Raw genomic sequence first — 57,671 nt, forward strand, 5'->3', positions numbered from 1 at the left:
AAAAATGGAAGTTTAGCATGGAGCTACAGGTTAGATGCTGAAGTTAATCATGCACCAATTTTATTTTTTGAAAATAAAATTTTTACACAAAGCGCAACCAACTTTTATTGTTTTGAAGCCAATACGGGAAAAGTAATCTACCAAAAAACTTTTGATGAAGCTATAACAGGAAAACCTGTGACAGATGGCCAATATGTCTTTGTAGCAAATGAAAAAAATACGCTTTACGCTTTAAGTGCTAATAAATCAGATATTGTTTGGGAATTTAAATTTGATGAAAATCAGAATAATGTAAAGAATCGCATATTTTGCAAAGACAATAAAATATATTTTGCAGCACAAGGCACAAATACTACTTCAGTTTACTGTGTGGATTCAAAAACAGGAACACAACTTTGGAAAACCGATTTTAAAGACGATAATATAGAATATATTACTCAAGAAAATGATAATTTATGGGGATATACGCGCGGAAAAAAGCTTTTCCAAATACTTCTAGACAATGGTGAAGTTGTATTGGACAAAAAATTGACAACCATGCCGATTTCAAATATTGAGTTTCCTCTTGATGATAATCTGCTTATGTATTATTGCGATGCAGGTTTAGTTCAATATGATTTAAAAGAACAAGATGAAAACATGTTTTATATGCGAACATCTATAAAAGATGATGTTTATAGCGCATTTATAAAAATTATTCGATAATAAAAAAACTCCTTAGAACCTAAGGAGTTTTTTTGTTTTTATTTCTCGCCATAAATGACCCAAGCACTAGAATCAATTATTACATTTCCATCAGGGAACTTTTCATTGACAATGATATAAGTTTCTTTTTTGATTTTTTCTCGTATTTCATCAGTAGTTGAACCTAGTGCGGCTACAATTGGCGCAGCTACTTCTGTCTGCATTTCCCAATAGCCATCAACAGTTTTGCAGTTCAATTTTCCAGCTACTTCTGTTTGAACAATATTTTTCAATCCAGCTTTGGTGAATAAATCAGAAATAAATCCGTCTTTGGCACAACGAAACATTCCAGGAGAGCCAGAAGGTGGTGGCGGAAGCTCCAAATTTCTGCTAATTGTCCCCATAGTTGCAGTAATCCAAAAGTTTTTTTCAGGACCATTCCAAACTGCTGTGGCAATTCTTCCTCCAGGTTTTAGAACACGAACCATTTCTTTGGCCGCCAATTCCATATCGGGAAAAAACATAAATCCGAAACGACAGCTAATAGCATCAAATGTATTATCTGGAAAAGGAAGCTCGCAAACATCACAAGTCATTGTTTGAACATTTTTAATTCCTCTTAAAGCTGCATTTTCACGAGCTATTTTCAACATATCATCAGCAAGATCGGTAAGTATGATTTTTCCATCTGTTAATTTGGCAGCAATCGTCAATCCAGGTTCCCCTGTGCCTGAAGCAATATCAAGAATATAATCAGTGGTTTTGGGATTTATTAATCGAATTATTTCATCTCCCATTGGTTTTAAAAAATCCATTACGATTTCATCCCATTTTTTCCAGCCTCCAGAAAATTTGTTCCAAGACTGTTTTTGCTGCTCGCGAATTTGTTCAAGGTGTGGTTCCATTTTCTTAAATTTTGATTCTATAATTGTTTTTTGCTTGTTCCAAAGTTAGAAAAGGGGCTAACTAGTTTATACCAATTCCGAAAACAAATAAAATGGGGAGAAATGAAGTTTTATTATGGTGTAAACCAATATTTTTGAACAAACAAATTTAAGAATTTTAAAAATACAATTTACTGGTTTTCAACTATATATTTTAAACCATTTCAATTAAAACTTAGCGTATCAATAAAAGAAAATCCTCCTAACTTTTAAATTATTAAAATGAAATGATTTTATTAGATTTGAGCATCCAAAATTTTTAATATTTATCAAATGAAATGGATTACGAGAGAACGCCCAAAAATAGACCGAATTGCTTGTCCTTGGCTAATTCGGAAATTTGTTGACCAAGAAGCCGAATTCATTTATGTTCCTTTTAATGTCGTTTTAGAAAAAGCAAAAGAATTAAATGCAATTCCGTTTGATATTCCAAATGTTGAATTTACGCACTACGATGATCAGAGCACATTTGATTATATTATCAAAAAATATGAAATCATTGATCCTGCAATCTCAATTATTGCAGGAATTGTTCGGGGAGCTGATACTGACCGACATGATATCGCAAAAGAATCGGCAGGACTTTGGGCGATCTCAGCTGGACTCTCTTATAATATTACGGATGATTATAAATTGCTAGAAACCGGAATGATTTTGTACGATGCATTATACAGCTGGGCAACGCATTTATACAAGCAAAATCATTTGCAAAATAGTCCTTTTGAAAATTTGCTTCATGAAGTTTACACTAAATTTCTAAAAGAAAAGAAAACTTCAACAAAAACACCATCTTGGGTTAAAGATTTAAAAGAAATTATTCAGGACCAAATTGACGCCCAATTTGCATTTGATTTAAAGAAAATCTCAAATGAATTGGATTTAAATCCATCGTATTTATCGCGAGAATTTTCAAAGCATTTTGAAGATTTAAATTTTGGCGAATATGTCAGGAAACTTCGTATTGAAAAAGCAATTCATCTTATTGGAAATTCATCTCATACTTTGACCGAAATAGCATACATGACAGGCTTTTCCGATCAAAGTCATTTTACAAGAATTTTTAAACAGCACACAGGAAAAAATCCTTCGGCTTATCGAAAAAAAGCAAAAAAGTAAACCAAATACAAAAGGTAAATTTGATTCTATTTTAAGAAAGCGCAAGCGATTAGTTTTGCTTTATAACCAAAACTAAAACAATGTATTTAAAATCAACTTTGCTTTTTGCAGTATTCCTTTCTAGTTATACTATTTTTTCTCAAACTGTTTATCCAAAAATTACAGGCTATTTTGGTATTATGCACCCAATAGCTACATTCAGTAAAGAAGAAACAACTGTAAATTTCAGAGACTATTATGCAGTTGGATTTCCAACAGGAATCAATATTTGGAAAAGCGAAAAGATAGGATTTTCGCTTGAATTTGTTCCAAACATCAAAGACGACAACGGAACAGATAAAGTAACAAATTTACTATTTCATCCAGGAGTTTTAGTGGCATTGGGAAAAGGCTACACTTTTGCAGGAAGAGCGGCTTTTGAAACTAGCGGAAGATACGGTTTCACTCCAGTTTTCAATAAGACTATAATTAAAAATAAAACTTGCAGTTATTATGTGGCGGTTCCTTTGCCGGTTCGTTTTGGCAATAATCATCCAAGCTCTTTTACTGTAGGTTTTCAATTTGGAATTGCTTTTTAAAATGGAAAAAACATCAAAATACAGCTTGTTGCAACTGACTCTTTATTTCCTAAAATTAGGAACTTCGGGATTTGGCGGTCCAGTCGCTTTAGTAGGCTATATGCACAAAGATTTAGTCGAAGATCGAAAGTGGATTTCGGAAGAGGAATACAAGCAAGGATTGGCACTAGCACAACTCGCGCCGGGTCCACTTGCAGCACAACTAGGGATTTACCTTGGTTTTGTTCATTATAGTTTTTTAGGAGCCACTTTAGCGGGTTTTGCCTTCATATTGCCTTCTTTTCTAATGGTACTTGCATTAGGTGTTATTTACCAATTGTATGGCGGTTTGTCTTGGATTCAGGCTGTGTTTTATGGCGTTGGCGCTTCTGTGGTAGGGATTATAGCATTGAGTTCTTACAAGCTTACGGTAAAATCTATTGGTAAATTCAATATAGAATCTTTTAGAACAAAATGGTTGCTTTGGCTTTTTTTTATCACCGCTACAATTATAACTTTTATAACTGAAAAGGAGCAAGTTTTACTTTTTATATTAGCAGGATTATTTTACATGATCATGACTGCTCCTCCAAAATGGTGGAATTTCAAAACCACAAATTCTCTGGTTTTATTTCAATTCGCATTATGGAATTCAGAAGGATCGACACTTGTAAAATTGGCTGTTTTTTTTACAAAAGCCGGTGCATTTGTTTTTGGAAGCGGATTAGCGATTGTTCCCTTTCTGCATTCGGGCGTGGTAGCCGAAAATCATTGGCTTACAGAACAGCAATTTCTTGATTCAGTTGCAGTAGCAATGATAACACCTGGACCTGTCGTTATTACAGTTGGATTTATCGGTTATTTGGTAGATGGATTTTCTGGTGCCTTAGTAGCTGCTTTGGCAACTTTTCTTCCTTGTTATTTATTCACGATTTTGTTGGCGCCATATTTTAAAAAAATTGCCGATAACAAATCGGTTAAAGCTTTTGTTGAAGGAATTACGGCTGTTGTAATTGGCGCTTTAGTTGGATCTGTTATTGTCATTGCTTCAAGAAGTATTATTGATGTTCCGACAGCATTAATTGCTGTTCTGACGATTGGAGCTTTGCTTTATTACAAAAAAATCCAAGAGCCTTATATCATTTTAATTGCCGGAATTATTGGCGTATTTATAAAATTGATTTAATTCAGAATCAGAGAAATCATTTTTTTCTAACCATAACTACCCAGTCTCTTTCTGTATTTTCTTCGACAAAATTTTCGATTTCATAAACTAATTCAAAGCCTAAACTCATCATTAAATCCAAAACCTCAGTTCGTGAAAGGCAGCCGTAATAAAATGATTCATCAAACATTTTATCTGTATGTTCGTCTTCTTGTTTTCCGTGAGTAAAAAGAAAATAACCACCAGATAACATCAAATCATAAATCTTAGGATAAATTTCTTTTTGACGTTCTTTTGGGAAATGAAAAAGAGAATCCCAAGCAATGATTCCGTTGAACTTTTCATTGGTTTCAAAGTCAAAAAAATCACTCACAAAGAATTCAGCATTTTTTATTGCAGCAGATTTAGCTGTTTCAATCATTTTCTCTGAAATATCAATTCCACATACTGATTGGTTTTTATCTGAAAAATATTTTGCAATAGGAAATCCTGTTCCGCAACCAATATCCAGAATATTGCTATTTGGTTTTACCTTTTCCAAAAAATCAAAAATAGGTCGATTTAAAGCCGAATTGTTTCTGACTTTTGCCCAATGATCTGCAATTTTGTTATAGGAGTTTTTATTTAATGATGCTTTTTCCATTCTTAATAATTCATTTTTAAATATAAGTACTATTTTTAACAAAAAACAAAGAAAATATGTATTAAAACCAGTACATTCGTATAAGCCAAATCAAAATTAAACCACACAAAAAAACAAAATTCTATGATAAAAAAAGTATTCTTTACGGCTCTAATAATTGGTTTTCTGTCCTTTACAAGTGACAATTCTGATGGAATAATCGAATTCAATTATCCAAAAAACAAACAAGCAGTTCTCTTAATGAAAACTGACCAATTTGAAAATTTTGAAAAAGAATGGCGAGGTGAAGATTACTATTATTTATCTAAAAGCGGAAAAGACAACATTATTTGTTCGGTTCTTTTTTATAAATTAAATAAACAAGAACAAAAGCAAATGGTTGACTCTTTTGATCCGACGGGACATACAACAAGCCCAATAATACCTTTTACCTATTTTTTGAATGGCAATTTATCAAAATATGAAAGAAACAACGACGCTTGGGGCGAACCAACAGATGATTTTATGTTTAGGCAAAATGACATTACTGAGTTTGAAGGAATTAAAACAAGGCAAAAACACATGTATGCTTATGCAATGTTTGGCAAAGATTTGTTTATAAATGTTCATTTGTCTAAAATCAATTATACAACACAAGATTCGATTACAATGAGAACGATATTAGTGAATTTGCAAAAGAAGAAATAGAATTTAAATAGTGAATTGAAATCTATATTTTTTTGCCAAATGACAAATTCACACTAAAAAGTTATGCTTAACTTTCATGCATGAAAGAATTAGTAAATTACATATTGCAGTTTGGAAATTTGAATCAGCAGCAAATTGATTTAATTTTATCAAAAGGAGAAGAAAGAGACATTCGCAAAGAGAACTATTTTGCAGAAGCAGGAAAAGTTGCAGCTGAAGTTGGTTTTATAATTGACGGAATAATGCGCGTTTGCTATTATGACAATAAAGGCGAAGAAATTACAAAATACTTTATTGAAGAAAATAATCTCGTTGTAGATTTAGAAAGTTTCGATAACGGCATTTGTTCGTCGTGTTATGTACAAGCAGTTACAGATTGCAAAATCATTGTTTTTTCAAAGAAAGATTGGCAGGAATTATTAGATACTATAATTGGCTGGGATACCATTGTCCATAAAATAATTTCGAAAGCTTTAATTCAGAAAGTTGCCAGAAGAAGCCCACTCGTTTCTGAAGATGCAACGACACGTTATTTGTCTTTTATGAAAATGTTCCCGAATGTCATCAATAGAATTCCGCTTTCTTATTTAGCTTCTTATCTCGGAATCACACAGTCTTCGTTAAGTCGGATTAGAAAAAATATTCGTTAAATTGTTTTTTTTGCCATTTGGCAAATGTTTCTATTTTTTAGGATTGCAACTTTGTATTAATAATTTTAAAACGACAAAAATGAAATCAGTATTAATAACAGGGGCAAACAGAAGCATTGGTTTAGAAATAGTTAAACAGCTTTCGAAAAAAGGATTATTTGTTTATTTAGGAAGTCGAAATCTTGAAAATGGAGAAAAAGTAACTGCTGAATTAGCTCAAAACGGATTTAAAAACGTGAAAGCGATCCAGATTGATGTTACAGATCAGGAAAGTGTTCTAAAAGCTAAAAATAGCATAGAAAAAGAACAAGGCAAACTCGATATTTTGATCAATAATGCTGGCATTTTAGGGGCAATGCCACAAAATTCTTCTACAACTTCGATTGAAAATTTACAAGAGACATTTGACACAAATTTTTTTGGAGTGATTAGAGTTACACAAACATTTCTTGATTTACTTAAAAAATCGGATAATCCAAGAATCAGCAATATTACATCTGGTCTTGGTTCACTAACTTTACACAGCGATCCATCGTGGAAATATTATCCATTTAAAGCAGTTTCATATGTTTCATCAAAAGCTGCTTTAAACGCTTTTACAGTTACTCTGGCTTTTGAATTGAAAGATCTTCCATTTAAAGTGAATTCAATTGATCCTGGCTATACGGCGACCGATTTTAATAACTTCAACGGACCAGGAAGCGTCGAAAGTGCCGCAAGCTTCATTATCAAACATACTTTGACAGATGAAAATGGCCCAACAGGAAAGTTTTTCAGTAATGATATTGAAGACCAAAGCGAAGAAAGTCCGTGGTAAATTAGAATTTACAAATAAAGGAAAAGCTCCAAAATCAATTGATCTTGGAGCTTTTTTATTGTCTTTTTATTATTTAAATCGGTTCCCAAAGTTCGATTTTATTGCCGTCAGCATCCATAATATGAACAAATTTGCCATAATCATAAGTTGCAATATCATCTAAAACAGTTACGCCATTTTCTTTCAATTTACTTATAAGGCCTTCAATATTTTGAACTCGATAATTGATCATAAACTCTTTTTTTGAAGGCGAAAAATAATCATCATTCTTTTTGAACGGACTCCATTGTAGCACTTCTTTTATTTCTGGATTATCCAAATTTCTAGATTCAAATGTCGAACCCCAGTCATTGACTTCCAGACCTAAATTTTTAGCATACCATTCTCTGGTTTCTTTTGGGTTTTCGGTAAAAAAGAAAATACCGCCAACGCCCGTCACTTTTGGAATCGTATTGTCATTTTGCTTATTTGAATCTTCCATAGCTTTTGGTTTTAAGATCTTAAATGTACTAAAAATGTGTGCTGTAAACAATTAAAGCTTTCTTAAATTGATTTGAACCCATTGTTACTTGTTGTAAATTAGCTAGATACGAAATTTAAAAGATAGGAATCATGAAAACATATCATATAATTGCCATATTGATTTTTGGTTTATCGCTATCGGCAAATGCTCAGAAAAAAATTGAAACTACAGAATTGCCAAAACCAGCTCAAGAATTTCTTCAACACTATTTTAGCTACACAACTGTAGTCAAAGCTCAAAAAGATGCTGAACATGGTGAAAAAGGGTATGAAGTCAAACTAAAAGATGGAACCGAAGTTGAATTTTGGAAAGATGGCTCGTATCGAGAAGTAGATGGAGGGAAAAATCCAATTCCGACAGATTTTATTCCGGCAAATATCAAAGATTATATTTCGAAAAATTATCCAAACGAAAAAATCACGCATATCGATTATGGACACAAAGATTTAGATGTTGATTTAACCAATTCTATTGATTTGGAATTTTCAAAAGATGGAAAAATTCTGAAGGACAAAAACAATAATATCAATTAAATTACGTTTTTAAAAGCACTGGAAAGCCTTATTTCTGGAGGTTTTTTCAAAAATATGAAGTATAAACTTTTTACACTTGTGTAAAGTTTACACAATCTTTTTTTAGCTAAAATTTGCTAAAACTCTCATTTTCAATTTTTAGTATTTGTGGCACAGCGCTTGTAAAATCGGTTAGAGTCGATTTCTTGTTTACTTGGTTTTGATCAGTTTTTAACTGAAAAACGAACAAGAAAATCAATTTAAAAGCCATTTTACGAATAAAGCAATAGCCCAAATGAAAAGTGAAACAATTACTTCAGAACAATTTTATACTTCTGATAAAACCCTCAGCACAAAAGAACAATCTAACAAAAGTTCAATTTTTAGTCCCAATACAAAATCCTTAAATCAAGCAACCGAAAAAACATATAGTCCGTTAGGTGTTATAGTACTTACTGGTACTTTTTTACTGATGCTAGGTGGTGCTTTTTTAGTGTACCAACTTCAATCTGATTTTGATCAATTTCAATTAGACCGGATAAATTCAAGTTGGGGATTTCCATTCTTAATCTTAGCAACCGTTTTATTCTTTTTCCAAACAGGTTCGTTTTTATATAATCTGTATTTGTATTTCAGATACAAACCAATTGAATCTGTTTCTGACGATTTATTGCCAACTTGCACCGTAATTGTTCCCGCTTATAACGAAGGAAAATTAGTATGGCAAACTTTAATGAGTCTTGCTGAAAGCGATTTCCCTCAGCAAAAGCTTCAATTGTTAGCCATTGATGATGGAAGCAAAGATGATACTTGGTACTGGATGCAACAAGCAAAAATAAAGCTTGGAGATCGTCTTGAAATTTACCAACAACCGGAAAACAAAGGAAAACGCCACGCATTATACCGCGGATTTGAACTAGGAATTGGTGAAGTTTTTGTAACTGTTGACAGTGATTCAATTGTAAAAAAAGATACGTTAAGAAATCTTGTAAGTCCGTTCGTTGTTGATAAAAAATGCGGTGCAGTAGCAGGAAATGTTCATGTTTTAAACAATAAAAAAGCTTTGTTGCCAAAAATGCTGAATGTAAGTTTTGTGATGAGTTTTGAATTCATGCGTTCTGCCGAAAGCATGTTGGGATCTGTATTATGCACGCCCGGCTCAGCGGCCGCGTATAGAAAAGATGCGGTATTTGTGTGTCTTCCAGAATGGATCAATCAAACTTTTATGGGACAACCATCAGATATTGGCGAGGATCGAGCAATGACTAATATGATTTTAAAGCAAGGACTACATGTTTTGTTCCAAAGAAATGCCCTCGTTTTGACAAATGTCCCAGAAGAGTACAAAGGCTTATACAAGATGTTTATAAGATGGGGAAGAAGCAATGTGCGTGAAAATATCATGATGGCACAATATGTTTTTAAAGATTTTAGAAATGAATCTAAATTTGGTGCCAGACTTTTATTTTTGAATCAGTCTTTAAAAATAATTATGTCATATCCTTTCTTATTATTTATGCTCTTTTTTATAGCAGTTCATCCAGTGCTGTTTTTTAGCTCAACGCTTTTAAGCATTATGATCGTATCTACTTTTTCAGTATTATTTTATGCTAAAAGATATAGTTTTTCGGATGCTTTTTGGGCGTATTCATATAGCATATTTTATACTTTCAGCTTATTCTGGATAACGCCTTATGCTATTGCAACAGCTAATAAAAAAGGGTGGCTGACACGTGGTTTATCTTAAATAACTTAAAGTTTTTGAAATACAAAAACCTTCAGAACCTTGCATTTTAGGCCCTGAAGGTTTTTATTTTTAATCTAACCCTGCAAATTTAAATGGCGCCGTAGCTTGAAAATTCATGGAAGATTCTCCAGAATAATTTTCATTATTGGCTAAACTTAGTTTTCGAACTTTAGCTTTCTCGCTAAAATCTAGTTTACTGAATTCCACCCAAACCACATTCGGATTTAAAACATTATCGAAATAATACACTAGATTTTTTTGATCTGCAACAGTTCTCCATCGCGTCGAGGATATATTTGGTTCTGTTGCTGAAGAAATTCCGAGTGGTACAGAACAATTCCTAATTACACCAAAAACACTGGCAAGCGCAGTTCTTGTATTATCTGTTTTCGGAATCGCATCAATGTAATAGTGAGCACGAACAAAACGATCGGCAGCTCTGTTGGTTCCAGGCAACATAATTGTTCCTGGAATACTTTTCCAATACGTATTTATTGCCAATTGCTCATCAAAAATAGGGGAGTTTGTCATCGCAACATAGCTTCTGTCATGATGAATAACCAATTTTCCATTTATGTATTCAAAAATCGCATTATCTCCAGAAGCATCAGAAATCGACAAGTGTACCGTTGCAAAAATATCTGTTCCAGGAATATGCGACGATGTTACCGTAAAGTCATTTTTCCCTAAAGCATTTACAGCTTCAGAAACCGTAGAAAAATTATCCAAAACATATTGAAGCCACAATGAAACCGCCAAGCCTTTTGTTTTGCCGTTTTTCTCAAATTGGGGATAAACAGATTCAACAAGCCATAATAAATTTCCAACTAAACCTTTTTCATTCATTCCGTCAGACGAAGCAATATCCCAAGAACTTGTTACAACGCTTCCGTACTTTGATTTCCATTTAACTGAATTATTCCCTGCTTCGCCAAACCTTTCCATTCCTCTTGGAAAAACCCATAAATTAGCTGGTATTTCACCTCTCCAGTCCATTGAACGTGCTGTAAGAATTGTGCCATTCAGTCCTTGATAAACAATTCTTGTACAAGCGAAAATTTTTCCATTATAAATTATTGTGCTTAAAAAAGCAAAAACGATCAAAATTCTATTTTTTGTCTTCATACAGCTAACTTTTACATTATTATAAACTAATGTCGATAAACAAAAAAACTCCTAAAGTTTGAGATCATTTAGGAGTTTAGATTTTCTTATGTGGTTATTGTTTATTGCGAGTCAAGGAAACTTAAATCTTTTTAAGAGTCAATTTCACTTCTTCAGCCTCTAAAATTAATTCGTCTTTGGTGATTGTGCTTACACAAGGCCATGGAGTGCCTGTTTCGTCTTTAATTACAAGACTTTTCCCTTTTTTAGTTAAAGCATAAGTACCATCTGTCATCTCTCTTAGTAAAAAACCTGTTACATGACCATCTTCAGTAAAAGTCAATTGACCATTAGTAAGAATTACATTTTTCAATGAATCAGAAAGTGGTTTTTTATTTGCTTCAACAGCAGTAACTTTCCAAGAACTTACTAATTCATTTCTTTTTGCTTTATTGCAAGAAAGAATTAATACTGCAGATAATAAAATTCCGAAGATAAATAATTTAGATTTTTTCATAATTCTGTGATTAAAAAATTAGACAGGAAAAGTTACAAAAAAAAACAATATTTAACATCTTTGTAATCAAATATTTAAATTCGTTTGGAAAGCCTTGAATCTACTAGGGATTTCCATTTTAACAAATGACAATTTATTAATTTCTAAATTATCTAGGCTTGTCTCAAATCGCAAATTTTAATTCAGCGTAAGCTCTCCAAGAATCTCTTCATACAAAAATGGCCCACCAGGATATGTGGCAGTATAATCCAGATTCATCCAGACTTGGCCGCGCTCATCGATATGATAATGAATAGTTTTGCCGTAACTTTCTTTTACAAAAAGCACATTTTTTATGAGATAATTTACTTTTTCCAAATCAATCATAGAACCAATCAATATTTCTGGATAAATATGGCCTTTTGTATGAATAAGACGTGGAGTGCCACCAATTGCACGGATTGCTGCTGCCATTAATATCGAATGATCGTCACAATCTCCAGAAAAATATTCTAGTGATTCACTTGCCGTTGCAATATAATCGCCGTCTTTCGGGTCATTTACATAATTCCAGCGTCCATTGATTTCTTTAAACACAGCAAAACACTGAATAATAGTTCTGTAATCTGAATATCCTCTAATTCCTTTAAAATGCTTATTGGCACTCATAATGGCGAAATTGCGCACTTTTGGATTTTGATATTCGATTGCATTTATAATTTTTGATCGATTTGGGAAAGGAAGCAATTTTGCTACAATAATATCTTGCGGATAAGGATTGTCAGACATGGTATAAATCATCGAATTATAATCTTCAGATATTTCGCTGAAACCATAATTCCCAATTACAGTACCATAAAATAATACCAGCAAATAAACTGCGACACAAAGAATAATTATAGTTCTAAGCAGCATCAGTAAAAAGAATATTACTGCAAAAACAAATATAAAAATGAAGACGCGATCTAAATTGAAAGCCCAATTTAAATCGCGGAGATTTTGATGCAGAATGATGAAAATCGGAATCGTTATCAAAAGACTCAACAGCATAATAATAATCCTGTCATACGGCGATTTTACCTGTAATTTGGATTTTAATTGCGGGAAGTCAATTTTAGGGAAATTCATCATAAAAAATCAAAGCAGTTTTTACAGCGCTTTTACCGTTTCAACAAAAGTACTTTTTTTATCAATAATTCCGAGATCAAATAATTGATTTTGAATTTTGATAAAAGCTTTTTCGCTCAAATGCTTTTGTGACCACTGTGTCAGTTTCAACCACTCGCGTATATCTTCTTTTTTTTGCTTAAAAAGTTCTGCTAATGTTTTGTCAATATTCGGAATTTGAGCAAAATCCTGCGTTGTTTTGTTGATTACTTCAAGTATTTTCTCCATCACTTTTGGATTTTTTTTCAAAAATTCGTCGCGTACCGCAATTACAAACGATGGCCATGGAGTAGGGCAATCGCCAACACGTCTAAAAATGCCTTTATCAACAAGAGGTTTTGTCATAAAACGTTCCCACATAAAATAATCTGCGGTCCCATTTGTTAAAGCTTCAACAGCGCCATCAATTGTGTTGATGATCTCAAATTTCAATTCGTCTTGTTTCCAGCCTTGTTCAGCAGCATTTACGTATGCCATCAGTTGTGAACCTGATCCAATTCTAGAAATCGCTACTTTTTTGTTTTCTAAATCCTTTACAGTCTGAAAATCTGATTTTGCGGCAACATGGATTCCCCAAATTAAAGGAGATTGCACATAAATCTGAACAATTTTGCTTGGATTTCCTGCCAAAATATCTTTGACAATTCCTTCGGTCAATATTACAGCTATATCAGCATCACCGTCACGCAGCATTTGGCACATTTTGCCCGTTCCTTCGGGAATATCCTTCCATTGCAAATCAATATTTTCAGCCTCAAACTCGCCATTTTCAATGCATAAATGCCATGGCAAGTTGAAGTGTTCAGGAACACCCACAATGTTTACGGTTTTCATTACAGTTTTAAGTTTAAGTTAAGTTTGGTATGCGTATCCTTAAGTTTGTTTGTTTAGTTTTTCAATAAATCAGTCCGATGTTTGTCTGAAAGACAGGGCTCAGCATATTCTATTATTTCTTGGGCTTCATATTCATTCAAAATACTTCGTACTAACGAATAATCAACATCGCGAACTATTTCGACAGCAAATAAAGTTTCATTTAAGCCTTCGGATTGGCAATTAATCGCTTTTAATTTTTCTCTTATGATTTCCTGATCAAAACCTTTTTCTAAAATTAAGACCTGAACAATTGAATTACCCGAGTTTTCAATTGTTTCCTTATATACAAAACGATTTTCTTTTTCGTCAAATTCAGCGTAAAATAAATCTTCTGTTGCAATAAGAGGCCCAAAAAATGGAATATTATCCAATTTAAAAAGGCCTTTTTCTAAATCTATAATTTCAGCCCACATGGTTTCTGAAACATTGTCTTCTAAATAATCGCTGTAGTATTTAAAAAGTATTTTTTTGTGTGTTTCTGTCATTCTTTAATCTGAAATTTTTTTACTATCCCGATCCCTTGCTAATTTCGGCAATGGTTTCGAATTATCTAATTATCAAATTGACTAATTATCTAATGGTCTAATTTTTCTATTCTATTTCGCTTATTTCAGCTTTTAATGGTGATATAACAATTCTGTATCCATCCGGATCTTGAATCATTTTTCCGTTTTCATTCCAAAATGGATTTGCTGCAGTTATAGTTGAAATATTATGATGTTCGATTTTGCTTATCAAGTTATTATAGTCTAAAATTGATTTTGGATAAAGCACAACAACATCATCTTCATCAAAGGTATGTTTGGCTTTGTTATTTGATTGCGTAAATTCAAAATGCCATTCTAAACCTGATTTGCCAATAAAAATACCGTTGTAATTATTATGATTTTGAAACTCTCCCAATTGTTCAAAACCCAGAACATTTACATAAAAATCTTCAATTTTCTTTAAATCATCGGTGTGACGCGCAACTCTTAAAAACATATATTTTAGGATTTTATCTGATTGATATGATGTTCTAAATGTTCTACATAATCGGTCATAAGAAACCTTAAGTCGATTATAGATTCGTCGCTTAATACAATTTTATAATCTAAAGCCTTCTCATCAACAGATTTCATGATTCTCAAGATTTGCTTATTGAGTACAAACCATAATTTGATTAGTTCATCAATATCCATTATTTGATACTGATTCAAATTTACCAAATCCATTTGATTATAGGGCCTGTGCTTATAAGGTTTCTCTATATAATTGATTTCTGTAAAGCGTACTAAATTATGAATAGCTGAATCCACCAAATGCCCTAAAATTTCTTTTCTTGACCATTTTCCTGGCTTTTTCTCTTGTAAAACATTTTGACTAATTTCGGGAAAATAGTTCACATTTTCCTTTAATAATATTTCAAATTTAAGAATAGCATCTTCCATGAACTATTTATTTTTTTGAATTGATTAAAACAATTACCAAATTATCTCATTGACAAATCTTCTAATTATTTTTGCGCCAGTTTGTTCAATGTATAAGCAATAAGCTCATCTACAGCTTTATAAGGATCTTCACTAAAAGTTCCAGATGCACGATTCGCAATAATTGCATTTAATGATAACGCATTATGTCCTAAAAGTGCAGAAAGGCCATAAATAGCAGCAGTTTCCATTTCTAAATTAGTGATTTTTGTTCCGTCAAAATCGAAGTTATCCATTTTGTTGTTTAATTCTTCATCTTGGATATTCAAACGCAAAACACGTCCTTGAGGCCCGTAAAAACCGCCGGCAGTTGCAGTAATTCCTTTAAAAATTCGATCCGATTCAATGAATTTCTCTAATTCTTCTGAACACGCAATTGCATAAGGTCTTCCTTTTCTAATATCCCAATTGGTATGCGTAATAAATGCGTCTTCAATGGCAGCATTTGAAACATCATCGATCAAATAGGAGCGAAGCATATTGTCAAGCCCAAGTCCAAATTTTGACATTACAAAGCTGTCAACAGGAATATCTTCCTGCAGAGAGCCTGAAGTTCCAATTCTGATAATATTCAACGAAGTCAGCTTTTCTTTCGGCGTTCGTGTTTCTAAATCGATATTTACCAAAGCATCTAATTCATTCAAAACAATATCGATATTATCTGGGCCAATTCCGGTTGAAATTACTGAAAGACGTTTTCCTTTATAAATTCCCGTTTGAGTCTTAAACTCCCTTTTTTGCGTTGAAAATTCAATCGAATCAAAAAATTGAGTGATTTTTTCTACTCTATTTTGATCTCCAACAAATATGATGTCGTGTGCAATATGTTCAGGACGAAGGTTCAAATGGTAAACACTTCCGTCTGGGTTAAGTATTAATTCTGAGTTTTGTATCATTTTTTTTAGATGCTAAGGTTCTGAGTGGCTAAGATTCTAAGTTTTTTTTCAGATTCACATAACTTGAAACCTGAAACTTTAAACTTTTAGCCTCCTACACGTTTTGTTTTAAATCCTTTTTCTTTTAAGATTGCCATGATTTTATCGCGATAATCACCTTGAATAATGATTGAATCGTCTTTAAAAGTTCCGCCAACGCTAAGTTTTGTTTTGATTTCTTTGGCTAAGATTTTAAAATCTTCGTCTGACCCTTCATAACCTTCAATAATTGTGGTTGCTTTTCCTTTGCGTTTCTCAAATTTACAAATCATTGGCTCTTTTTGAACATATAATACATGCTCTTTGGCCTGAATTTCTTCGGGTTCATTTGATTCAACGTGATCAGGAAATAAGTTTTTTAATTGATCTTTAAAGTCCATAATTTTATTATTCTAAAAAAATAAATTCCAACTATAAAAGTATTTAAAAATTAAATTCCAAACTCCAATAAAGCTTGGAATTTGGAATTTTAATATTGAAATCTATTTAAGTTTTTATTTTTTGATTAAACCTAAATCTACTAAACGTTCGTATAAATAATCTCCAGCTGTGATATCTTCAAATTTCTTAGGATTCTCAGCATCAATGCAATTTTCCAAACAATCCAATCGCATATCACTCACTGGATGCATGAAAAACGGAACAGAATAACGAGACGTTCCCCATAATTCTCTTGGCGGATTTACTACTTGGTGAATCGTTGATTTTAATTTATTGTTTGTATGTCTTGACAACATGTCTCCAACATTGATAACTAATTCATCATCAGCTGCAATAGCATCAATCCATTCACCGTCATGATTTTGAACTTGCAATCCTTTTCCTTGCGCTCCCATCAACAACGTAATCAAGTTGATATCACCATGCGCCGCTGCACGAATGGCATTTTCTGGCTCAGAAGTAATAGGAGGATAGTGGATTGGTCTTAAAATAGAGTTTCCTTCTTTTGCATATTGATCAAAATAAAACTCATCTAAACCTAAATGTAAAGCTAAAGCTCTCAGCACATAAACACCTGTTTTTTCAAGCATTTGGTATGCATCTTTACCTACTTCATTAAAGCGAGGCAATTCTTTTACTTCAACATTGTCTGGGTATTCTGAAGCCCATCTTGAATCTTTGTCAACGTATTGGCCAAAATGCCAAAATTCTTTCAAATCTCCTTCTTTGCGTCCTTTAGCATGTTCTTTTCCAAAAGATACATAACCTCTTTGTCCGCCAATACCAGGAATTTCATAATTATGCTTAGTTTCTATTGGCAAAGCGAAAAATTTTCTAATTTCGCTATAAAGCTCGTCTACCAATTGGTCATCTAAGAAATGACCTTTTAAGGCTACGAAGCCAATGTTTTCAAATGCACTGCCGATTTCATTTACAAATTTTTGTTTACGTTTCGGGTCGTCCGAAAGGAAATCACGTAAGTCTACACTAGGAATGTTTTGCATACTTTACATTTTTTATTTAAAGATGAAAGGTGTCGAAAAACCTTTCAGAAACAAAGGTAGAGAATATTTTAGAATTGAATTTTAAAAGTTATATAAAAATTGAAATTTTATAACAAAAGCAAATAAAATTGTTATATTTTTCTATATTTGAAATCATAAAAAAAATAAACCAATGATCTTTTACAGAGAAAACCTAACTGACGCTCAATTATTAGACTTATATAAGAAAATTTTAAAACCTCGATTAATCGAAGAAAAAATGCTGATTCTGATTCGTCAGGGCAAAGTGTCAAAATGGTTTTCTGGAATTGGGCAAGAAGCTATTGCTGTTGGAGTTACATCAGTTTTGGATGAATCAGAATATGTATTGCCAATGCACCGAAATCTTGGTGTTTTTACTACGCGAAATATTCCGCTTCACCGCTTATTCTCGCAATGGCAAGGGAAAGCAAACGGTTTTACTAAAGGAAGAGACCGCAGTTTTCACTTTGGAACTCAGGAATATAAAATAATCGGTATGATTTCGCATTTGGGACCACAATTAGGAATCGCAGACGGAATTGCATTAGCCGATAAACTTCAGAATAATAAAAAAGTAACTGCCGTTTTTACGGGAGAAGGCGCAACCAGTGAAGGCGATTTTCACGAAGCTTTAAATATTGCAGCTGTTTGGAAATTGCCTGTAATGTTTGTTATTGAAAATAACGGCTACGGACTTTCGACACCAACAAACGAGCAATATTTATGCGAAAATCTTGCGGATAAAGGCATTGGTTACGGAATCGAAAGCCACGTTATTGACGGAAATAACATATTGGAAGTTTACAACAAACTTTCTCAACTGAAAAGAGAAATGCAGGAGAATCCGCACCCTGTATTATTGGAATTCAAAACTTTTAGAATGCGTGGGCATGAAGAGGCGAGTGGTACCAAATATGTTCCGCAAGAACTAATGGATGAATGGGCTGTTAAAGATCCTGTAACAAATTATAGAAAATATTTGACCGAAACAGGAGTTTTGACAGCTGAATTTGACGAACAGCTTCACAACGAAATCAAACAAGAAATCGATGAAAATTTAGCTATCGCAAATACCGAACCAGAGATTATCCCAACTTATAGTGGAGAATTAAATGATGTTTATAAAGATTTTGACTATGAGGAATATACTCATAGTGAAGAAGTAAAAAATATTCGTTTTATAGATGCTATTCGAAACAGTTTAGAACAATCTATGTGGCGCAATAAAAACTTAGTCATTATGGGGCAAGACATTGCCGAATATGGCGGTGCTTTTAAGATTACAGAAGGATTTGTAGATGCTTTTGGAAAAGAACGAATTCGCAATACGCCAATTTGCGAAAGTGCTGTGGTTTCAGCTGGAATGGGGTTGTCAATCAACGGCTATAAAGCGATTGTAGAAATGCAATTTGCTGATTTCGTCTCAACTGGCTTCAATCCGATTGTAAATTTATTGGCAAAATCACATTACCGTTGGGGAGAAAATGCAGATGTTGTTGTCCGTATGCCTTGTGGCGGAGGAACTCAGGCCGGACCTTTTCATTCGCAAACAAACGAAGCTTGGTTTACTAAAACTCCAGGTTTAAAAGTAGTTTATCCTGCATTCCCTTATGATGCAAAAGGACTACTCAATACTTCTATAAATGACCCAAATCCTGTATTGTTTTTTGAACACAAGCAATTATATAGAAGTGTTTATCAAGATGTTCCAACGGATTATTATACACTTCCTTTAGGAAAAGCCTCTTTGATCAAAGAAGGAAATTCGGTGACTATTATTGCTTTCGGAGCAACGGTTCACTGGGCTTTAGACACTTTAGAAAAGAATCCACAAATTGATGCTGATTTAATTGATTTGAGGACGCTTCAACCTCTTGATACTGAAGCTATTTTTGCTTCTGTTAAAAAGACCGGAAAAGCTATAATTTATCAAGAAGACACTATGTTTGGCGGTATTGCGAGTGATATTTCGGCTTTGATCGTAGAAAACTGTTTTGAATTTTTAGATGGCCCTGTAAAAAGAGTTGCTAGTTTAGATTCTCCTATTCCGTTTACAAAAGCTTTGGAAGATCAGTTTTTGGCGAAAGATCGTTTTGAGGAGACATTACTGGATTTATTGAAATATTAATCAACTAAGAATAACTACTCAACACATAGAATCATAGAATTTCGATGTGAATAAGAAAACAAAAAGAAACTTAGTTTCTAACACATAGCTATGTTTATTAATTAAAGCGAAGCGCCTTTTACAGGTTTACAAAATCTATGATTCTATGTGTTAAATAATTAGGCTTAGTTAGATATGCATGCAACAACTTGTTGTTTTGAAGAAAGAACATTTTTTCTATCTTTAAAACCAACTTAAACCCAAACTATGAAAAAACTGCTTATTCCTATTATTGCTGTTTCATTGCTTATTTCCTGCAATAAAAACAGCAAAACAACTGTTGATAAAAACTTAGATCGAAAATTCGACAAGTACAAAGACAATTTTGTCATTGAGTTATGGAAAATCTATCCAGGCTGGGCTTCTGGTGTAGGATATCATAAATTAGACAGCGTCTTGGTTGTGCCAGATTCAAATGCAAAAAAAGTAGAACTTGATTTTGCTAATGCGCAACTAGATTCTTTAAAACATTATGACATTGAGAGTCTTTCAGACAATAACAAAACCGACTTTCAAATGATTAAAAATCAGCTTGAAGGTGCGATTTTCAGTATAAACGAATTAAAATCAGCTGAGTGGAATCCCGCAGAATATAATGTCTGTGGTTCTTTCGCAGAAATTCTAAACGGAAAATATGATGCTGCAGATGTTCGTCTTCATGCCTTTAACATCAAAATGAACAATATTCCTGCTTATTACGAAGCAGCAAAAAAGAATATTAAAAACCCAACTATTGAGCATACAGATCTTGCAATTTCCCAAAATATTGGAGGATCAACTGTTTTTGAAGGAGAATTGAATGATGCTTTAAGCAAAAGCAAATTGAGCGAAACCGAGAAAAAAGAAATACAAGAAAAGGCGAAAGTTTCTGTAAAAGCTATTAAAGATTATGCAGAATGGTTGAAAAACTTACCGAATAAAACGCCTCGTTCTTTTAGATTAGGAGCCGATTTATATGCTAAAAAATTCAACGTAGACATTCAATCCAGCTATTCTGCTGATGAAATCTATAAAATTGCTGTTGACCACAAAAATGATCTTCACGATAAAATGTTTGTTTTAGCAGATAAGCTTTGGAAAAAATACAACGGAAATGCACCAAAACCTGCTGACAAACTAGATCTAATAAAACAAGTGATTGATAAAATTTCGCTTCATCATACAACGCCAGAGAAATTCCAATCAGAAATTGAGAAACAGATTCCGGAACTTACAGCTTATGTAAAAGCGAAAGATTTATTGTATATCGATCCGTCCAAACCATTGGTTGTACGTAAAGAACCTGCATATATGGCAGGTGTTGCAGGCGCTTCGATTTCTGCCCCAGGACCTTACGACAAAAATGCAAATACGTATTACAACGTTGGAAGCATGTCTGGCTGGACTGCCGAAAATGCTGAAAGCTATTTGAGAGAATACAACGATTATATTCTTCAGATTTTAAATATCCATGAAGCAATTCCGGGACATTACACACAATTGGTTTACAGCAATCAGTCGCCAAGCATTATAAAATCAATTTTAGGAAATGGCGCAATGGTTGAAGGCTGGGCAGTTTATGCTGAAAAAATGATGCTGGAAAGCGGTTATAAAAATTCTGATGAAATGTGGTTGATGTATTATAAATGGAATTTGAGAACGACTTGCAACACTATTTTAGACAACAGTGTTCATACTAAAGAAATGTCTAAAGAAGAAGCCATGATTTTGCTTACTAGAGAAGCTTTTCAACAACAAGCTGAAGCAGAAGGGAAGTGGAAACGCGTAACTTTATCTCAAGTTCAATTGTGTTCTTATTTTACAGGATACACAGAAATTTATAATTTAAGAGAAGAATTGAAAAAACAAGAAGGCGATAAATTCAACTTGAAAAAGTTTCATGAAAAGTTTTTAAGTTTTGGAAGCGCTCCGGTTAAATATATTAAAGAATTAATGCTTTCTGAAGAGTAATATTTGCAGTTATTTAATAGAAAAAGGCTTGATAGGATTTATTTCTTATCAAGCCTTTTTTCATTTTTACATTTTGAGTGAATTTAAAAGATCAATCAAATAGACAATCTTGTCATTTCGAGGAACGAGACTCGAGCGATAGCGAACAGGCGAAGCAAATCTCCGCAAGAAACTCGACAAAGTAATGTCATTTCGACTGAAAGGAGAAATCACACAAGAAATTCGGCAAAGCGAATCGCCAATCTTTGTAGAGATACTGGTGTGATTTCTCTCCCGAAGCCTCGGGATCGAAATGACAAATTGAGTTGATGATTGAAAATTTAAATAACAACTACCAATCGTTTTCCGTCAGAAACTTCTTTTGCCCACATTTCTTCAATATCCGAAAGATTTCCTGTTTCGATATTGACCTTTAATTTATCCTCAGCTGCCAAAAGAAACATTTCTGGAAGTATTTCTGAAAATAATAATTTCACTTCATCTTTTGACCAACTTCCTAAACCGGAACCTGATAATTGAAGATCTACGCTTCTCAAAATTCCTGATGACAATTGAATGCTGTCGCCAGCCATTCCGCCAATGGTTACATATCTTATTTTATTGGTAAATGATCCGTTTCCTTTTAAGACTGAAAGAATCAATTCAGCAGGATGTCCCCATAAATAATCCAAAATAATATCAATTGGTGTGTTTTGATGAATTTCTGTTAATTGAGAAATAAAAGTATCGTCGTTTTGTTTTAATGAAATTGTTTCATCAGCACCCAATTCTTTTAGATTTTGAAGTGTTTTTTCGTTTCTTCCGGTAACGATTATCTTTTTTGCACCATAATGTTTTGCAATCTGAATTGCCATTTGGCCCGTAAATCCCGTTGCTCCGTTGATCAAAACAGTGTCGCCAGCTTTTATATTGGCACGAAATCGCAAAGCCATTGCTGAACCTGCAACCGCATTAGGAAGCGAAGCTGCAACTGCATCGCTAATTCCATCAGGAAGCGGTACAAATATGTTTTTATCAATAATTGTTTTCTCTGCCATAGTACCAGTAACGCCACGAGCATAAACTTTAGTTCCGTTTTCAAGTACCCCAACACAATCACTTCCAACTACAAAACCATTTTCATTCTTGTTTTCTGAAGTATAATGCTTACCGGAAGCTTTCCCTTTATCCAGATTTGTAATCCCAACGGCTTTTACTGAAATTACAATTTGATTCTCATTTTGAACAATTGGTTCTGCAAATTCTGCATATTTAGGCATTTCGCCTTTTGTATAAACTACTGCTGCTTTCATAATATTAAATTTTATGAGGCAAAGTTCAGAACTCTGTTTTGGGCAGACGATAACATTTGTTATCAAATAAAAAATCAGTCTTTTTTATGGAGCAATTTACTTTTGATTCGGCTTAAATGAACTGTGCTTACGCCAAGATAAGAGGCAATGTAATGTTGTGGGACACGTTGTACAATTTGAGGCTTTTCTTTAATTAAATCAAGATAACGTTGAGTAGGGGAGTCTTTTATAAAAGAAAAAAAGTGTTTCATGTAATCAAATGTTCTTTGAAAAAGCATATTGATTAACCGATCTCTTAGTTCTGGAATTTCTTTAATTTCTTCTAAAATTTTATCGACATCTTTTTTGCTGATCCACCATAAAACGGAAGGTTCAATAGTTTCAACCACAACCGGACTCGGAAATTGTTTCATGAAACTTTCAATTGAAGCCACACTTTGATTTTCGAAAAAAAACTGTGAAGTCAAATCTTTTCCGTTATTGTTAAACCAAACTCTGATACAGCCTTTTTCAATTATAAAAAGCTTTTTCGAAATTTCGCCTTCTTCTATAAGAATTGTTTTGGCTGGAACGTCAATACGATTAAAACAACCTGTATATTCAATCCATTTTTCATCGGGTAAAGGGAAGTTATTTCGGAATTGAATAAACATTTTAGACAATTTTAAGTTCTTTTGCTAAAGCGAGATTTGTTGTAACAAGCAAATTGTCACTCATACTGTAAAGTTTATTTTGTTCTGAATCTTTAAGTTCAGAAGCACTTAAAATTATCATTTTTTCATTTTCTGTTTGAAGTAAAAAAGTCTGCGGATAGATATGGATTTTTTTATTGGTTCTATCAATATTTGAAGAAAAAACTTTTTCCCAGTTTATTTTAAAATCAACAATTTTATGACCAATCAAGTTAATCCATTTTTCCTCATTAGAAACGTCCCATTTTTGTTCATAGTTATTAGGAGTTTCTCTTAAATCAATTTCCTTTGATGAAAGTCCGTAACTAAAAAATGTATTATCCCAAAAGATATGTATTGTCTTGTTATTAGTTTGAAAATAAATAGAATAATCTAAAGTATCAATATCCGAGTATTTTGTAAAATAAGACGGTTCTAAAGGATTTTCATTATTCTCATAATGAATTTCTCCATAAATAACTCTCTCAATTATCTCTCCAACAATCATTTTACGACAATTATTTTCAAAAACAATATGTTCACCAGTTAAAATCATTTCTAATGTATATTAATTCGATTCCACCTCAAACAACTGCACTTGACTTTTCAATCTGTCAATCAATAAATTCATCATTCTTTTATTCAAGCTTGAAGAATTCTGAATATAGGTTTCGTATTCCTCAAGCGTAAAAAGAGCCATTACAATTCCTTTTAATGAATTACGGAATTTAATATCTTTTTGGATGGAATTTTCAATGGTCTGTAGTTTCTTCTCAACAGAATAAGAATAAAAATCAGCCTTGTTTTTATTTACGTAATTAATAAAAACGGCTATGAACAAATCGTTTTGAAGTTTTAAAATAGGCCTAATCGTCTGATTTTGAAAAATCTCATCTGCAGAAGATTGAGCACTTACAGTTCCTAAAGTTTCGCCTCTGAATTCTCTTAAAAAAATGTCTCTAGCTTCCATGTGTTTTTCTTTAAATTTAGGAAAAAATCAAATACAAAATAGCCTATTTTTGTTTTTTAATAAAAAAAGAATGAACCATATAAGCGATAAAAAAGTTTATAAGTTTTTCTTTAATCGAGCTTAAATTACTTATATAATGAATACCACCATAATGAATAAAATAGCTGTAATTTTTCTTTTCTTGGTTTCGATTTTGATTGTTTCTTGCAATTCAAAAGAAGACAAAGAAGAGTATCGCGAATTTACTTACCGAGCAATTCATCAAAAAGACACTGCTATATTGACGCTTAATATCAATGATAAGCGTTTTTTTGGCCGATATGAAATCCTATATCATCAAATTGGAAAAGACTCAGGTGATGTAAGGGGAGATATTAAAGGAGACACCTTGAGAGGTGATTATCATTTTATTTCAAATGGAGGAAGCTGGAAAAGAATTCCTTTAGCATTACTCAAAAAAGATAAAAAACTAATTTTAGGAAACGGAGTAATCGGGACATATATGAGTCTTCCGTGTTTTATTCAAGGAACATTGAATTATAATGATCCTTTATTTGTTTTTGACGAGATTAAGAAATAGTTTTTTTTTCAAGTTTCAAGTTGACTTAACCGCAAAGAACGCAAGGTTTTTACACACTTAACTTAATAAAAACGCAAAGTTCGCAAAGCTTTTGTAAAACTTTGCGAACTTTGCGTAAATCTTTGCGTTCTTTGCGGTTAAAAATAAACTCTACTCTAAATTTCCAATCTTAGAAGGAAGTTCAAAAATTTCAAGATCAAAATATTCTACAGAAGCCATAACATGGTCAAAAATATCAGCCATGATGTATTCGTAATTTGCCCAACGCTTATCACTTGAAAAAGCATAAATTTCCAACGGAACTCCATGCGCAGTTGATTGTAGTTGGCGACACATGATATGCATATCTTTATTCAATCCAGGATGCGTTACCAGATATTGCATAATATATTTTCGGAACAAACCTAAATTGGTCATATTTCGACCGTTAAGAGCAAGTGTTTTATCAACTCCTCTAAGATCGTTGTATTTTTCAATTTCGGCTTGTCTTGTCTCGATATAAGATGAAATCAATTGTACTTTTCTCATTTGAGCCAAATCTTCATCCGTCAAAAAACGAATCGTGCTGCTTTTTATCAAAATGTGTCTTTTGATTCGGCGTCCAGCAGATTTTTGCATACCGCGCCAGTTTTGAAACGAATCAGAACTTAAAGCATAAGTTGGAATTGTTGTAATGGTATTATCAAAGTTTCGAACTTTTACTGTTGTCAAATTGATTTCGATAACATCTCCGTCGGCACCAAATTTATCCATTGTAATCCAGTCGCCAATTCGCACCATATCGTTAATGGCAACTTGAACACTTGAAACAAATCCAAGAATGGTATCTCTAAAAATCAAGATAATAATTGCTGAAAGCGTTCCTAAAATGGTCAGCAATTCGCCCTTTTTTATTCCGAATAAAGTCGAAATAATCATGGCAACTCCAAAAATCCAAAGTACAATCATGATAACCTGAACGAAACTATCAATAGGTTTGTCGCTGTATTCTGGTTTTTGCTTTAAATAATCACGTAGCGAATTAAATACGGTTCTTACAATCCATAATCCCAACAATACAATGTAGATTCCTACGATTTTTCCGAAAATAGATTCCCAATATTCGTATTTGTCTAAAATTACAGGAACCGCCTTGTAAATAAAGAAAAACGGAATCAAATACGCCGTATATCGCGTTGTTTTGTTCTGAATTAAATAATCGTCAAATTTGGTTTTGGTGCGTTGTGCGAAAATAGCTGTCAGCGTAACCAAAACGAATTTGGCCACATAATAAATAACATAGGCTAATGCCACCAAAATGGCAATATTAAGGATAAGACTGGTGTATGACGCCACATTACGACTCATTCCCCAATCTCTGAAAATCGGATATAAAAAATTAAATATTTTATCCAAAAGCTTATGCATTATTCTCTAAATATTTCTTTTCAATATAAAAAGTTCCGAAAGGAATAAGAGAAGCAACTAAAATGATTCCGAAAGTTTTCGCATCCCAATTCATTGACTTTTTTAATAAAAAAGCAAGAATAATATATCCTATAAATAAAACACCATGTGTCATTCCCAACGGACGCAATAATGTATGATAAAGTTCAGGATTATTGGTTTTTATGAAAAGCATATTAGCAAATAATACTAAATAAGATATTCCCTCTAAAATGGCAGTAACTTTAAAAATCTTGAGCATATAGATGTATTTTTTGAATTTATGGAAGCAAAATTAAGTATTAGTATTGGTTTTTAGGTTATGTGTCAGAAAAGTAATTTATTTTTACAGTCTTAAACTTTGATAATGAGCAAACGCGATTTAAAAAAATATTTAGCCGAATTAAACAAAGAACAACTCGAAGAACAATTGATCGAGTTGTACGAAAAATTCAGTCCGGTAAAAGTCTATTATGACTTTGTTTTTAATCCGAAAGAAGACAAGCTTTTGCAGGAATCGAAAGTTAAAATCTCTCATGAATATTTTCCAATAAAAAAACCGGGAGCGAAATGGCGCCCCAAAGCAAAAATGCGTCGTTCCGTAGCTCAAAAAATCATCAAACATTTTATTTCTCTTGGCGTTGATTCATTTATTATTGCCGATTTGATGTTGTACAATATTGAAATTGCACAAACGTATTCTTCTCAAAATCTCATCAAGCAAGAATTGTTTTACAAAAGCATGTTTAATTCATTTGAACAAGCAATCAATTTTTTGATTTCAAACAGTATTTTGTTTGACTATAAAGCACGAATTATTGCAATTTATGATGAAACTGTTCAACAAAAATGGAAAAATAAGTACGATTTTGAAGCAATTTTGGACAAAATTGACCTTTAAATACGCTTCTCATAAAAAATCTTTATTTAAAAAAAACATTTATTTTAGGTTAAATAACGATGAATAACTGTTTTTTCGATGTATTTTTGCAAAAATCCAAAAATAAACAATGTCTCAAAACACTTTAGAAATAGAAAGAGAAGAGAAAAAAGAACTTTATGCGTACCAAAAAGGCGATATTGATGCCATTTTTGACCGTTTAGACAATGCTCCTCCAAAACACCATTTATTATATCAATTGCCTACTGGTGGGGGGAAAACAGTAATATTCTCAGAAATTGTACGTCGTTATTTATCTAATAATGACAAAAAAGTGGTTGTTTTAACACACCGTATCGAGCTTTGCAAACAAACGTCGAAAATGTTGAAAGGTTTTGGCGTAAGCAATAAAATAATCAACAGTAAAGTAAAAGAACTTCCTGACCAAAATGATTATTCTTGCTTTGTGGCAATGGTTGAAACTTTAAAAAACCGTATTAATGATGAAAAATTGCATCTGGACAATATTGGTTTAGTTATTATTGACGAGGCACATTACAATTCATTCAGAAAGTTATTAAACTCATTCAAAAATGCTTTTATTTTAGGAGTAACAGCAACACCTTTGAGTTCAAACATAAAATTGCCAATGCACCAGAGTTACGACGAACTTATCGTTGGAGATACAATTGGTTCATTGATCGACAAAGGATTTTTGGCAAGAGCAACAACTTATAGTTATGACGTTGGTCTGACTTCGTTGAAAGTGGGTATCAATGGTGATTATACTGTAAAATCTTCTGACGATTTGTATACTAATACAATGATGCAAGAAAAATTGCTTCACGCTTATACAGAACGTTCTTTGGGTAAAAAAACTTTGATTTTCAATAACGGTATCCACACATCATTATATGTTTATGATACCTTTAGAGAAGCAGGTTATGATATCAGACACCTTGACAACACAAGCAGCTCTGAAGAACGTAAGGATATTTTAGCATGGTTCAAGAAAACTCCTGATGCAATTTTGACTTCTGTTGGAATCTTGACAACTGGTTTTGACGAACCAACTGTTGAAACTATTATTTTGAACAGAGCAACAAAATCATTGACATTATATTTCCAGATGATTGGTCGTGGATCTCGTAAATTACCGGGAAAAGACGAATTTACAGTAATTGATTTAGGTAACAACGCAGCTCGTTTTGGATTATGGAGTGAGCCTGTAAACTGGCAACATATTTTCAAATCTCCGGAATTTTATCTTGAGAATCTTAGAGATGATACCGAAATTGAAATGTTTTTCAAATACAGCATGCCACCTGAATTAAGAGCAAAATTCAGTAAAACTGAAGATGTCACTTTTGATGTTGATGAAGAACATAAATTAGCGATCAAACAAAATTTACGTTCGAAAATTGTTTTAGACAAATCGTTAGAACAACATGCAGGAATGTGTGTCGATAATACTGAAACGCTGCAGGAAGCAAAATTATTAGCAAAAGAGCTGGACGACGATATTGAATGCCGTATTAAGCGTTATGCAAAATGTTTGAGCCAATGCAGTAAAAACTATCGCGAATGGCTGGTTGATGATTATAAGAAGAACATGACTTTGTTAATCGGTAAAAAATACCGTGAAAAAATCATGAACGAACCGGATTGATAAATTTTAGTCGGAAAGTCTAAAGTTTAAAAGTCATAAAGTCTCATTATAGAACTTAAATAAAATAAACCATTAAGATGTTTAGAAGCAAATCTAAATGTCTTAATGGTTCAATAGTTTTAAAGAAAAACAAAATCTTTAGCACGATTTGAGAGAATCTAAAATCTAAAGTCAAAAATCTAAAATAAAAAATCATGTCTAAACAATTCTCAGCATTAGGAATTTCAGCACCAATTTTAAAAGCTTTAAGCGAATTAAATATTGCTGAACCAACAGAAATTCAACAAAAAACAATTCCGTTGCTTTTATCTGAAAGTCATGATGTTGTAGGTTTGGCCAAAACTGGAACCGGAAAAACAGCTGCTTTTGGTTTGCCTCTATTACAATTAGTAAAAACGGATTTGCCCGTTGTTCAAGCTGTGATTTTGGTTCCGACAAGAGAACTTGGACATCAAATTTTTAGAAATTTAGAAGATTTTTCAAAACATATTCCGAATATCTCAATTGCAGCAACTTGTGGCGGAATCCCAATTAAACCGCAAATTGAACGTCTTACACAGCCGACACATATAATAGTAGCAACGCCAGGCCGTTTGATTGATTTGATTCAAAGAAAAGCCGTTGATTTAACTCAGACGCAATATTTGATTTTAGATGAAGCCGATGAAATGGTTTCTATTCTAAAAGAAAGCTTGGACGAAATTATAGCAGAACTTCCGAAAAAACACCGTACGCTTTTATTCTCGGCAACTTTGCCAGGAACAATCAAACAACTGATTCAGAATTATTTAAACAAAAATGTCGTGCAGATTAGCGCGAGCATGGAAACAACAGGAAATCAAGGGATTGATCATCAATATATTGTAGTTGATCCAATTGAAAAACTGGATGTTTTAATGCATTTCTTAAATTCAAGAGAAGGCGAACGTGGCATCATTTTCTGCAAAACAAAAGCGGCAGTAAATAAACTAGCTAAAAATTTGGCAATAAATCGTTTTTCTTCGGGAGCACTTCATGGAAGCTTGACTCAAGGAATTCGTGACCGAATTATGGAGCAATTCCGTGAAGGACATATCAATATATTAGTTGCAACAGATTTAGCAGCGAGAGGAATTGACGTGAAAGAAATCGCTTATGTGGTAAATTATCATTTGCCAGATACTTACGAAAATTATGTTCACCGAAGCGGAAGAACCGCTAGAGCTGGGGCAAAAGGACTTTCATTAACAGTTTTGCAGGAAGAAGAAGTTGTTGAAATCCCCGAATTTGAAGAAGAATTAGGAATTAAATTTACCAAATTCGAAAAACCGTCTGCTTTAAGTTTAGAGGAAAACAATACACTTTTGTGGGCAAAACAAATCTTCAAAACAAAACCAAATCATGATATTTCTTCGGATTTAAAATCAAAAGTAAAAACCGTTTTTCACCATTTAACAAAAGACGAATTGATTGAAAAATTGCTAGCAAATTATGTCCTGCAAAACAAAATCGATGTAGTTGAAAAACCTGTTAAAAAATTCAAAAAGTAATAAATCTGAGGATTGTCGTTGCATATTAAAGTTGTATATTTATAAGGAATTATTCTATAATCCTAGTTAATAACAATATATATGAACATAGTCATAATAGGAGGAGGTTTTGCGGGAATTAATCTCGCAAAAGAACTTGTCAACCATCCTCAGATACAAGTAACTCTTGTAGACAAAAATAATTACAACTTTTTCCCACCATTAATATATCAAGTTGCAACGGCATTTTTAGAACCTTCGAGCATTAGTTATCCTTTCAGAAAATTTTTTGCAGGGAAAAAGAACTTGAACTTTCGTTTAGGCGAATTGATTTCTGTCGTTCCGGAAGAAAATAAAATAGTCCTTAATAATGGTGAATTGACATACGATTATCTTGTTTTTGCCACTGGCGCAGAAACAAGTTATTTTGGTATGGAAAACGTAATGAAAAACGCCATTCCGATGAAAACTTTAAATGACGCCATCGAAATGCGAAACACATTGCTTAAAAACCTTGAAAAAGCAGCTATTTGCAAAGAGATGCGCAAACGACGTAAATTATTGACGATTGTAGTAGCAGGAGGTGGGCCTACGGGAGTAGAAGTTTCTGGAATGTTTGCCGAAATGCGAAAGAGTATTCTTCTAAAAGAATATCCAGAATTGGATACATCTGCCAGCAATGTTTATTTAGTTGATGGAGGAGATGCATTGCTTTCACCGATGAGTGAAGCTTCACAAAAAGATACTTTGAAAGCATTGACAGATCTTGGGGTTGTTGTTAAATTAAACAGTCGCGTAACTGATTATGTCGACGATACAGTATTTTTTGAAAACGGAGAAACCATCAAGACCAAAAATTTAATTTGGGCAGCGGGAGTTTCTGCAAAACTTTTTGATGGAATTCCGAAAGAAAGTTATGGCCGTGGCAGACGCATGGCAACTGACCAATACAATAAAGTCAACGGTCTGGAAAACATCTATGCCATTGGAGATACGGCGATTTTAGCAGGAGATAAAAATTTCCCAGACGGACATCCACAAGTGGCGCAAGTGGCAATTCAACAAGGAATAAATTTAGCTAAAAACTTCATGAATATGGTTGCCGGGAAACCGCTGAAACCTTTTGCTTACCATGACAAAGGATCGATGGCCATTATAGGAAGAGCAAAAGCCGTTGTAGATTTGCCGAGCCCAAAATGGCATTTTAATGGATTTTTTGCTTGGGTCATTTGGTTATTCATTCACTTGATTTCTTTGATAACCTACAGAAACAGATTAAATACGTTCTGGAATTGGATGGTTGCTTATTTCGCAAGAGATCAATCACTTAGAATGATCATCAGACCTGATAAAAGACAATCAGCAGAATAAAAGGAATAAATTCCAATTTATTAAGAATAAAAAAGCCAAAATCTTTTGATTTTGGCTTTCGTTGTTTTATAATTCTTTGGAATTTAAAAATGGAAATTTAAGTCTTACTCCGCTGTAGTCGGGTCAATGATTCCTATAACTTCATTTACTGAATTAGCTGGAAATCCGCCCAATTTAGCATGTTCATAAACCATTTCCTTATTTGGCGCTATATATACACAATAAAGCTTGTCGTTTGTAATATAGCTGTGTTGCCATTGAATTTGCGTTCCTAATTGATTAAGTACACCACAAGAAGCCTGCGAAATACTTTTTAGTTGATCAGATGTAAGTTTACCAGCATTTGGGATTTCCCTTTCTATGACATATTTCGGCATAATTATTCGAAATTTAACCCTACTCATGTGGCTTTTCGGTTTCGCCCCGTTTTTCAAAATGGTCTCTGGATTCCATTAAATTTTTAAGTACTATAAAATTAATGAATTAAAAGAAAATAAATTGCTAATTATTGATTTTTAAATAAATAGAATTCCTAAGTTAATGAACAACTGCAACATCATCGTCAACAGAAATCTCAACTTTATTTTTTATAAATCTCTTTCCGATATTTAAAACTATGAAAGCAATTATAGTAGTACATGTCATTATAAGTACCATAGGCGCTACAGAATCTTTAACAAAGATTCCAACGGCAAACGACGCGATAGATCCTAAACCCAATTGAATTGCGCCCATTAAAGCTGAAGCACTACCGGCATTTTTAGCAAATGGAGCCATCGTTAACCCCGCAGTATTTGGATTTGAAATTCCCAAACAGCCTAAAAACAGGAACAACATTGCAATAGTTTCATATAATCCTAATAGATTATTCAAAGAAAGTACGAGAAAAACAACACTAACAACAGATTGCAAAATTAATGCTCTAAAAATTATTTGTTCGCTCGAAAATCGTCTTAACAAAAGCGAATTCAGTTGACTAGAACCTATAAAACTAACCGACATAAAAGCAAAAATCCATCCGTAAGTTTTAGCATCAACATGATAAATATTCATAAAAATGATAGGTGAGGCCGCCACATATGTAAATAATCCAGAAAAAGCAATTGCTCCTGTAAATGCATAAGTAAAAAATTGAGGTTCCTTGAGTACTTTTAGAAAGTTTGAAATAATAGGTTTTGGCTTCAATGATATAGATACATCTGGTTTGTAACTATTTGGCAAACCAATTTGAGCGGCAAGCAGAATCGAAATCCCCATAAACATTAAGATAATGAAAACCGTATGCCAGCCATAATCTTCAGTCACATAACCACCAATCGTTGGCGCCAGCATTGGCGAAAGCCCAAGAACAAGCATCAAAAGCGAAAATACTTTAGGAATGTCTTTTACAGGAAATAAATCACGAACCATAGCCACAGAAGCAACTGTTGCGGCGCAACTTCCAACTGCCTGAATAAATCGTAAGAGAATAAACGTATCAACATCAGTCACATAGGCGCAACCTAATGCTGCTAATATATAAACCATCAAACCCACAAATAAAGGCTTCTTTCGTCCAAAACGATCCAATAAAGGCCCATAAAGCAATTGTCCGGCAGAAATTCCGATAAAATAGCTGGACAAACTCATTGAAACTTTTGCAACAGATGTATTTAAATCCTTTGCAATATCAGCAAAACCAGGCAAATACATGTCAATTGAAAAAGGACCAAGTGCAGTTAAAGAACCTAAAATCAGGATAAGTTTGATGTATTTTTTTGTTGTCATTATTCTTAAAAAAATCTAATAAATTTCCTGCAAAGGTATAGTTTTCATAACTTGTAGTGATATTAAAGAAAATTTATGGCAAATTTTAATATTTAATGCCTATAAAATTTGTATTCCCGATTTATTAATCAAAAAATTTAAAAAATTATGAAAAAGTACATCTTATTAGTAGCGATTCTATTTTCATCCGTTTCATTTGCTCAATCTATTACGTCAAAAATTGAAGATGCAAATGCTGCACAATACGAACTTCTTAAAAAAGTAAATGAATATTATCCGGATATTACATTAAGCAAAACCGTTACTAATTTTTATGCTGACGGAAACATCATAGACACACAACAGCAATTTGACTTAAAAGGAACAAAATTTTCGAGCTATAAATTAGGAATTGATCCAGGAAACAAAAAATTATTATTTGAATACGTTTCTGATGAAACTGGAAAAGTCTTTGGTGATGTACAACTTTTTAAAGGAAATGTTTTACGAACAACATTTTCAGACAAAACAAATCAGATCGAAATTTCATTGAACGGAAAATCTGTTTATTTGAAAAAATTATAAAAAATTTTCAAATACAAGAAATTTGAAGCATCACATAATACGTGATGTTTTTTTTATATTTAAAATGAAATTGCCGAGAATCTGATATTTGAGAAAAAATATATTTAATTTTCAAATATGGGAAATTTGAACTTCAGCCAGAATCTAATATTCGATAAGAATTAATTTATTTTTTCAAATATGAAAATTTCAGCTTTAAATTGAATCTTGAATTTGCATATTTAAAAGTGAATGAAAATTGGATAATTTGGAAAAAAGTAAAATAGTTTTCAAATAAGAGATAAATGAAGCATATATTATGAAAGAAGAATCCATTTGTAGCAATTAAGTTATATTAAAGATAACACTATTTTGACCTATAATTTATATTATGTAAAATAGAATATTTCAAAACTAGTACCACTCAGTATTTTTCATTATGTCATACTTTCTTCTAAAAATGATTATAAAACAGCTAGCCTTCTCTCAGAAACAATTGTAAATGAGAATTTTACTAAAAATTCAAAAAAAATGAGGTTTGCACAAAATACACTTTACAGTGATAATTTAAAATTTAAACGTAAAAAAAACATTTTAAAGCCTTGAAATCACTTATTCTTAACATTTCTTTAAAATAATCAGTTTCTGCTAAAGATGCTGTCATTGTAAGACTTTATTTTCTTATTTTTACATTCGATACTTTAAAAAATTTATCAAACGTATGAATACTATTGCTGAGCATATTGCAGATTTTTTAAAAGAATACCCGCCGTTTAACAATTTGACTTTTCAGGAATTATCTGATATTGCAACAAATATTCGTGTATTAAATTTAGAAAAACACACTGTATTATTTCAAAACAATGATACACTGCACGATAGCTTTTATGTTGTAGCTTCAGGAGTCATTAATTTGACTACAATTGCTGATGCCGAAGAAACTATTATCAACAAATGTCATGAAGGCGATATTTTTGGCTTAAGACCTTTTTTTGCCAAAAACAACTATATGATGACAGCAAAAGCGCGCGAAGAAAGTATCATATATGCTATTCCGATTGCGGTTTTCAGGCCTTTCGTTGCTAATAATTCTGATGTTTTGAACTTCTTATTAGAGAGTTTTGCAACAAATTCAAGACATACAAAAGACAGCGTCAATTCTAACGGAAAAATGATTTCTGACACTTCTTTTTATGTAGATCAACAGTCTGAAATGCAATACATTCAGTCACTTAACTACAACAATTCCCCTTTAACGACAGAAGCTACTCATGTTGTTAAAGATGTTGCTATTTTAATAACTGAGGCAATGGTTGACAATATTATAGTTTGTGGAGAAAAAAACAGACCAATAGGTATTGTAACTGCTACTGATCTAGCTTCTAAAATTGCTACCGGACGCTATCCTATCACTGAAACTATTGATAAAATCATGTCGTCTCCAGTGGTAACTGTGATTGAGAATGTTTCGCTTGCCGAAGCGCAATTACTTATGCTAAAACATAATGTAACGCATTTGTGTGTGACAAAAGACGGTACGAGCAAATCTGCAGTAAAAGGAATTATTTCTGAACATGATTTAATTGTTGCTCAAGCCAGTAACCCTGGTGTCTTAATTAAAGAGATTAAGCGTTCGCAGTTGCCGAAAGACTTAAAACAAATTCGTGATCGACTTTCTGATTTGATCCAGAATTCGATTCAAAAAAACATTCCAATTTCGCATGTGAGTAATATTGCAAGCGAAATCAATCTAGCAATCATCAAGCGTTCTGTTGAGTTATCTATTTTAGATTTAGGCTCACCTCCTGCTCGTTTTGCCTGGTTAAGCATTGGAAGTCAAGGGCGTAAAGAACAATTATTGCTTACAGATCAAGATAGTATTTTAATTTTTGAAGATGTTGCTCCTGAAAAATACAGAGAAGTAAAAGATTATTTCTTGAGATTAGCAAAGAGAGCGACTTCTATACTAGAAAAAGTAGGTTATGAGTTTTGTCCAAACGGTCATATGGGAAGCAATATGTTGTGGTGCAAATCATTGACAGACTGGACAAAACAGTACAACAGCTGGATGAATACTCCAGGTGAAAACAGCAATGATTTGAGCAGTATTTTCTTTGATTATGAAATTGTTTTTGGAGAACCAAAAATTGAAGAAGTAATCGAAAACGTAATTTTCAAAAATGCCGTAAACAACACCTTATTCTTTGACTTTTTAGGAAATGATGCTTTGAAAAAGAATTCCCCTTTGAGTTTCTTCAAAAAATTCATTATTGAAGAAGAAGGTCCAAACAAAGGAAAATTTGACATAAAAAACCGCGCTTTGATGCCATTGATTGATGCGGCACGTTTACTAATTTTAAATGCAAACATTAAAGGAATCAAAAATACTTATTTGAGATTCAAACAATTGGCAATAACAGATTCTAAAAATGCTGAAATATATTTGAGCTGTGCCGAAGCATTTTTGACACTTTCAAAATTTAGAACTGTTGAAGGATTAAAAAATGATGATTCTGGACAATATATTAATGTAAGAGATATGTCTAAAACAGACAAAGAGAAGTTAAAAAATGCCTTGACCCCAATGAAAGATCTTGAGGAACTAATTAAGAGTAAATTTCAACTTACACAATTCTCGTAAAATATGCTAGACTGGCTTAAAAATATTAATAAAGAATATCCAGATTTTTGGAAAGATTACCTAAATAAATTCGAAACAAAACCTAACAGATTCGTTGTTTTATCGACAGAAACTTCTGGTTTAAATCCGAATAAGGATGTTATTCTTTCTTTAGGAGCTTTTTCTGTAATTGATGACGGAATTGTAATTAAAGATAATTTTGAATGCGTTTTGCTTCAATACAAATTTTTGCACGATAACGGACTTTCAAACGAGTTTATCATTGAAAGCAAAATGAGCAAAATGCAGGAACCAGAAGCACTTGAAGCATTTGTGAATTTTCTTGGAAATGCAGTTCTGATAGGACATCACATAAATTTTGACATTGAAATGCTCAACTCCTCTTTAGAACGCCTCGACTGTGGCCGATTAAAAAATGAAGCTCTCGATGTCGATGTCATGTACAGAAAATTAATGGACATCAATGACAAACAATTTTCCCTTGATGATTTATGCGAAATTTATAAAATTCCAAAAAGCGACAGAAATTCTTCTGCTGAAGACGCATACAGAATTGCATTGTTGTTTTTGAAATTAAAATCTCGCCTTGGAATCAAATAAAAAATTAAATACCAAATCCAATCATAATAAAAAAGCCTCTTAAAAATAAGAGGCTTTTCTATATAAATCTAAATTTTAGATCTTTCCTTTTGTAATTTCTTCTACAACTTCAGGATTTAATAACGTCGAAGTATCTCCAAAATTAGAGAAATCACCTTCAGCTATTTTACGCAATATTCTACGCATGATTTTTCCAGAACGTGTTTTTGGCAAACCAGATACAAACTGAATTTTATCTAATTTTGCAATTGGCCCAATATGATCGGCAATATATTGATTGATCTCTTTTGTCAAATTTTCTTTATTTCTCACCTCTCCAGTTTCCTTCAAGATTACATAACCATACAATGCATTCCCTTTAATGTCATGTGGGAATCCAACAATTGCAGATTCAGCAACTGCAGGGTGTTCGTTGATTGCATCTTCAATTGGAGCAGTTCCTAAATTGTGACCAGAAACAATCACAACATCATCTACTCGACCTGTAATCCTGTAGTATCCAACTTCATCTCTTAATGCACCGTCACCTGTAAAGTATTTTCCTGGGAAAGCAGAGAAATACGTTTCTTTATAGCGATCGTGATTACCCCAAATTGTTCTCGCAATTCCAGGCCAAGGGAATTTAATGCACAAACTTCCAACCACTTGATTTCCTTCAATTTCATTACGTTTTTCATCCATTAAAACTGGCTGAATTCCTGGCAATGGCAAAGTAGCATAAGTTGGTTTTGTTGGTGTCACAAAAGCAATCGGCGAAATCATAATTCCTCCAGTTTCTGTTTGCCACCAAGTATCTACAACCGGACATCTCTTGTCCCCTACGTGGTCATTAAACCAGTGCCACGCTTCTTCGTTAATTGGCTCTCCAACAGACCCAATTACTTTTAGAGATTTTAGAGGATATTTTTGAATATAATCTAAGCTTTCTTTTGCTAATGAACGGATTGCCGTTGGCGCAGTATAAAATTGAGTGATTTTATGTTTTTCAATAATATCCCAAAAACGGCTAAAATCCGGATAAGATGGAACTCCTTCAAAAATTACTGTTGTAGCTCCATTCAATAATGGTCCGTATAATATATAAGAGTGACCTGTGATCCATCCGATATCTGCAGTACACCAGAAGATATCATTTTCTTCATAACTGAAAACATTTTTGAATGTATATGCCGTATATACCATGTATCCAGCTGTGGTATGAACCATACCTTTTGGTTTTCCTGTAGATCCTGAAGTATATAAAATAAACAACGGATCTTCGGCATCCATAATTTCAGCAACACTGTTATCCAAGGCTGCATCTAATAATGGTTGCAACCAAATATCACGGCCATCTTTCATTTTTACATCAGTATTAGTTCTTTTAGCCACTAACACTTTTTCTACTGAAGGACAAGTTTCAAGAGCCTCGTCAACAATTCCTTTCAAATCAATTGTTTTGTTTCCTCTATATCCTCCATCAGAAGTAATTACCATTTTACATTCACAGTCATTGATTCTTGCAGAAACAGCTGAAGCAGAGAATCCAGCAAAAACAACAGAGTGGATTGCTCCAATTCTAGCGCAAGCTAAAACCGAAACAGCCAATTCTGGAATCATCGGCAAATAAATACAAACTCGGTCTCCTTTACGTACGCCTTGCTCTCGCAAAACATTCGCCATTTTTGAAACTCTTTCGTATAATTCATTGTATGTTATATGTAAAGCTTCCTCAGACGGATTATTTGGTTCAAAAATAATTGCCGTTTTTTCGCCTCTTTTGCTTAAATGTCTATCGATACAATTTTTTGTAATATTAACTTTGGCGTCAGTAAACCATTTTACCTCGGCATCAGCCATATTAAAATCAACTACTTTTTCCCATTGTTGGTACCAAGTAAAATTTTCTTCAGCAATTTTGCCCCAAAATTTTCTAGGTTCCCTTATTGACTTATTGTAATGCTTAAAATATTGTTCTAAATTTTCAATTTTATAATAACTCATATGTTTCTTGGAATTTTTTTTTATAAATGTATTAAATCTCTGTGTATTCTTAAAATTATTTAATTCATAAATTTTGACAAATAAAAACACATATTAAAAAAAATATCTCTTTTTATTGTGTTTAATTCAAAAATATACTTTTTTACATCAAAAAGCATATTGCAAAAAAGGCGCAGTAAATAAATACTGCACCTTTTTATTTTAACAATTTCAATAACAATTAATTTCGTAATTATAGAATTACAATACTTTTCTCCATTTTGAAAATAGTAGCATCTTTATTAACTAAAATAGAAATTTCAACAAGTATATTTCTACCAAAAATATACCCCATTATATAAGGGATTAGCTTCACTTAACTTACTCTCACCGAAGTTAAGTGAATGCAACATGCATCTATATCTAGTTTCTTAATAAGTGCTTACTAATTCAAAATATTACAAATCATGATACAGTGCAAATCTCACAAAATCGAATTTCGCTAGATTTCCCCCAACTTTTTTAATTATCCAATTTTTTTCATTGCTGTCATAGACTCTCTCAACCATGCTCCTACTTCTTCGATAGGATGTTGACGAATTTCTCTGTTTACAGCAATTAATACAGCATTATCTACTCCGTTTGAAGTTGAAAATGGTTTTCCGATAATGTTAGTTTCTACTTTTTTCATGAATTCAGTCAATAATGGCTTACATGCATGATCAAATAAATAACATCCGTACTCAGCAGTATCAGAAATTACACGGTTCATTTCGAATAATTTCTTTCTTGCAATTGTGTTAGCAATTAATGGTAATTCGTGTAATGACTCATAATAAGCAGATTCTTCAATGATTCCAGCTTCTGTCATTGTTTCGAAAGCTAATTCAACACCAGCTTTTACCATTGCAATCATCAATACTCCATTGTCAAAATATTCTTGCTCAGAAATTGGAGCTTCTTGTGGCGCTGTTTTTTCGAAGTTAGTTTCTCCTGTTGCAGCTCTCCACTTCAACAAGTTAACATCATCATTAGCCCAGTCAATCATCATAGTTCTTGAGAATTCTCCAGAAATGATGTCATCTTGGTGTTTTTGGAATAATGGACGCATGATATCTTTTAATTCCTCAGCTAATTCGTAAGCTTCAATTTTTGAAGGATTGTCCAAACGATCCATCATATTTGTGATACCTCCGTGTTTTAAAGCCTCAGTGATAGTTTCCCATCCATATTGAATCAATTTTGAAGCATAAGCCGCATCGATTCCTTTTTCAACCATTTTATCGAAACATAAAATAGATCCTGTTTGTAATAATCCGCAAAGAATAGTTTGTTCACCCATTAAATCTGATTTTACTTCAGCTACGAATGATGATCTCAAAACTCCTGCTCTGTGACCTCCTGTTGCAACAGCGTAAGCTTTTGCTTGATCTAAACCAAATCCGTTTGGATCATTCTCTGGGTGAACTGCGATAAGAGTTGGAACTCCAAATCCTCTTTTGTATTCTTCACGAACCTCAGAACCAGGACATTTAGGAGCACACATAATTACTGTAATATCTTTACGAATCTGCATCCCTTCTTCAACAATGTTGAAACCGTGAGAATATGCTAAAGTCGATCCGTTTTTCATTAGTGGCATAATTGCAGTAACTACAGCAGTATGTTGTTTGTCTGGAGTTAAGTTGCAAACTAAATCAGCAGTTGGAATCAATTCTTCATAAGTTCCTACTTTAAAACCATTTTCAGTTGCATTTTTATATGAAGCTCTCTTTTCAGCAATTGCATCTGCACGCAATGCATAAGAAATATCTAAACCTGAATCTCTCATGTTTAAACCTTGATTCAAACCTTGTGCACCACAACCTACGATAACAACTTTTTTTCCTGCTAAAGCTGCGATTCCGTCTGCAAATTCTGATTGCTCCATAAATTCGCAAACTCCAAGTTGCTCTAATTGTAATCTAAGTGGTAATGTGTTGAAATAATTTGCCATTTTTTTTTATTTAATGAATGTGTAATTTAATAAGTAATTTATATTTAAGTATGAATGATATTATTTAAAAGTTTCTAATAATGTCGAAATCTCCATTTTTTCCTTAGAAACCGAAATTCTTCCCGAACGCACAAATTGCATGATTCCGTAAGGTTTGAATTTCGCGTACAATTCTTCAATTTCAGAACGTCTTCCCGATTTTGAAATCACGAAAAAATCGCGAGAAACTGTCACAATCGTTGACTGGCTTTCTTTGATTATATTCTGAATTTGTTTCTCATCAAACAACAAATTAGAAGCAATTTTGAACAATGCATTTTCAAGATAAATTGTTTCTTCATCTGTGTGATAAAATGCTTTTATTACTTCGATTTGTTTTTCAATCTGTCCAACAATATTCTGAACCCATTTTTCAGTAGTGTTTACTACAATGATAAATCTTGAAACATTTTCTATTTCTGATTCTGAAACATTTAGACTTAATATATTAATGTGACGCTTTAAGAATATTCCAGATATTCTATTCAACAAACCCACGTTATTTTCTGAGTATACCGATATGGTAAATGTTTTATCTTCCATTTGTTTTTTAGTTTTTTTTTGTTTCAAGTTTCAGGTTTCACGTTCTGCTGAGAACGTGAAACCTGAAACTTGAAACCTTTTTCTAGCTTAATCTAATTTCTGAAACACATGCTCCTGTTGGAATCATTGGGAAAACATTGTTTTCCTTTTCTACCATGACTTCTAAGAAGTAAGAATCTTTTGAAGCAAGCATTTCTGCTACAGCTTCATCTAAATCTTCGCGTTGTGTAACTTTTTTAGATTTAATATGGTAACCTTCAGCAATTGCAACAAAATTTGGATTAATCATTTTTGTCGATGCATATCGGTTGTCAAAGAACAATTCTTGCCATTGACGTACCATTCCTAAAAATTCATTATTTAAAATAACAATCTTAACAGGAACCTGAGTTTGGAAAATTGTTCCCAATTCCTGAATTGTCATTTGGAATCCACCATCACCAATAATCGCTACTACTTCACGTTCTGGTTTTCCCATTTTTGCCCCAATTGCTGCCGGCAAAGCAAAACCCATAGTACCTAAACCTCCTGAAGTAATATTACTTTTAGTTGAATTGAATTTCGCATAACGGCAAGCAAACATTTGGTGTTGACCAACATCTGAAACGATAATTGCATCGCCTTTTGAATGTTTGTTGATCATTTCAATGGTTTCTCCCATTGAAATTCCTTTACCGTTTGTCGGATTTAGTTCTTCTTTTATTACCGAATTAAATTCAACTTCTGCTAATGCTTTAAATTCATTATGCCATAAATCATGTGATTTTGCATCCAATAATGGTAATAAAGTGGCAAGAGACTCTTTTACATCACCTAAAACTGCTATTTCAGTTTTAACGTTTTTATCTATTTCTGCTGGATCAATTTCGAAATGAATCACTTTTGCTTGTTTTGCATAAGTACTTAATTTACCCGTAACACGGTCGTCGAAACGCATTCCGAAAGCAATTAAAACATCACATTCGTTTGTCAATAAATTCGGCGCATAGTTTCCGTGCATTCCAAGCATACCAACATTCAAAGGATGATCTGTTGGCAAAGCTGAAAGACCTAAAATTGTCCATGCTGCAGGAATTCCAGATTTTTCGATTACCGCTTTAAATTCTGCTTCTGCTTGACCAAGAATAATTCCTTGTCCAAAAACGATTAATGGTTTTTTGGCACTATTAATCAATGCAGCCGCTTCGGCAACTTTATCAAAATTCAATTTTGGAACAGGAATATAACTTCTGATTCCTGTACATTTTTCATAACTAAAATCAAACTCATCAAACTGAGCGTTTTTAGTAATATCAATCAAAACTGGCCCTGGGCGTCCAGAACGAGCAATGTAAAATGCTTTTGCAATAATTTCTGGAATTTGCGAAGCTTCAGTTACCTGAAAATTCCATTTTGTTACTGGAGTTGAAATTCCGATAATATCCGTTTCCTGAAATGCATCAGAACCCAATAAATGCCTTCCAACTTGTCCTGTAATACAAACCATTGGTGTCGAATCGATCTGGGCATCAGCAATTCCTGTAACCAAATTCGTTGCTCCCGGTCCAGAAGTAGCAATTGCCACTCCTACTTTTCCCGTAGCTCTTGCATAACCTTGAGCGGCATGCGTTGCACCTTGTTCGTGACGTACTAAAACGTGGTGCAGCTGATCTTGAAATTTATATAATTCGTCGTAAACCGGCATGATTGCTCCACCTGGATAACCATAAATCAAGTCTACACCTTCTGCTAACAAACATCTTATAACGGCTTCTGCCCCTGATATTCTCATAGTATATTTTTTTTATCAATTTCAATAACAGTTATTATTGACTTTGCCAATGAAATTGATTCTTATTTTTTTATTAATTATCGGTTACACATCCTGTTGATGCACTCGAAACCGATCTAGCGTATTTAAGTAAAACCCCTCTGTCAACTTTTAAGGCTGGCTGAACCCATGCCGCCTTTCTAGCTGCAAATTCTTCATCAGATATTTTCAGGTCAATTGTATTTTTCTTAGCGTCAATAGCGATAATATCTCCATCTTTTACTAGTGCAATACCACCACCGTCATATGCTTCTGGTGTAACGTGGCCTACCACGAATCCGTGTGAACCTCCGGAGAATCTACCATCTGTGATTAGTGCACAGGTGCTTCCTAATCCGGCTCCAATAATCGCAGATGTAGGCTTAAGCATTTCAGGCATTCCCGGACCACCTTTTGGTCCACAACCTCTAATGACGACTACATTTCCTGGTTTAATTTTTCCGGCTTGAAGACCTGGGATTACTTCAAATTCACCTTCAAAAACAACAGCTGGTCCTTCAAAATATTCACCTTCTTTACCGCTGATTTTTGCTACAGCACCTTCAGAAGCAAGGTTTCCGTATAAAACCTGAATATTTCCTGTTGGTTTTAATGCTTTTTGAATTTCATGAATTACTTCTTGCCCATCTTGTAAATCTGGAGTTGAAGCTAAGTTTTCAGCAACCGTTTTTCCTGTTACAGTCAAACAATCTCCATGAATAAGCCCAACTTTTAATAAATATTTCATTACTGACGGAATACCTCCAACTTCGTGAATATCTTCCATCATATATTTTCCACTTGGCTTCATGTCAGCAAGAACAGGAGTTCTGTCATTAATTGCCTGAAAATCATCCAAAGTGATTGTTATTCCAACAGAGTGCGCCATTGCGATTAAGTGCATAACTGCATTTGTAGAACCTCCTAAAACTGCTACAATTGTAATAGCGTTTTCGAAAGCCTTGCGAGTCATAATATCTCTTGGCTTAATATCTTTTTCTAATAAAATTTTAATAGCAGCACCTGCAGCAAGACATTCGTCTCTTTTTTCCTGACTTAAAGCAGGATTTGAAGAGCTGTATGGCAAGCTCATTCCCAAGGCCTCAATTGCAGAAGACATAGTGTTAGCAGTATACATACCACCACAAGCACCAGCACCTGGACAAGCATTTTGAATTACTCCTTTAAAATCTTCTGGAGTGATTTCTCCTTTTACTTTTTTTCCTAAAGCTTCAAAAGCTGAAACGATATTCAAAGATTCTCCTTTCCATTTTCCTGAATGGATTGATCCTCCATAAACCATCATTGACGGGCGGTTTAATCTTCCCATAGCAATAAGAGCTCCAGGCATATTTTTATCACAACCAGGAATTGCAATAATACTATCGTACCATTGTGCTCCTGCAACTGTTTCAATAGAATCTGCAATTACATCACGAGAAACTAACGAATAACGCATTCCTTCAGTTCCGTTTGAAATTCCGTCACTAACACCAATAGTATTAAAAATAAGTCCGACCAGATCAGCATCCCAAACACCTTTTTTAACATCTTTTGCTAGATCGTTCAAGTGCATGTTGCACGTGTTCCCATCGTAACCCATGCTCACAATACCTACTTGTGCTTTTTTCAAGTCTTCTTCAGTTAAACCAATCCCGTATAACATCGCTTGCGCTGCAGGCTGTGTCTGATCTTGAGTGATGGTCTTGCTGTACTTATTTAATTCCATTATGTATTATTTTATTTTAATTTTTATTCAAAAAAAAACCTTCCAGTATTTGGAAGGTTTATAATATAGTCTTTCAATTATATTTATAACATTCCTGGCGCAGATGTGCTAATCACATTGACAACAACGACAGAAGTAATAATAATAACTGAGATTTGCATCTTTTCTATTTTTTAGTGTCACAAAAGTAAACAAACTTTAAGAACTAAAAAAATAAAATCTCAACATTTTAAAGACTTCTTGTTATTTCCTCTACGTTTTAACAAAAAATATTAAACAATTGTCGATTGTCCAATACTTACATTGTCATTATTGAAATACAGCAAATCATCTTTGCTGAAAATAAAATTAGAAACGAACTCTCCAACCTCGTTTGTTCCAAATTTTGAATCCGGTTTCAAATCAACCGTAACCACCTTGTATTCAATTGCTTTTTCTATCGCTTTATAAATTACATTAGCTTCTTTAGTTAATCCAAAATGTTCTAACAAAAGTGCAGCCGCCAAAATCGATGCAATCGGATTAGCAATGTTTTTTCCTTTTGCCTGCGGATACGATCCGTGAATTGGTTCAAACAAAGCATTTTTTTCTCCTAAAGATATTGATGGCAATAAACCTATAGAACCTGTAATTACACTAGCTTCATCAGATAAAATATCTCCAAATAAATTTTCTGTCAAAATCACATCAAATTGTTTTGGATTCAAAATCAACTGCATTGCTGCATTATCCACAAATAAGAAATCTAGCTTAACATCTGAATAATCTTCACTTACTTTCTGAACAACTTTTCTCCATAATCTCGAAGTTTCCAAAACATTGGCTTTATCTACCATTGTTAACTTTTTACGACGTTTTTGTGCCGATTTAAAAGCTAGATGTGCAATTCTTGTAATTTCTTCTTCTGAATATTCACATAAATCCGAAGCATGTGTACCTTCTTCATTAAGTGTTTTTGTTCCAAAATAAGCTCCCCCTGTTAATTCTCTAAAAATGGTGAAATCAGCTCCTTCAATAATTTCTCTTTTTAAAGGAGAAGATTCAATCAAGGCTTTATAAGGTTTTATAGGACGAATATTAGCAAACAAACCAAGTTCTTTACGAAGTTTCAACAAACCTTGTTCTGGGCGAACTTTTGCATTTGGATTGTTATCATATTTTGGATCACCAATCGCACCAAGCAAAACTGCATCTGTATTCAAACACAGATTCAGAGTCTGCTCCGGCAAAGGATTTCCAGTTTTATCGATAGCAACCGCTCCCATCAGCGCTTCTTCAAAAACAAATTCATGATTATATACTTCGCCAATGGCATACAAAGCTTTCTTAGCTTGTAAAATTACTTCTGGCCCAATTCCATCTCCCGGTAAAACTGCAATTTTTAAATTCATAATCTCTCGCTCTTTATGTCTTTAAATCCTTATTGTTCCTTAAATTCTTATTTTGAAATATTTAGTTTCTTATTAAATCCCCTTCTATTTTAGAAGCTTCAATAATTTGGTGGATATCTGCATCTACAACTTCTTTTTTAATGTCAGCGAATTTCAAAAACTCGATGTAAACGACATCCAATTGTGTTTTTGTCAATTCGTATCCAACTTTTTTAGCACGGTAAGCCAAAGCCGCTCTTCCGCTTCTAGCTGTCAAAATGATTGAAGATTCATTCACTCCCACATCTAACGGATCCATGATCTCGTAAGTTGCTCTGTTTTTGATCACACCATCTTGATGAATTCCAGAACTGTGTGCAAAAGCATTTGCTCCCACGATTGCTTTGTTTGGCTGTACAATCATTCCCATACTTTCAGAAACCAAACGGCTCATTTCGTTTAATTCTCTTGTATTGATATTTGTATCTAAATTTAAGTATGGATGTTGCTTGAAAATCATTACTACTTCTTCAAGTGCTGTATTTCCTGCTCTTTCACCAATACCATTAATAGTACATTCTATTTGTCTTGCTCCATTTATAGCTCCCGCAATTGAGTTTGCCGTTGCCATTCCTAAATCATTATGACAGTGACATGAAAGGATCACGTTTTCGATTCCTTTTACGTTTTCTTTTAAGTATTTAATTTTTGCTCCATATTCTTCTGGAAGGCAATACCCTGTCGTATCAGGAATATTTAAAACCGTTGCACCAGATTTGATCACTTCTTCACAAACTTTTGCCAAGAAAGCGTTATCAGTTCTTCCTGCATCTTCAGCATAAAATTCAACATCTTCAACATATGATTTTGCGTGAGCTACTGCAAATTTTGCTCTAGCAATAATATCTTCGGGCGTAGTTTGTAATTTGTGGAGGATATGAGATTCTGAAGTTCCGATTCCGGTGTGGATTCTAGGTTTCTTAGCATGCTTTAAAGCTGCCGCTGCAACATCGATGTCATTTTTTACGGCTCTTGTTAATCCGCAGACCGTTGCATTTTCTACAATTTTACAAATCTCAGAGACCGATAAAAAATCGCCCGGACTTGACACAGGAAAACCTGCCTCGATAATATCAACTCCCATTTTGTCTAGTCGTTCTGCGATAACTAATTTTTGCTTAGTATCTAACTTACATCCTGGAACTTGTTCACCATCGCGCAAAGTGGTGTCAAAAATTTGAACTTTCTCTCTATTCATATTCATTAATTTAATGTAATTTCACATTGTGATAACAAATATATATTGTACTTATGCAGTACGAAATTCAATTTAATGAAATTATACTGTTCATAAAGCATTTTATATTCAGTTAATCACTTTAAAACCAATAAGTTATATTATTATTTTTTACAATGGCTAACCATCAAAAAGATTTCTTATTTGTTCTGATTAAATCCCTTTCCAAATCTGAAAAAAGACAATTTAAAATTTTTGCGAGTCGCTTAGAAACGAGTTCGAACACAAAATTTATCGAGCTGTTTAATATTTTGGATAAATCTGAAACGTATGATGAAAAGCTTATTCTAAAAAGCGGAAGTATCAAAAAAGTTCAGTTATCTAACTTAAAATCATACCTGTACAAACAAATCCTTGTTAGTATTCGCTTGAATATTCCGAGCCAAAATATTCGTTATCAATTACGCGAACAAATTGATTTTGCTGTTATTCTTTATAATAAAGGTTTGTATAAACAGAGTTTGAAAATTCTGGACAAGACAAAACAGCAAGCTTTGGAAAATGATGAAAAATATATGGCGTATGAAATTGTAGAATTCGAAAAATTGATCGAATCGCAATACATTACCCGAAGTATTCAAGGCCGCGCTGATGAATTAGTTATTCAAGCAAAAGAATTGAATTACAGAAACACTATTTCAAGCAAACTATCGAATTTGTCGCTTCAATTGTACGGAATCATGTTGAAAACAGGTTATGTAAAAAGTGATGCCGAATATAAATATATAGACGATTATTTTAATAGACATATCGCAAAACTTGACGAAAGCAAATTTGGTTTCAGAGAAAAATATTGGTTTTATAATGCCAATTTATGGCGCAGTTTCTTGGTTCAGGATTTCTTGGCGAGCTACAAATATGCCTACAAATGGGTGACTTTGTTTTATGATAATCCGAATATGATTTATTTGAATCCAGTGTTTTTCTTAAAAGGAAATCATTATTTCTTGGAATCGCTTTATATGTTGAAATATACTTCTAATTTCAAGAAATATTTAACGCTTTTGGAAGAAACTATCGCGGATGACAAATTTCCGGTAAACGATAACATTGCATCACTATCATTTCTGTATATCTACAACAATAAATTAAATCTGCATATTCTGGAAGGTACTTTCGCGGAAAGCGAATATTTGATCCCAGAGATTTTAGAACGATTAAAGCTTCACAGTGAACACTTGGATGAACATCACGAAATGTTGTTTTTCTATAAAATTGCTTCAATTTATTTTGGAAATGAAAAATACAACGAGTGCATCAATTATTTAGACAAAATCATCAACAACAAGAATTTAACCATGCGTGAAGATTTAATGTGCTTCGCAAGACTTTTATCTTTGATTGCACATTATGAACTTGGAAAAGATTATTACCTAGAAAATCATCTTAAAAGCACGTATAAATTTTTATTGAAAATGAACGACTTGCATGAAGTTCAAAAAGAAATTATAAAATTCTTAAGAAACTTAAATAATTTTTATCCTGCTGATATCAAAAAGGAATTCAAAAAAATGCACGCCCGTTTTGTTGAACTTGAAAAGAATACTTATGAAAAAAGAGCTTTTCTATATTTAGATATCATTTCGTGGCTGGAAAGCAAAATCGAGAATCGCAAGATTGCTGATATTATTAAGGAAAAGGCGAAGTTGAATAGCAGATAAAATTTAAATTCCAAATTTTTAATCTCGATGGCCATCGAGACAAATTTCAATAAAAAAAGCGTGGAAAATTAAATTTTCCACGCTTTTTGTCATTTCGACTGAAAGGAGAAATCGCACTCGAAACTCCACAAAGACTGGCGATTTAGTTTGCGGAAATACTAATGCGATTTCTCCTTTCAGTCGAAATGACAAACATTGCTTAAAAACAATAAACACAAAAAAATCCCAAACTCCAACAATTGGAATTTGGGATTTTAAATTATTGGAATTTAAAACTTTTATTCAACGATATTAGAAGTTGTCACATAAAAATCTTTATCAACTTCTACTTTTCTATCTTCAGTTGTTGTTTTTTCTGATTGCCATTCTGTTGTTGGTTTTAACCACATTTCAACACCGTTTAATTTCACTCTTACAGGCATATCAAATTTGGCTACGCAATTTGTCCAGTGATATCCAAAAGTTCCATTTTTAAACATATATTCAAAAACTGGAATTTGAGTTGTAGTCAAATATTGAGCGAAAACTCTATTGAAATTAATTCCAGATTGTTCGTTGATATACTCCTGAATTTGTTTGCCTGTAACTGTTTGATGGTAGAATTTTTTATTCATTCCTCTCAAAATTGATTTCCATTTTGCATCATCATTAATTACCTGACGAATCATATGAAGCATCGAAGCTCCTTTTGGATACATATCTCCTGAACCTTCGTTGTTTACATCATAATGGCCAATAATTGGAGTGTCATTTTTAATGTTTTTTCTGCATCCGATAATATATTCAGCTGCTGCATCTTTTCCATAATAATACTCCAGAAAAAGGCTTTCAGAATAATTTGTGAAGCTCTCATGAACCCACATATCTGCAATATCCTTATACGTGATATTATTTGCAAACCACTCATGTCCAGACTCGTGAATAATGATGAAATCAAATTTCAATCCCCAACCAGTTCCGCTTAAATCACGTCCTAAATAACCATTTTTATATTGATTTCCGTAGGTTACAGAACTTTGGTGCTCCATTCCTAAATATGGAACTTCAACTAATTTATAACTGTCTTCGTACCAAGGGTAAGGTCCAAACCAGTTTTCAAAAGCTTTAAGCATTTTTGGAGCATCTTTAAATTGCTCTTTAGCCAAAGCTAAATTGTCTCTCAAAACATAATAGTTGCAATCTAAATCTCCTTTTTCTCCTTTATAAACTTCTCCAAAATTTACATAATCTCCAATATTGATATTTACTCCGTAATTATTAATTGGATTCGAAACGTACCAATTGAATGTTTTAGTTCCATCTTTTTCTTTCTTAACGCTTTGCAATCTTCCGTTTGAAACATCCGTCAAATCTCCAGGAACATTCACGCTGATTAACATGTTTTCTACTTCATCATACATGTGATCTTTACACGGCCACCAAACGCTCGCACCTAATCCTTGACATGATGTAGCAATAAAATCTTTTCCGTTATTGTCTTTTTTCCAAGAAAATCCTCCATCCCAAGGAGCTCGTACAGCTTCTTTAGGTTTTCCTTCAAACTTGATTATAATTTCTTTTGAATCACCAACTTTCTGCTTTTCTACTAAAGTAATAAAGAAAGCATTTCCGTCTCTTTCAAACTTTAGTGGCAAACCATTCTGAGTCACTTTAGTAATCTTCATTGGTTCCTGCAAATCAATCTGCATTCTATTGTTTTCTGTCAAAACAGTATAACGCACTGTATTTGAACCCGAAATTGATTTCTCAGATGGATTTACTTTTACATCTAAATGATAATATTTCAAATCCCACCAAGCCCTTTCTTTTGTAATGCTTCCGCGTAAAGTATCCTGATGTGTAAAAACAGTTTCTGACTTATTTAAAAGTCCTTGTGCATTTGCGCCGAAACCAACTAAAAAAGCGATAAAAGCGCCAACAATGTATTTCTTCATTATTTAAAAATTTGTAAAAAAAGATACGTAAACCTATATAGTCTTCAGCAAATGTAAACAAACTGTTTAAGTTTTTGAAAATTTTATGATTTCCGAAACAAAAAACAAATCCCAACAAAAGTCAAAAAACTCTTGTCGGGATTGATTTTTAAACAATTACAGAATTTAATTATTCAAATTGGATTCTATGATATAAAAATTCTTGTCAACTACTAAAGCATTCTGCTCTCCTTTCACATTCATATCTTGCCATTCTACAGTTGGCTTGAGCCAAGTTTCAACACCATTTAGAGTTACTTTAATAGGCATGTCAAAATTTGAATTGCAATTGATCCAATGAAAACCTAATTTATAATTAGCGAAAAAATATTCTAAAGTTGGCACTTGTGCTGTTCTTAGATATTGATCAAAAACGGTCTTTAAATCTATACCCGATTGTTTGCTTATATAATCCTCAATTTGTTTGGTAGTAACCGTTTGATGATAAAAAGTGCTATTCAAACCTCTTAAAATTGATTTCCATTTGTCATCATCATTCACAAGTTGGCGGATTGTATGCAACATGTTTGCACCTTTTGGATACATATCTCCTGAACCTTCCTTATTTACATCATAAATGCCAATAATTGGCTTGTCATTACTAATTTGCTTTCTCAAACCTTTTATATAAGCATTCGCTGCATCTTTTCCGTAATAATATTCCACAAACAACGCTTCTGAATAATTAGTAAAACTCTCATGAATCCACATATCAGCGATATCTTTATAAGTGATATTATTGGCAAACCATTCATGCCCAGATTCATGTATGATAATGTAATCAAATTTCAAACCCCAGCCGGTTCTGCTCATATCGTGCCCCAGATAGCCCTTTTTAAATTCATTTCCGTAAGTCACAGAACTTTGATGTTCCATACCTAAATAAGGCGCTTCAACCAATTTGTAGCTGTCTTCGTAAAAAGGATAAGGTCCAAACCAGTTTTCAAAAGCTTTCAACATTCGTGGAGCATCTTTAAAATGTTCTTTGGCAACAGCCAAATTATCTTTTAAAACATAATAACTGCAATCTAGATCACCTTTTTCGCCTTTAAATTTTTCAGAAAAACTCACATAATCCCCAATATTGATGTTTACCCCGTAATTATTGATTGGATTGGCGACATACCAATTAAATGTTTTGGTTCCGTCTTTTTCCTTTTTTACACTTTTTAATCTTCCATTTGAAACGTCAGTCAAATCTTCTGGAACATTTACACTAATCAACATATTATCTACTTCATCATACATATGATCTTTGCATGGCCACCAAACGCTGGAACCTAAACCTTGACATGATGAAGCAATAAAATCTTTTCCGTTTTTGTCCTTTTTCCATGTGATTCCTCCATCCCAAGGCGGATTAATTGCTTCTTTAGGTTTTCCTCCAAAAGAAATCACAATCTCTTTTGTCTCTCCAACTTTTTGATTTTCGGTTAAAGTGATAAAAAAAGCATTTCCGTCTCTTTCAAATTTTAAATCTTTTCCGTTTTGAGTCACCTTAGAAATATTCATTGGTTCTTGAAGATCGATCTGCATTTTATTATTTTCGGATAAAACAGTGTAACGTACTGTATTTGAACCTACAATTGTTTTCTCAGATGGATTTACTTTAATATCCAAATGATAATATCTCAAATCCCACCAAGCTCTTTCTTTTGTAATGCTTCCTCGCAAAGTATCTTGGTGTGTCAAAACATCCGTTTTACTAAAAATGGATTGTGCTTGCGCTGGAAAATTGGAAATAAAAGCTAGCAAAATAGCGCCAAAATACTTTTTCATAGAATAACTTTATGGTTAACAGAACATTTAGTTAGCGAACTAAAAATTAGGAATATATTTTAGAATGGAGTAAAATTTCATTATTTATTATCCATACGATTCTAATACAATCTGATCTCCTCTTTTCAATTGTTTTTTTCCCACAATACCATTGACGATAAGTCCTATGCCAGACAATACAGCACCATAAAAAATAATTCCGCCGCCTGTTCCTATAGAAAACACTAGTCCAAGAGTTGAAAGAATAAGGCCAATTATAATATTTCTACTAAATTTTCTTGAAAAATCTTTTCGGGCAAGACCGTTTAAACTGTCAATTTTTTTAAGAATTGAAACTGGAATTTTGATGCTTCGTTGTTCAATAATATTGCTGACAATAAAATAATTTTCTTTAGAATGACTATCTGAAAATTCACCAAATTTCCCGTTTTCAATAATTTTATCCAGAATGCTTTCAAAGTTTAGAAGCAGTTCTTCGTCTGTCAAATCTTTAGTGCTATTTTCAATAATATCCTCGATATTCTCTTCAAATTCAAGTCTTTTCTCAGATAAATATTCGATTTGTTCCAAAGGAGAAAGATCCTCAATATGTCTTTTTTCAGGTTCTTTCTCCGTTTGATTATTTTCAAGCTCTTCTTTGAGAATAGTTTCGATATCAATATTTCTGGAAACCAATATTTCCTTTGCTACAAATAGTGCATCAGGATTGTATTTGCTGGCGTTTTTAGTCAGCATTAAAATCAGATCATCATTGGAATGATCTACAAAACGTTTTCTGAAAGTTTCGATATCCATAAATCAAATATTTACGTAAATATCAAAAAACAATTCTTATTTTAACATAATTTAGTAAATATTTTTTCGCAAAATAACTACTTCTGGCGTTTTTTCAAGACTTCAACAACATCCTTAAATTGATAACCTTTTGCTTGCAATAAAATCAAATAATGGAACAGTAAATCGGCACTTTCGCTAAGAAACAAATCATCATTATCATCTTTTGCTTCAATCACAACTTCAACAGCCTCTTCTCCAACTTTTTGAGCAATTTTGTTAATTCCTTTTTCAAACAAAGAAGCCACATAACTTTTCTCTGAATCAGCGTTTTCTCTTCGAGTTTTTATCGTACTTTCTAATTGTGAAATAAAACCATAATTTGCATCATTTGGTTCTTGCCAGCAAGTATCTGCACCTGTGTGACATGTCGGACCAACTGGTTTTGCCTGAATCAAAAGTGTGTCTCCATCACAATCGTTTTTAATACTTACTAAATTCAAAAAGTTGCCACTCTCCTCGCCTTTTGTCCAAAGTCTTTGTTTTGAACGACTAAAGAATGTTACTTTTTGTGTTTCTATTGTTTTTTGAAGCGATTCTTCATTCATATAACCCAACATCAAAACATTTTTTGTTTCTGAATCTTGAATTATAGCCGGAATTAATCCGTGTGCGCTTTTGATATCGATTTCCATAATTTTAGTCTAAAGTTATAAAGTCCAAAGTCTTAAAGTCAAAACTATAATCGGACTTCTATATTATTATTTCTTAATTCTTGTTTCAATGCCTTGATTTCTATTTCTTTAAAGTGGAAAACGCTTGCAGCTAAAGCGGCGTCTGCTTTTCCCTCTTTAAAAGAATCAACAAAATGCTGTATATTTCCTGCTCCTCCCGAAGCAATAATGGGAATATTTACTAATTCTGAAAGTTTAGCCAAAGCTTCGTTTGCAAATCCGTTTTTAGTTCCGTCATTGTCCATTGAAGTGAATAAAATTTCACCTGCACCGCGTTCAGCTACTTCAATCGCCCAATCGAACAAGTTTAATTCTGTTGGAACTTTTCCGCCAACTAAATGTACAATCCATTGTCCGTCGATTTGTTTGGCGTCGATTGCAACCACAACACATTGACTTCCAAATTTCTGAGCCAAATCATTAATCAATTGCGGATTTTTTACTGCCGATGAATTGATCGAAACTTTATCTGCTCCGTTATTCAGCAGAACATCAACATCTTCTACAGATGAGATTCCACCGCCAACCGTAAACGGAATATTGATTTTCTCTGCAACACTTCGCACCATATTTACAAGGGTTTTACGTCGTTCTTCTGTTGCTGAAATATCCAGAAATACCAATTCATCAGCGCCTTCAGCCGAATAAATTGCAGCCAATTCTACAGGATCTCCGGCGTCTCGCAAATCAACGAAATTAACACCTTTTACGGTTCTTCCGTTTTTTATATCTAAACAAGGTATGATTCTTTTTGCTAACATGTTTTTAATGTGTTAATTTGATAATTAGTCAATTAGATAATTCTATACGTTTGCTAAATTAATTATCTAATTTTCTAATTAACTCATTATCTAATTATGTAGTTCTCCAACTGTTTTAAGGTAATTCTTCCTTCGTAAATTGCTTTTCCGATAATAGTTCCTTCACAGCCTAATTCAGCTAATTTTGGCAATTCGTCGAAAGTTGAAATTCCTCCAGAAGCGATTAGTTTTACGCCTTTAGCTTCTGCTAAAATTTTACTGTACAAATCAAAACTTGGACCTTGAAGCATTCCGTCTTTTGCAATATCAGTACAAATAACATACTGAATTCCTTTACTCTGATAATCCTGAATAAACGGAATTAAATCTTCATTTGATTCTTCTAACCAGCCTGAAACTGCAATTTTTTCATCTTTTGCGTCAGCGCCCAAAATGATTTTTTCTGAACCATATTCTGAAATCCATTTTTCAAAAATTGTTCTGTTTTTTACGGCAATACTTCCTCCTGTTATTTGATTTGCACCGCTTTCAAAAGCAATTCTCAAATCATCATCCGATTTTAATCCGCCTCCAAAATCAATTTTCAAATTCGTTTGCGTTGCAATTTGCTCTAATATTTTATAATTGACAATCTTGCTTGATTTTGCACCGTCAAGATCTACTAAATGCAGATATTCAATTCCGTGTGCTTCAAATGATTTCGCCACTTCAAGCGGATTTTCATTGTAAATTATTTTGGTATCATAATCACCTTTGGACAAACGAACGCATTTTCCTTCAATGATATCTATGGCTGGTATTATTCTCATTTTTTATAAGTCTTAAAGTTTGAAAGCCTAAAGTCAAAAGTCTTTTTGAATCTCAAAAATTGATATTTTGATTGATATTGTTATTGAAACTTAAAATTCTACATTTTTAAAAAATTGCCTAGAATTTTTTCCCCTATATCACCGCTTTTTTCCGGGTGAAATTGTGTTCCGTAAAAATTATCTTTTTGCAATGCCGATGCGTATTCAACATCATAATTGGTTTTAGCAACAGCATATTCGCAGTTTGGCGCATAAAAACTATGAACCAAATACATGAATTCATTTTCAGAAATTCCTTTAAACAAATCGGTTTTTAAATCATAAATCTGATTCCATCCCATTTGCGGTACTTTTACGTTGTTTGAAAATTTCAAAACATCAACGTCAAAAATTCCTAAACCTTTTGTATTTCCTTCTTCTGTTTTATTGCACATTAACTGCATTCCAAGACAAATTCCTAAAACTGGCTGTTTTAATTCCGGAATCAAACTATCCAATCCGCTTTCGCGAAGTTTACTCATCGCCGAACTCGCCTCGCCAACACCAGGAAAAATCACTTTATCTGCAGATTTTATTTCTTCAGGATTATTGCTCAAAACAGCCTTAAAACCCAATCTTTCAATAGCAAACATAATGCTCTGAATATTTCCTGCTCCGTAATTTATAATTACTATTTTCATTTAATTTTAGTCTTAAAGTCTAAAGTCTAAAGTCTTAAAGTCGATTCTATATCCCCATTTTGGAAAACTTTCGACTTTATGACTTTCCTCTTTTGACTCAATTAAAGCATTCCTTTTGTCGAAGGTAAAATCATTTTTTCAGTATCTCTTTTTACGGCTACTTTTATCGCTTTCGCGAAAGCT

General features: G+C 33.1%; 56 protein-coding genes (2 of these 56 cut by a window edge). 20 read left to right on the forward strand and 36 right to left on the reverse strand.

Features of this window, described 5'->3' with window-relative positions; translation table 11 throughout:
• Nucleotides 1–705, forward strand: partial view of a PQQ-binding-like beta-propeller repeat protein gene (locus EYY60_RS19580; RefSeq protein ID WP_132990972.1) — the 3' portion only. Its footprint begins 504 nt before the window's first position; 705 of the gene's 1,209 nt are visible here — the last part of the coding sequence; its start codon lies beyond the left edge, outside the window; it ends in the stop codon at nucleotides 703–705.
• Nucleotides 706–743: 38 nt separating this feature from the next.
• On the opposite strand, the gene EYY60_RS19585 is transcribed toward EYY60_RS19580, so the two are convergent.
• Nucleotides 744–1,589 (reverse strand): class I SAM-dependent methyltransferase, encoded by an 846-nt coding sequence (locus EYY60_RS19585; RefSeq protein WP_132990973.1) that lies wholly within the window; start codon nucleotides 1,587–1,589, stop codon nucleotides 744–746.
• Between the two features lie 312 nt (nucleotides 1,590–1,901).
• Between EYY60_RS19585 and EYY60_RS19590 the strand changes: the two genes are divergently transcribed.
• From EYY60_RS19590 to EYY60_RS19600, 3 genes are all read left to right on the forward strand, one after another.
• Nucleotides 1,902–2,744 carry a chromate resistance protein ChrB domain-containing protein gene (locus EYY60_RS19590; protein WP_132990974.1) on the forward strand — a complete coding sequence of 281 codons (843 nt, stop codon included), beginning with the start codon at nucleotides 1,902–1,904 and terminating at the stop codon, nucleotides 2,742–2,744.
• Between the two features lie 80 nt (nucleotides 2,745–2,824).
• Nucleotides 2,825–3,322 (forward strand): hypothetical protein, encoded by a 498-nt coding sequence (locus EYY60_RS19595; protein ID WP_132990975.1) that lies wholly within the window; start codon nucleotides 2,825–2,827, stop codon nucleotides 3,320–3,322.
• 1 nt (nucleotide 3,323) lies between these two features.
• On the forward strand, nucleotides 3,324–4,487 hold the full coding sequence (locus EYY60_RS19600; RefSeq protein ID WP_132990976.1) for a chromate transporter: 1,164 nt from the start codon (nucleotides 3,324–3,326) through the stop codon (nucleotides 4,485–4,487).
• Nucleotides 4,488–4,503: 16 nt separating this feature from the next.
• On the opposite strand, the gene EYY60_RS19605 is transcribed toward EYY60_RS19600, so the two are convergent.
• Nucleotides 4,504–5,109, reverse strand: a complete 606-nt coding sequence (locus EYY60_RS19605; protein WP_132990977.1) for a class I SAM-dependent DNA methyltransferase — start codon at nucleotides 5,107–5,109, stop codon at nucleotides 4,504–4,506.
• A gap of 123 nt (nucleotides 5,110–5,232) precedes the next feature.
• Between EYY60_RS19605 and EYY60_RS19610 the strand changes: the two genes are divergently transcribed.
• The 3 genes from EYY60_RS19610 to EYY60_RS19620 all read left to right on the forward strand — a co-directional run bounded on the left by EYY60_RS19610 (nucleotide 5,233) and on the right by EYY60_RS19620 (nucleotide 7,263).
• On the forward strand, nucleotides 5,233–5,796 hold the full coding sequence (locus EYY60_RS19610; protein ID WP_132990978.1) for a hypothetical protein: 564 nt from the start codon (nucleotides 5,233–5,235) through the stop codon (nucleotides 5,794–5,796).
• Nucleotides 5,797–5,876: 80 nt separating this feature from the next.
• Entirely contained in the window at nucleotides 5,877–6,446 is a 570-nt protein-coding gene (locus EYY60_RS19615) for a Crp/Fnr family transcriptional regulator (RefSeq protein ID WP_132990979.1), read from the forward strand.
• A gap of 79 nt (nucleotides 6,447–6,525) precedes the next feature.
• Complete coding sequence (locus EYY60_RS19620; RefSeq protein WP_132990980.1) at nucleotides 6,526–7,263, forward strand: SDR family oxidoreductase; 738 nt, start codon at nucleotides 6,526–6,528, stop codon at nucleotides 7,261–7,263.
• A gap of 73 nt (nucleotides 7,264–7,336) precedes the next feature.
• Here the strand turns inward: EYY60_RS19620 and EYY60_RS19625 are convergent, their stop codons facing one another.
• A complete protein-coding gene (locus tag EYY60_RS19625; protein ID WP_132990981.1) occupies nucleotides 7,337–7,744 on the reverse strand; it encodes a VOC family protein in 408 nt (135 codons plus the stop codon).
• Between the two features lie 131 nt (nucleotides 7,745–7,875).
• Here EYY60_RS19625 and EYY60_RS19630 point away from each other — a divergent pair, with 131 nt between their 5' ends.
• Nucleotides 7,876–8,319: a PepSY-like domain-containing protein gene (locus EYY60_RS19630; protein ID WP_132990982.1), complete on the forward strand. Its 444-nt coding sequence runs from the start codon at nucleotides 7,876–7,878 to the stop codon at nucleotides 8,317–8,319.
• Between the two features lie 274 nt (nucleotides 8,320–8,593).
• Complete coding sequence (locus tag EYY60_RS19635; protein WP_132990983.1) at nucleotides 8,594–10,045, forward strand: glycosyltransferase; 1,452 nt, start codon at nucleotides 8,594–8,596, stop codon at nucleotides 10,043–10,045.
• 69 nt (nucleotides 10,046–10,114) lie between these two features.
• Here EYY60_RS19635 and EYY60_RS19640 read toward each other — a convergent pair whose 3' ends face one another.
• From EYY60_RS19640 to EYY60_RS19685, 10 genes are all read right to left on the reverse strand, one after another.
• The gene (locus EYY60_RS19640) at nucleotides 10,115–11,170 is read right to left on the reverse strand and encodes a linear amide C-N hydrolase (protein WP_132990984.1); all 1,056 of its coding nucleotides are present in this window, start codon (nucleotides 11,168–11,170) and stop codon (nucleotides 10,115–10,117) included.
• Between the two features lie 121 nt (nucleotides 11,171–11,291).
• On the reverse strand, nucleotides 11,292–11,666 hold the full coding sequence (locus tag EYY60_RS19645) for a hypothetical protein (protein ID WP_132990985.1): 375 nt from the start codon (nucleotides 11,664–11,666) through the stop codon (nucleotides 11,292–11,294).
• A 177-nt stretch (nucleotides 11,667–11,843) separates the two neighbouring features.
• The gene (locus EYY60_RS19650) at nucleotides 11,844–12,776 is read right to left on the reverse strand and encodes a transglutaminase (protein ID WP_132990986.1); all 933 of its coding nucleotides are present in this window, start codon (nucleotides 12,774–12,776) and stop codon (nucleotides 11,844–11,846) included.
• Between the two features lie 18 nt (nucleotides 12,777–12,794).
• Nucleotides 12,795–13,646, reverse strand: coding sequence for a substrate-binding domain-containing protein (locus tag EYY60_RS19655; protein ID WP_132990987.1), 852 nt, complete (start codon nucleotides 13,644–13,646; stop codon nucleotides 12,795–12,797).
• A 53-nt stretch (nucleotides 13,647–13,699) separates the two neighbouring features.
• Complete coding sequence (locus EYY60_RS19660; RefSeq protein ID WP_132990988.1) at nucleotides 13,700–14,173, reverse strand: DUF4265 domain-containing protein; 474 nt, start codon at nucleotides 14,171–14,173, stop codon at nucleotides 13,700–13,702.
• 106 nt (nucleotides 14,174–14,279) lie between these two features.
• The gene (locus tag EYY60_RS19665; RefSeq protein WP_132990989.1) at nucleotides 14,280–14,672 is read right to left on the reverse strand and encodes a VOC family protein; all 393 of its coding nucleotides are present in this window, start codon (nucleotides 14,670–14,672) and stop codon (nucleotides 14,280–14,282) included.
• Nucleotides 14,673–14,677: 5 nt separating this feature from the next.
• Nucleotides 14,678–15,118, reverse strand: a complete 441-nt coding sequence (locus EYY60_RS19670) for a DinB family protein (protein WP_132990990.1) — start codon at nucleotides 15,116–15,118, stop codon at nucleotides 14,678–14,680.
• A 65-nt stretch (nucleotides 15,119–15,183) separates the two neighbouring features.
• A complete protein-coding gene (locus tag EYY60_RS19675; RefSeq protein ID WP_132990991.1) occupies nucleotides 15,184–16,053 on the reverse strand; it encodes a nucleoside phosphorylase in 870 nt (289 codons plus the stop codon).
• Nucleotides 16,054–16,139: 86 nt separating this feature from the next.
• Nucleotides 16,140–16,472: a translation initiation factor gene (locus tag EYY60_RS19680; RefSeq protein WP_132990992.1), complete on the reverse strand. Its 333-nt coding sequence runs from the start codon at nucleotides 16,470–16,472 to the stop codon at nucleotides 16,140–16,142.
• A gap of 114 nt (nucleotides 16,473–16,586) precedes the next feature.
• The gene (locus EYY60_RS19685) at nucleotides 16,587–17,537 is read right to left on the reverse strand and encodes an isopenicillin N synthase family dioxygenase (RefSeq protein ID WP_132990993.1); all 951 of its coding nucleotides are present in this window, start codon (nucleotides 17,535–17,537) and stop codon (nucleotides 16,587–16,589) included.
• Between the two features lie 172 nt (nucleotides 17,538–17,709).
• On the opposite strand from EYY60_RS19685, the gene EYY60_RS19690 reads away from it, so the two are divergent.
• Together EYY60_RS19690 and EYY60_RS19695 are read left to right on the forward strand one after the other, a co-directional pair.
• Nucleotides 17,710–19,686 carry an alpha-ketoacid dehydrogenase subunit alpha/beta gene (locus EYY60_RS19690; RefSeq protein WP_132990994.1) on the forward strand — a complete coding sequence of 659 codons (1,977 nt, stop codon included), beginning with the start codon at nucleotides 17,710–17,712 and terminating at the stop codon, nucleotides 19,684–19,686.
• A gap of 246 nt (nucleotides 19,687–19,932) precedes the next feature.
• Nucleotides 19,933–21,675: a DUF885 domain-containing protein gene (locus EYY60_RS19695; protein ID WP_132990995.1), complete on the forward strand. Its 1,743-nt coding sequence runs from the start codon at nucleotides 19,933–19,935 to the stop codon at nucleotides 21,673–21,675.
• 320 nt (nucleotides 21,676–21,995) lie between these two features.
• Here the strand turns inward: EYY60_RS19695 and EYY60_RS19700 are convergent, their stop codons facing one another.
• The 4 genes from EYY60_RS19700 to EYY60_RS19715 all read right to left on the reverse strand — a co-directional run bounded on the left by EYY60_RS19700 (nucleotide 21,996) and on the right by EYY60_RS19715 (nucleotide 24,608).
• On the reverse strand, nucleotides 21,996–22,967 hold the full coding sequence (locus tag EYY60_RS19700) for a quinone oxidoreductase family protein (RefSeq protein ID WP_132990996.1): 972 nt from the start codon (nucleotides 22,965–22,967) through the stop codon (nucleotides 21,996–21,998).
• Nucleotides 22,968–23,041: 74 nt separating this feature from the next.
• Complete coding sequence (locus EYY60_RS19705) at nucleotides 23,042–23,620, reverse strand: Crp/Fnr family transcriptional regulator (RefSeq protein WP_132990997.1); 579 nt, start codon at nucleotides 23,618–23,620, stop codon at nucleotides 23,042–23,044.
• A gap of 1 nt (nucleotide 23,621) precedes the next feature.
• Nucleotides 23,622–24,194 (reverse strand): hypothetical protein, encoded by a 573-nt coding sequence (locus EYY60_RS19710; protein WP_132990998.1) that lies wholly within the window; start codon nucleotides 24,192–24,194, stop codon nucleotides 23,622–23,624.
• Nucleotides 24,195–24,206: 12 nt separating this feature from the next.
• Entirely contained in the window at nucleotides 24,207–24,608 is a 402-nt protein-coding gene (locus tag EYY60_RS19715; RefSeq protein WP_132990999.1) for a glyoxalase, read from the reverse strand.
• 136 nt (nucleotides 24,609–24,744) lie between these two features.
• Here EYY60_RS19715 and EYY60_RS19720 point away from each other — a divergent pair, with 136 nt between their 5' ends.
• A complete protein-coding gene (locus tag EYY60_RS19720; RefSeq protein ID WP_235832366.1) occupies nucleotides 24,745–25,188 on the forward strand; it encodes a hypothetical protein in 444 nt (147 codons plus the stop codon).
• Nucleotides 25,189–25,338: 150 nt separating this feature from the next.
• On the opposite strand, the gene EYY60_RS19725 is transcribed toward EYY60_RS19720, so the two are convergent.
• Together EYY60_RS19725 and EYY60_RS19730 are read right to left on the reverse strand one after the other, a co-directional pair.
• The gene (locus tag EYY60_RS19725; protein WP_132991000.1) at nucleotides 25,339–26,595 is read right to left on the reverse strand and encodes a mechanosensitive ion channel family protein; all 1,257 of its coding nucleotides are present in this window, start codon (nucleotides 26,593–26,595) and stop codon (nucleotides 25,339–25,341) included.
• Nucleotides 26,588–26,875 (reverse strand): DUF3817 domain-containing protein, encoded by a 288-nt coding sequence (locus tag EYY60_RS19730; RefSeq protein ID WP_132991001.1) that lies wholly within the window; start codon nucleotides 26,873–26,875, stop codon nucleotides 26,588–26,590. The genes EYY60_RS19725 and EYY60_RS19730 overlap by 8 nt, the downstream gene beginning before the upstream one ends.
• A gap of 105 nt (nucleotides 26,876–26,980) precedes the next feature.
• On the opposite strand from EYY60_RS19730, the gene EYY60_RS19735 reads away from it, so the two are divergent.
• From EYY60_RS19735 to EYY60_RS19750, 4 genes are all read left to right on the forward strand, one after another.
• Nucleotides 26,981–27,514 (forward strand): DUF6155 family protein, encoded by a 534-nt coding sequence (locus EYY60_RS19735; protein WP_132991002.1) that lies wholly within the window; start codon nucleotides 26,981–26,983, stop codon nucleotides 27,512–27,514.
• Nucleotides 27,515–27,623: 109 nt separating this feature from the next.
• Nucleotides 27,624–29,162, forward strand: coding sequence for a DEAD/DEAH box helicase (locus tag EYY60_RS19740; protein WP_132991003.1), 1,539 nt, complete (start codon nucleotides 27,624–27,626; stop codon nucleotides 29,160–29,162).
• A gap of 194 nt (nucleotides 29,163–29,356) precedes the next feature.
• Complete coding sequence (locus EYY60_RS19745) at nucleotides 29,357–30,691, forward strand: DEAD/DEAH box helicase (protein WP_132991004.1); 1,335 nt, start codon at nucleotides 29,357–29,359, stop codon at nucleotides 30,689–30,691.
• Nucleotides 30,692–30,772: 81 nt separating this feature from the next.
• The gene (locus tag EYY60_RS19750; RefSeq protein WP_132991005.1) at nucleotides 30,773–32,041 is read left to right on the forward strand and encodes an NAD(P)/FAD-dependent oxidoreductase; all 1,269 of its coding nucleotides are present in this window, start codon (nucleotides 30,773–30,775) and stop codon (nucleotides 32,039–32,041) included.
• 104 nt (nucleotides 32,042–32,145) lie between these two features.
• Here EYY60_RS19750 and EYY60_RS19755 read toward each other — a convergent pair whose 3' ends face one another.
• Both EYY60_RS19755 and EYY60_RS19760 read right to left on the reverse strand, forming a co-directional pair.
• A complete protein-coding gene (locus EYY60_RS19755; RefSeq protein ID WP_132991006.1) occupies nucleotides 32,146–32,418 on the reverse strand; it encodes a DUF4242 domain-containing protein in 273 nt (90 codons plus the stop codon).
• Nucleotides 32,419–32,578: 160 nt separating this feature from the next.
• Entirely contained in the window at nucleotides 32,579–33,808 is a 1,230-nt protein-coding gene (locus tag EYY60_RS19760) for a multidrug effflux MFS transporter (protein WP_132991007.1), read from the reverse strand.
• 147 nt (nucleotides 33,809–33,955) lie between these two features.
• Between EYY60_RS19760 and EYY60_RS19765 the strand changes: the two genes are divergently transcribed.
• The 3 genes from EYY60_RS19765 (at nucleotide 33,956) to EYY60_RS19775 (ending at nucleotide 37,592) form a co-directional block, all read left to right on the forward strand.
• Nucleotides 33,956–34,372 (forward strand): hypothetical protein, encoded by a 417-nt coding sequence (locus tag EYY60_RS19765; protein ID WP_132991008.1) that lies wholly within the window; start codon nucleotides 33,956–33,958, stop codon nucleotides 34,370–34,372.
• A gap of 700 nt (nucleotides 34,373–35,072) precedes the next feature.
• The gene (locus EYY60_RS19770) at nucleotides 35,073–36,992 is read left to right on the forward strand and encodes a DUF294 nucleotidyltransferase-like domain-containing protein (protein WP_132991009.1); all 1,920 of its coding nucleotides are present in this window, start codon (nucleotides 35,073–35,075) and stop codon (nucleotides 36,990–36,992) included.
• A 3-nt stretch (nucleotides 36,993–36,995) separates the two neighbouring features.
• Nucleotides 36,996–37,592: a 3'-5' exonuclease gene (locus EYY60_RS19775; RefSeq protein WP_132991010.1), complete on the forward strand. Its 597-nt coding sequence runs from the start codon at nucleotides 36,996–36,998 to the stop codon at nucleotides 37,590–37,592.
• Nucleotides 37,593–37,667: 75 nt separating this feature from the next.
• Here EYY60_RS19775 and acs read toward each other — a convergent pair whose 3' ends face one another.
• The 7 genes from acs to EYY60_RS19810 all read right to left on the reverse strand — a co-directional run bounded on the left by acs (nucleotide 37,668) and on the right by EYY60_RS19810 (nucleotide 48,278).
• Nucleotides 37,668–39,575: an acetate--CoA ligase gene (gene acs / locus EYY60_RS19780; RefSeq protein WP_132991011.1), complete on the reverse strand. Its 1,908-nt coding sequence runs from the start codon at nucleotides 39,573–39,575 to the stop codon at nucleotides 37,668–37,670.
• A gap of 505 nt (nucleotides 39,576–40,080) precedes the next feature.
• Complete coding sequence (gene ilvC, locus EYY60_RS19785) at nucleotides 40,081–41,550, reverse strand: ketol-acid reductoisomerase (RefSeq protein ID WP_132991012.1); 1,470 nt, start codon at nucleotides 41,548–41,550, stop codon at nucleotides 40,081–40,083.
• 60 nt (nucleotides 41,551–41,610) lie between these two features.
• A complete protein-coding gene (ilvN, locus tag EYY60_RS19790; RefSeq protein WP_035643804.1) occupies nucleotides 41,611–42,132 on the reverse strand; it encodes an acetolactate synthase small subunit in 522 nt (173 codons plus the stop codon).
• An 82-nt stretch (nucleotides 42,133–42,214) separates the two neighbouring features.
• A complete protein-coding gene (gene ilvB / locus EYY60_RS19795; protein WP_132991013.1) occupies nucleotides 42,215–43,903 on the reverse strand; it encodes a biosynthetic-type acetolactate synthase large subunit in 1,689 nt (562 codons plus the stop codon).
• A 73-nt stretch (nucleotides 43,904–43,976) separates the two neighbouring features.
• Nucleotides 43,977–45,650 (reverse strand): dihydroxy-acid dehydratase, encoded by a 1,674-nt coding sequence (gene ilvD / locus EYY60_RS19800; RefSeq protein WP_132991014.1) that lies wholly within the window; start codon nucleotides 45,648–45,650, stop codon nucleotides 43,977–43,979.
• 272 nt (nucleotides 45,651–45,922) lie between these two features.
• Nucleotides 45,923–47,041 (reverse strand): 3-isopropylmalate dehydrogenase, encoded by a 1,119-nt coding sequence (leuB, locus tag EYY60_RS19805; protein WP_132991015.1) that lies wholly within the window; start codon nucleotides 47,039–47,041, stop codon nucleotides 45,923–45,925.
• Between the two features lie 61 nt (nucleotides 47,042–47,102).
• Nucleotides 47,103–48,278 (reverse strand): 2-isopropylmalate synthase, encoded by a 1,176-nt coding sequence (locus tag EYY60_RS19810; protein ID WP_132991016.1) that lies wholly within the window; start codon nucleotides 48,276–48,278, stop codon nucleotides 47,103–47,105.
• A 155-nt stretch (nucleotides 48,279–48,433) separates the two neighbouring features.
• Here EYY60_RS19810 and EYY60_RS19815 point away from each other — a divergent pair, with 155 nt between their 5' ends.
• Complete coding sequence (locus EYY60_RS19815; RefSeq protein WP_132991017.1) at nucleotides 48,434–49,978, forward strand: hypothetical protein; 1,545 nt, start codon at nucleotides 48,434–48,436, stop codon at nucleotides 49,976–49,978.
• Between the two features lie 278 nt (nucleotides 49,979–50,256).
• Here EYY60_RS19815 and EYY60_RS19820 read toward each other — a convergent pair whose 3' ends face one another.
• The 8 genes from EYY60_RS19820 to hisB form a co-directional block, all read right to left on the reverse strand.
• Nucleotides 50,257–51,912, reverse strand: a complete 1,656-nt coding sequence (locus EYY60_RS19820; protein ID WP_132991018.1) for a M1 family metallopeptidase — start codon at nucleotides 51,910–51,912, stop codon at nucleotides 50,257–50,259.
• Between the two features lie 165 nt (nucleotides 51,913–52,077).
• Entirely contained in the window at nucleotides 52,078–53,730 is a 1,653-nt protein-coding gene (locus tag EYY60_RS19825; protein WP_132991019.1) for a M1 family metallopeptidase, read from the reverse strand.
• 87 nt (nucleotides 53,731–53,817) lie between these two features.
• Nucleotides 53,818–54,525: a hypothetical protein gene (locus EYY60_RS19830; RefSeq protein WP_132991020.1), complete on the reverse strand. Its 708-nt coding sequence runs from the start codon at nucleotides 54,523–54,525 to the stop codon at nucleotides 53,818–53,820.
• A 77-nt stretch (nucleotides 54,526–54,602) separates the two neighbouring features.
• Nucleotides 54,603–55,199, reverse strand: coding sequence for a bifunctional phosphoribosyl-AMP cyclohydrolase/phosphoribosyl-ATP diphosphatase HisIE (hisIE, locus tag EYY60_RS19835; protein ID WP_132991021.1), 597 nt, complete (start codon nucleotides 55,197–55,199; stop codon nucleotides 54,603–54,605).
• 44 nt (nucleotides 55,200–55,243) lie between these two features.
• Nucleotides 55,244–55,999, reverse strand: a complete 756-nt coding sequence (gene hisF / locus EYY60_RS19840; protein ID WP_132991022.1) for an imidazole glycerol phosphate synthase subunit HisF — start codon at nucleotides 55,997–55,999, stop codon at nucleotides 55,244–55,246.
• Nucleotides 56,000–56,085: 86 nt separating this feature from the next.
• Complete coding sequence (gene hisA, locus EYY60_RS19845) at nucleotides 56,086–56,808, reverse strand: 1-(5-phosphoribosyl)-5-[(5-phosphoribosylamino)methylideneamino]imidazole-4-carboxamide isomerase (protein WP_132991023.1); 723 nt, start codon at nucleotides 56,806–56,808, stop codon at nucleotides 56,086–56,088.
• A gap of 98 nt (nucleotides 56,809–56,906) precedes the next feature.
• The gene (hisH, locus tag EYY60_RS19850) at nucleotides 56,907–57,488 is read right to left on the reverse strand and encodes an imidazole glycerol phosphate synthase subunit HisH (RefSeq protein ID WP_132991024.1); all 582 of its coding nucleotides are present in this window, start codon (nucleotides 57,486–57,488) and stop codon (nucleotides 56,907–56,909) included.
• A 101-nt stretch (nucleotides 57,489–57,589) separates the two neighbouring features.
• Nucleotides 57,590–57,671, reverse strand: partial view of a bifunctional histidinol-phosphatase/imidazoleglycerol-phosphate dehydratase HisB gene (gene hisB, locus EYY60_RS19855; RefSeq protein WP_132991025.1) — the final stretch only. Its footprint extends 1,055 nt past the window's final position; only the last 82 of its 1,137 coding nucleotides appear in the window; its start codon lies off the right edge, out of view — the gene reads right to left on this strand; it ends in the stop codon at nucleotides 57,590–57,592.

Origin of the sequence: Flavobacterium zhairuonense (genome assembly GCF_004352915.1) — a bacterium.
Taxonomy (GTDB): domain Bacteria; phylum Bacteroidota; class Bacteroidia; order Flavobacteriales; family Flavobacteriaceae; genus Flavobacterium; species Flavobacterium zhairuonense.

Coding starts and splice junctions, on each gene's coding strand:
- EYY60_RS19675 (WP_132990991.1), bottom strand. CDS start 16,053: ATGATACAAAACTCAGAATTAATACTTAACCCAGACGGAAGTGTTTAC.
- EYY60_RS19640 (WP_132990984.1), bottom strand. CDS start 11,170: ATGAAGACAAAAAATAGAATTTTGATCGTTTTTGCTTTTTTAAGCACA.
- EYY60_RS19820 (WP_132991018.1), bottom strand. CDS start 51,912: ATGAAGAAATACATTGTTGGCGCTTTTATCGCTTTTTTAGTTGGTTTC.
- ilvB (WP_132991013.1), bottom strand. CDS start 43,903: ATGAGAATATCAGGGGCAGAAGCCGTTATAAGATGTTTGTTAGCAGAA.
- EYY60_RS19825 (WP_132991019.1), bottom strand. CDS start 53,730: ATGAAAAAGTATTTTGGCGCTATTTTGCTAGCTTTTATTTCCAATTTT.
- EYY60_RS19745 (WP_132991004.1), top strand. CDS start 29,357: ATGTCTAAACAATTCTCAGCATTAGGAATTTCAGCACCAATTTTAAAA.
- EYY60_RS19610 (WP_132990978.1), top strand. CDS start 5,233: ATGATAAAAAAAGTATTCTTTACGGCTCTAATAATTGGTTTTCTGTCC.
- EYY60_RS19660 (WP_132990988.1), bottom strand. CDS start 14,173: ATGACAGAAACACACAAAAAAATACTTTTTAAATACTACAGCGATTAT.
- EYY60_RS19755 (WP_132991006.1), bottom strand. CDS start 32,418: ATGCCGAAATATGTCATAGAAAGGGAAATCCCAAATGCTGGTAAACTT.
- EYY60_RS19730 (WP_132991001.1), bottom strand. CDS start 26,875: ATGCTCAAGATTTTTAAAGTTACTGCCATTTTAGAGGGAATATCTTAT.
- EYY60_RS19650 (WP_132990986.1), bottom strand. CDS start 12,776: ATGATGAATTTCCCTAAAATTGACTTCCCGCAATTAAAATCCAAATTA.
- EYY60_RS19665 (WP_132990989.1), bottom strand. CDS start 14,672: ATGTTTTTAAGAGTTGCGCGTCACACCGATGATTTAAAGAAAATTGAA.
- EYY60_RS19700 (WP_132990996.1), bottom strand. CDS start 22,967: ATGAAAGCAGCAGTAGTTTATACAAAAGGCGAAATGCCTAAATATGCA.
- EYY60_RS19815 (WP_132991017.1), top strand. CDS start 48,434: ATGGCTAACCATCAAAAAGATTTCTTATTTGTTCTGATTAAATCCCTT.
- EYY60_RS19670 (WP_132990990.1), bottom strand. CDS start 15,118: ATGGAAGATGCTATTCTTAAATTTGAAATATTATTAAAGGAAAATGTG.
- EYY60_RS19620 (WP_132990980.1), top strand. CDS start 6,526: ATGAAATCAGTATTAATAACAGGGGCAAACAGAAGCATTGGTTTAGAA.
- EYY60_RS19720 (WP_235832366.1), top strand. CDS start 24,745: ATGAATACCACCATAATGAATAAAATAGCTGTAATTTTTCTTTTCTTG.
- EYY60_RS19750 (WP_132991005.1), top strand. CDS start 30,773: ATGAACATAGTCATAATAGGAGGAGGTTTTGCGGGAATTAATCTCGCA.
- acs (WP_132991011.1), bottom strand. CDS start 39,575: ATGAGTTATTATAAAATTGAAAATTTAGAACAATATTTTAAGCATTAC.
- EYY60_RS19625 (WP_132990981.1), bottom strand. CDS start 7,744: ATGGAAGATTCAAATAAGCAAAATGACAATACGATTCCAAAAGTGACG.
- EYY60_RS19775 (WP_132991010.1), top strand. CDS start 36,996: ATGCTAGACTGGCTTAAAAATATTAATAAAGAATATCCAGATTTTTGG.
- EYY60_RS19655 (WP_132990987.1), bottom strand. CDS start 13,646: ATGAAAACCGTAAACATTGTGGGTGTTCCTGAACACTTCAACTTGCCA.
- EYY60_RS19735 (WP_132991002.1), top strand. CDS start 26,981: ATGAGCAAACGCGATTTAAAAAAATATTTAGCCGAATTAAACAAAGAA.
- EYY60_RS19705 (WP_132990997.1), bottom strand. CDS start 23,620: ATGTTTATTCAATTCCGAAATAACTTCCCTTTACCCGATGAAAAATGG.
- EYY60_RS19595 (WP_132990975.1), top strand. CDS start 2,825: ATGTATTTAAAATCAACTTTGCTTTTTGCAGTATTCCTTTCTAGTTAT.
- hisF (WP_132991022.1), bottom strand. CDS start 55,999: ATGTTAGCAAAAAGAATCATACCTTGTTTAGATATAAAAAACGGAAGA.
- EYY60_RS19710 (WP_132990998.1), bottom strand. CDS start 24,194: ATGATTTTAACTGGTGAACATATTGTTTTTGAAAATAATTGTCGTAAA.
- ilvC (WP_132991012.1), bottom strand. CDS start 41,550: ATGGCAAATTATTTCAACACATTACCACTTAGATTACAATTAGAGCAA.
- EYY60_RS19715 (WP_132990999.1), bottom strand. CDS start 24,608: ATGGAAGCTAGAGACATTTTTTTAAGAGAATTCAGAGGCGAAACTTTA.
- EYY60_RS19605 (WP_132990977.1), bottom strand. CDS start 5,109: ATGGAAAAAGCATCATTAAATAAAAACTCCTATAACAAAATTGCAGAT.
- EYY60_RS19680 (WP_132990992.1), bottom strand. CDS start 16,472: ATGGACTTTAAAGATCAATTAAAAAACTTATTTCCTGATCACGTTGAA.
- ilvD (WP_132991014.1), bottom strand. CDS start 45,650: ATGGAATTAAATAAGTACAGCAAGACCATCACTCAAGATCAGACACAG.
- EYY60_RS19770 (WP_132991009.1), top strand. CDS start 35,073: ATGAATACTATTGCTGAGCATATTGCAGATTTTTTAAAAGAATACCCG.
- hisH (WP_132991024.1), bottom strand. CDS start 57,488: ATGAAAATAGTAATTATAAATTACGGAGCAGGAAATATTCAGAGCATT.
- EYY60_RS19690 (WP_132990994.1), top strand. CDS start 17,710: ATGATCTTTTACAGAGAAAACCTAACTGACGCTCAATTATTAGACTTA.
- EYY60_RS19590 (WP_132990974.1), top strand. CDS start 1,902: ATGAAATGGATTACGAGAGAACGCCCAAAAATAGACCGAATTGCTTGT.
- EYY60_RS19635 (WP_132990983.1), top strand. CDS start 8,594: ATGAAAAGTGAAACAATTACTTCAGAACAATTTTATACTTCTGATAAA.
- EYY60_RS19810 (WP_132991016.1), bottom strand. CDS start 48,278: ATGAATAGAGAGAAAGTTCAAATTTTTGACACCACTTTGCGCGATGGT.
- EYY60_RS19765 (WP_132991008.1), top strand. CDS start 33,956: ATGAAAAAGTACATCTTATTAGTAGCGATTCTATTTTCATCCGTTTCA.
- hisA (WP_132991023.1), bottom strand. CDS start 56,808: ATGAGAATAATACCAGCCATAGATATCATTGAAGGAAAATGCGTTCGT.
- EYY60_RS19615 (WP_132990979.1), top strand. CDS start 5,877: ATGAAAGAATTAGTAAATTACATATTGCAGTTTGGAAATTTGAATCAG.
- EYY60_RS19695 (WP_132990995.1), top strand. CDS start 19,933: ATGAAAAAACTGCTTATTCCTATTATTGCTGTTTCATTGCTTATTTCC.
- EYY60_RS19830 (WP_132991020.1), bottom strand. CDS start 54,525: ATGGATATCGAAACTTTCAGAAAACGTTTTGTAGATCATTCCAATGAT.
- EYY60_RS19740 (WP_132991003.1), top strand. CDS start 27,624: ATGTCTCAAAACACTTTAGAAATAGAAAGAGAAGAGAAAAAAGAACTT.
- EYY60_RS19630 (WP_132990982.1), top strand. CDS start 7,876: ATGAAAACATATCATATAATTGCCATATTGATTTTTGGTTTATCGCTA.
- EYY60_RS19600 (WP_132990976.1), top strand. CDS start 3,324: ATGGAAAAAACATCAAAATACAGCTTGTTGCAACTGACTCTTTATTTC.
- EYY60_RS19685 (WP_132990993.1), bottom strand. CDS start 17,537: ATGCAAAACATTCCTAGTGTAGACTTACGTGATTTCCTTTCGGACGAC.
- EYY60_RS19760 (WP_132991007.1), bottom strand. CDS start 33,808: ATGACAACAAAAAAATACATCAAACTTATCCTGATTTTAGGTTCTTTA.
- ilvN (WP_035643804.1), bottom strand. CDS start 42,132: ATGGAAGATAAAACATTTACCATATCGGTATACTCAGAAAATAACGTG.
- EYY60_RS19725 (WP_132991000.1), bottom strand. CDS start 26,595: ATGCATAAGCTTTTGGATAAAATATTTAATTTTTTATATCCGATTTTC.
- EYY60_RS19645 (WP_132990985.1), bottom strand. CDS start 11,666: ATGAAAAAATCTAAATTATTTATCTTCGGAATTTTATTATCTGCAGTA.
- hisIE (WP_132991021.1), bottom strand. CDS start 55,199: ATGGAAATCGATATCAAAAGCGCACACGGATTAATTCCGGCTATAATT.
- EYY60_RS19585 (WP_132990973.1), bottom strand. CDS start 1,589: ATGGAACCACACCTTGAACAAATTCGCGAGCAGCAAAAACAGTCTTGG.
- leuB (WP_132991015.1), bottom strand. CDS start 47,041: ATGAATTTAAAAATTGCAGTTTTACCGGGAGATGGAATTGGGCCAGAA.